This window comes from Vibrio sp. FF266 (assembly GCF_041439695.1).
Taxonomy (GTDB): domain Bacteria; phylum Pseudomonadota; class Gammaproteobacteria; order Enterobacterales; family Vibrionaceae; genus Vibrio; species Vibrio tasmaniensis_A.
The window spans coordinates 189734-247404 of the sequence record NZ_JBGOOO010000002.1 but is presented as its reverse complement, the minus strand read 5'-3'; the positions used below and the strand labels follow the sequence as shown (position 1 = coordinate 247404).

Annotated in this window: 55 protein-coding genes (1 of these 55 cut by a window edge); 22 read left to right on the top strand and 33 right to left on the bottom strand. The window is 43.9% G+C overall.

The features are described 5' to 3' along the window. From lpxA to rpsB, 13 genes are all read right to left on the bottom strand, one after another. Positions 1-643, bottom strand: the 5' portion of a protein-coding gene (lpxA, locus tag ACED59_RS02900; RefSeq protein ID WP_009847407.1) for an acyl-ACP--UDP-N-acetylglucosamine O-acyltransferase. The gene continues 146 nt to the left of window position 1, outside the view; only the first 643 of its 789 coding nucleotides appear in the window; the start codon lies at positions 641-643; the stop codon falls past the left edge of the window. 1 nt (position 644) lies between these two features. Next, the gene (gene fabZ / locus ACED59_RS02895) at positions 645-1097 is read right to left on the bottom strand and encodes a 3-hydroxyacyl-ACP dehydratase FabZ (protein WP_009847408.1); all 453 of its coding nucleotides are present in this window, start codon (positions 1095-1097) and stop codon (positions 645-647) included. 93 nt (positions 1098-1190) lie between these two features. After that, a complete protein-coding gene (lpxD, locus tag ACED59_RS02890; protein ID WP_017096814.1) occupies positions 1191-2222 on the bottom strand; it encodes a UDP-3-O-(3-hydroxymyristoyl)glucosamine N-acyltransferase in 1032 nt (343 codons plus the stop codon). Positions 2223-2227: 5 nt separating this feature from the next. Next, on the bottom strand, positions 2228-2728 hold the full coding sequence (locus tag ACED59_RS02885) for an OmpH family outer membrane protein (protein ID WP_009847410.1): 501 nt from the start codon (positions 2726-2728) through the stop codon (positions 2228-2230). A 27-nt stretch (positions 2729-2755) separates the two neighbouring features. Then, positions 2756-5161: an outer membrane protein assembly factor BamA gene (gene bamA, locus ACED59_RS02880; RefSeq protein WP_017096813.1), complete on the bottom strand. Its 2406-nt coding sequence runs from the start codon at positions 5159-5161 to the stop codon at positions 2756-2758. A gap of 48 nt (positions 5162-5209) precedes the next feature. Next, positions 5210-6568 carry a sigma E protease regulator RseP gene (gene rseP / locus ACED59_RS02875; RefSeq protein ID WP_017096812.1) on the bottom strand — a complete coding sequence of 453 codons (1359 nt, stop codon included), beginning with the start codon at positions 6566-6568 and terminating at the stop codon, positions 5210-5212. Beyond that, a complete protein-coding gene (gene ispC, locus ACED59_RS02870) occupies positions 6565-7773 on the bottom strand; it encodes a 1-deoxy-D-xylulose-5-phosphate reductoisomerase (RefSeq protein WP_017096811.1) in 1209 nt (402 codons plus the stop codon). The genes rseP and ispC overlap by 4 nt, the downstream gene beginning before the upstream one ends. A 51-nt stretch (positions 7774-7824) precedes the next feature. Further along, positions 7825-8667 (bottom strand): phosphatidate cytidylyltransferase, encoded by an 843-nt coding sequence (locus tag ACED59_RS02865; RefSeq protein WP_017096810.1) that lies wholly within the window; start codon positions 8665-8667, stop codon positions 7825-7827. Between the two features lie 16 nt (positions 8668-8683). Then, positions 8684-9436 (bottom strand): isoprenyl transferase, encoded by a 753-nt coding sequence (locus ACED59_RS02860; RefSeq protein WP_009847415.1) that lies wholly within the window; start codon positions 9434-9436, stop codon positions 8684-8686. A 97-nt stretch (positions 9437-9533) separates the two neighbouring features. After that, a complete protein-coding gene (gene frr / locus ACED59_RS02855; protein ID WP_009847417.1) occupies positions 9534-10091 on the bottom strand; it encodes a ribosome recycling factor in 558 nt (185 codons plus the stop codon). 98 nt (positions 10092-10189) lie between these two features. Continuing rightward, positions 10190-10921: a UMP kinase gene (pyrH, locus tag ACED59_RS02850; protein ID WP_371704754.1), complete on the bottom strand. Its 732-nt coding sequence runs from the start codon at positions 10919-10921 to the stop codon at positions 10190-10192. Between the two features lie 156 nt (positions 10922-11077). Continuing rightward, complete coding sequence (tsf, locus tag ACED59_RS02845) at positions 11078-11923, bottom strand: translation elongation factor Ts (protein ID WP_009847419.1); 846 nt, start codon at positions 11921-11923, stop codon at positions 11078-11080. A 137-nt stretch (positions 11924-12060) separates the two neighbouring features. Continuing rightward, a complete protein-coding gene (gene rpsB / locus ACED59_RS02840) occupies positions 12061-12792 on the bottom strand; it encodes a 30S ribosomal protein S2 (RefSeq protein WP_009847420.1) in 732 nt (243 codons plus the stop codon). Positions 12793-13249: 457 nt separating this feature from the next. Here rpsB and map point away from each other — a divergent pair, with 457 nt between their 5' ends. The 3 genes from map (at position 13250) to ACED59_RS02825 (ending at position 17491) form a co-directional block, all read left to right on the top strand. Then, the gene (gene map, locus ACED59_RS02835; RefSeq protein ID WP_012604605.1) at positions 13250-14128 is read left to right on the top strand and encodes a type I methionyl aminopeptidase; all 879 of its coding nucleotides are present in this window, start codon (positions 13250-13252) and stop codon (positions 14126-14128) included. A 139-nt stretch (positions 14129-14267) separates the two neighbouring features. Continuing rightward, positions 14268-16889, top strand: coding sequence for a bifunctional uridylyltransferase/uridylyl-removing protein GlnD (glnD, locus tag ACED59_RS02830; RefSeq protein WP_017096809.1), 2622 nt, complete (start codon positions 14268-14270; stop codon positions 16887-16889). Positions 16890-17107: 218 nt separating this feature from the next. Beyond that, positions 17108-17491, top strand: coding sequence for a DUF3461 family protein (locus ACED59_RS02825; RefSeq protein ID WP_004734354.1), 384 nt, complete (start codon positions 17108-17110; stop codon positions 17489-17491). 161 nt (positions 17492-17652) lie between these two features. Here ACED59_RS02825 and truC read toward each other — a convergent pair whose 3' ends face one another. Both truC and ACED59_RS02815 read right to left on the bottom strand, forming a co-directional pair. Further along, positions 17653-18402, bottom strand: coding sequence for a tRNA pseudouridine(65) synthase TruC (truC, locus tag ACED59_RS02820; protein WP_029223042.1), 750 nt, complete (start codon positions 18400-18402; stop codon positions 17653-17655). Further along, the gene (locus ACED59_RS02815; protein ID WP_012604609.1) at positions 18402-18716 is read right to left on the bottom strand and encodes a YqcC family protein; all 315 of its coding nucleotides are present in this window, start codon (positions 18714-18716) and stop codon (positions 18402-18404) included. The genes truC and ACED59_RS02815 overlap by 1 nt, the downstream gene beginning before the upstream one ends. 87 nt (positions 18717-18803) lie before the next feature. Here ACED59_RS02815 and ACED59_RS02810 point away from each other — a divergent pair, with 87 nt between their 5' ends. Both ACED59_RS02810 and ACED59_RS02805 read left to right on the top strand, forming a co-directional pair. Beyond that, positions 18804-19844 (top strand): DUF3549 family protein, encoded by a 1041-nt coding sequence (locus ACED59_RS02810; RefSeq protein WP_017096807.1) that lies wholly within the window; start codon positions 18804-18806, stop codon positions 19842-19844. Between the two features lie 84 nt (positions 19845-19928). Then, complete coding sequence (locus ACED59_RS02805) at positions 19929-20237, top strand: DUF3301 domain-containing protein (RefSeq protein WP_009847426.1); 309 nt, start codon at positions 19929-19931, stop codon at positions 20235-20237. Here the strand turns inward: ACED59_RS02805 and ACED59_RS02800 are convergent. Beyond that, complete coding sequence (locus ACED59_RS02800) at positions 20203-20721, bottom strand: GNAT family N-acetyltransferase (RefSeq protein WP_017096806.1); 519 nt, start codon at positions 20719-20721, stop codon at positions 20203-20205. The genes ACED59_RS02805 and ACED59_RS02800 overlap by 35 nt on opposite strands. A 768-nt stretch (positions 20722-21489) precedes the next feature. Here ACED59_RS02800 and ACED59_RS02795 point away from each other — a divergent pair. Beyond that, the gene (locus ACED59_RS02795; protein ID WP_009847428.1) at positions 21490-21777 is read left to right on the top strand and encodes a hypothetical protein; all 288 of its coding nucleotides are present in this window, start codon (positions 21490-21492) and stop codon (positions 21775-21777) included. A gap of 38 nt (positions 21778-21815) precedes the next feature. Continuing rightward, positions 21816-22259: a YaiI/YqxD family protein gene (locus ACED59_RS02790; protein WP_009847429.1), complete on the top strand. Its 444-nt coding sequence runs from the start codon at positions 21816-21818 to the stop codon at positions 22257-22259. 277 nt (positions 22260-22536) lie between these two features. On the opposite strand, the gene ACED59_RS02785 is transcribed toward ACED59_RS02790, so the two are convergent. The 3 genes from ACED59_RS02785 to ACED59_RS02775 all read right to left on the bottom strand — a co-directional run bounded on the left by ACED59_RS02785 (position 22537) and on the right by ACED59_RS02775 (position 24898). Continuing rightward, positions 22537-24123: an AbgT family transporter gene (locus ACED59_RS02785; protein ID WP_009847430.1), complete on the bottom strand. Its 1587-nt coding sequence runs from the start codon at positions 24121-24123 to the stop codon at positions 22537-22539. Between the two features lie 387 nt (positions 24124-24510). After that, a complete protein-coding gene (ykgO, locus tag ACED59_RS02780) occupies positions 24511-24636 on the bottom strand; it encodes a type B 50S ribosomal protein L36 (RefSeq protein ID WP_009847431.1) in 126 nt (41 codons plus the stop codon). Position 24637: 1 nt separating this feature from the next. Beyond that, complete coding sequence (locus ACED59_RS02775; protein ID WP_009847432.1) at positions 24638-24898, bottom strand: type B 50S ribosomal protein L31; 261 nt, start codon at positions 24896-24898, stop codon at positions 24638-24640. Positions 24899-25022: 124 nt separating this feature from the next. Here ACED59_RS02775 and tsaA point away from each other — a divergent pair, with 124 nt between their 5' ends. The 6 genes from tsaA to ACED59_RS02745 all read left to right on the top strand — a co-directional run bounded on the left by tsaA (position 25023) and on the right by ACED59_RS02745 (position 29551). Next, positions 25023-25718, top strand: a complete 696-nt coding sequence (tsaA, locus tag ACED59_RS02770; protein ID WP_017096805.1) for a tRNA (N6-threonylcarbamoyladenosine(37)-N6)-methyltransferase TrmO — start codon at positions 25023-25025, stop codon at positions 25716-25718. A gap of 101 nt (positions 25719-25819) precedes the next feature. Continuing rightward, positions 25820-27535 (top strand): proline--tRNA ligase, encoded by a 1716-nt coding sequence (locus ACED59_RS02765; protein WP_017096804.1) that lies wholly within the window; start codon positions 25820-25822, stop codon positions 27533-27535. A gap of 189 nt (positions 27536-27724) precedes the next feature. Further along, a complete protein-coding gene (locus ACED59_RS02760) occupies positions 27725-28414 on the top strand; it encodes a tellurite resistance TerB family protein (RefSeq protein ID WP_017096803.1) in 690 nt (229 codons plus the stop codon). Positions 28415-28601: 187 nt separating this feature from the next. Continuing rightward, the gene (locus ACED59_RS02755; protein WP_009847436.1) at positions 28602-28805 is read left to right on the top strand and encodes a YaeP family protein; all 204 of its coding nucleotides are present in this window, start codon (positions 28602-28604) and stop codon (positions 28803-28805) included. A 1-nt stretch (position 28806) separates the two neighbouring features. Further along, positions 28807-28998, top strand: a complete 192-nt coding sequence (locus ACED59_RS02750; RefSeq protein WP_009847437.1) for a DUF4250 domain-containing protein — start codon at positions 28807-28809, stop codon at positions 28996-28998. A 226-nt stretch (positions 28999-29224) separates the two neighbouring features. Next, positions 29225-29551, top strand: coding sequence for a hypothetical protein (locus ACED59_RS02745; protein ID WP_009847438.1), 327 nt, complete (start codon positions 29225-29227; stop codon positions 29549-29551). Positions 29552-30034: 483 nt separating this feature from the next. Here the strand turns inward: ACED59_RS02745 and glyA are convergent, their stop codons facing one another. Beyond that, a complete protein-coding gene (gene glyA / locus ACED59_RS02740) occupies positions 30035-31285 on the bottom strand; it encodes a serine hydroxymethyltransferase (RefSeq protein ID WP_017084166.1) in 1251 nt (416 codons plus the stop codon). Positions 31286-31631: 346 nt separating this feature from the next. Between glyA and ACED59_RS02735 the strand changes: the two genes are divergently transcribed. Next, positions 31632-32234: a YitT family protein gene (locus ACED59_RS02735; RefSeq protein ID WP_017096802.1), complete on the top strand. Its 603-nt coding sequence runs from the start codon at positions 31632-31634 to the stop codon at positions 32232-32234. Positions 32235-32408: 174 nt separating this feature from the next. Here the strand turns inward: ACED59_RS02735 and treC are convergent, their stop codons facing one another. From treC to gmhB, 5 genes are all read right to left on the bottom strand, one after another. Further along, positions 32409-34094, bottom strand: coding sequence for an alpha,alpha-phosphotrehalase (gene treC, locus ACED59_RS02730; protein WP_032499607.1), 1686 nt, complete (start codon positions 34092-34094; stop codon positions 32409-32411). Between the two features lie 137 nt (positions 34095-34231). After that, the gene (gene treB / locus ACED59_RS02725; protein WP_032499611.1) at positions 34232-35656 is read right to left on the bottom strand and encodes a PTS trehalose transporter subunit IIBC; all 1425 of its coding nucleotides are present in this window, start codon (positions 35654-35656) and stop codon (positions 34232-34234) included. Positions 35657-35860: 204 nt separating this feature from the next. Then, positions 35861-36805 carry a trehalose operon repressor TreR gene (gene treR, locus ACED59_RS02720; RefSeq protein ID WP_012604622.1) on the bottom strand — a complete coding sequence of 315 codons (945 nt, stop codon included), beginning with the start codon at positions 36803-36805 and terminating at the stop codon, positions 35861-35863. Positions 36806-36895: 90 nt separating this feature from the next. Continuing rightward, positions 36896-37237 carry an MliC family protein gene (locus ACED59_RS02715; protein ID WP_017096799.1) on the bottom strand — a complete coding sequence of 114 codons (342 nt, stop codon included), beginning with the start codon at positions 37235-37237 and terminating at the stop codon, positions 36896-36898. A gap of 63 nt (positions 37238-37300) precedes the next feature. Further along, positions 37301-37852 (bottom strand): D-glycero-beta-D-manno-heptose 1,7-bisphosphate 7-phosphatase, encoded by a 552-nt coding sequence (gene gmhB / locus ACED59_RS02710; protein ID WP_012604624.1) that lies wholly within the window; start codon positions 37850-37852, stop codon positions 37301-37303. A 240-nt stretch (positions 37853-38092) separates the two neighbouring features. Here gmhB and metN point away from each other — a divergent pair, with 240 nt between their 5' ends. The 3 genes from metN (at position 38093) to ACED59_RS02695 (ending at position 40676) form a co-directional block, all read left to right on the top strand. Further along, a complete protein-coding gene (gene metN / locus ACED59_RS02705; RefSeq protein ID WP_017096798.1) occupies positions 38093-39127 on the top strand; it encodes a methionine ABC transporter ATP-binding protein MetN in 1035 nt (344 codons plus the stop codon). Then, complete coding sequence (locus tag ACED59_RS02700; protein WP_009847449.1) at positions 39117-39800, top strand: methionine ABC transporter permease; 684 nt, start codon at positions 39117-39119, stop codon at positions 39798-39800. Before metN ends, ACED59_RS02700 begins: the two co-directional genes overlap by 11 nt. A 66-nt stretch (positions 39801-39866) precedes the next feature. Further along, entirely contained in the window at positions 39867-40676 is an 810-nt protein-coding gene (locus ACED59_RS02695; protein ID WP_009847450.1) for a MetQ/NlpA family lipoprotein, read from the top strand. Between the two features lie 117 nt (positions 40677-40793). Here ACED59_RS02695 and ACED59_RS02690 read toward each other — a convergent pair whose 3' ends face one another. Further along, positions 40794-41570, bottom strand: coding sequence for a Zn-ribbon-containing protein (locus tag ACED59_RS02690; protein ID WP_017096797.1), 777 nt, complete (start codon positions 41568-41570; stop codon positions 40794-40796). 4 nt (positions 41571-41574) lie between these two features. Then, positions 41575-42120 carry a SecY-interacting protein gene (gene syd, locus ACED59_RS02685; protein WP_012604631.1) on the bottom strand — a complete coding sequence of 182 codons (546 nt, stop codon included), beginning with the start codon at positions 42118-42120 and terminating at the stop codon, positions 41575-41577. A gap of 131 nt (positions 42121-42251) precedes the next feature. Here syd and queF point away from each other — a divergent pair, with 131 nt between their 5' ends. From queF to xni, 5 genes are all read left to right on the top strand, one after another. Continuing rightward, entirely contained in the window at positions 42252-43097 is an 846-nt protein-coding gene (gene queF, locus ACED59_RS02680; RefSeq protein WP_009847454.1) for an NADPH-dependent 7-cyano-7-deazaguanine reductase QueF, read from the top strand. 57 nt (positions 43098-43154) lie between these two features. Continuing rightward, positions 43155-45413 carry a lipopolysaccharide assembly protein LapB gene (locus tag ACED59_RS02675; protein WP_012604632.1) on the top strand — a complete coding sequence of 753 codons (2259 nt, stop codon included), beginning with the start codon at positions 43155-43157 and terminating at the stop codon, positions 45411-45413. 118 nt (positions 45414-45531) lie between these two features. Beyond that, positions 45532-47097, top strand: coding sequence for a GGDEF domain-containing protein (locus tag ACED59_RS02670; protein ID WP_012604633.1), 1566 nt, complete (start codon positions 45532-45534; stop codon positions 47095-47097). Positions 47098-47358: 261 nt separating this feature from the next. Next, entirely contained in the window at positions 47359-48726 is a 1368-nt protein-coding gene (gene ppnN, locus ACED59_RS02665) for a nucleotide 5'-monophosphate nucleosidase PpnN (RefSeq protein WP_017096796.1), read from the top strand. A gap of 141 nt (positions 48727-48867) precedes the next feature. Then, positions 48868-49641, top strand: coding sequence for a flap endonuclease Xni (xni, locus tag ACED59_RS02660; RefSeq protein ID WP_009847458.1), 774 nt, complete (start codon positions 48868-48870; stop codon positions 49639-49641). A gap of 201 nt (positions 49642-49842) precedes the next feature. Here xni and ACED59_RS02655 read toward each other — a convergent pair whose 3' ends face one another. The 6 genes from ACED59_RS02655 to thiI all read right to left on the bottom strand — a co-directional run bounded on the left by ACED59_RS02655 (position 49843) and on the right by thiI (position 57441). Then, a complete protein-coding gene (locus ACED59_RS02655) occupies positions 49843-51873 on the bottom strand; it encodes a TonB-dependent receptor (RefSeq protein ID WP_017096795.1) in 2031 nt (676 codons plus the stop codon). 450 nt (positions 51874-52323) lie between these two features. Then, the gene (gene rlmM / locus ACED59_RS02650) at positions 52324-53415 is read right to left on the bottom strand and encodes a 23S rRNA (cytidine(2498)-2'-O)-methyltransferase RlmM (protein WP_029223796.1); all 1092 of its coding nucleotides are present in this window, start codon (positions 53413-53415) and stop codon (positions 52324-52326) included. Continuing rightward, positions 53412-53810: a DUF423 domain-containing protein gene (locus ACED59_RS02645; RefSeq protein ID WP_017069500.1), complete on the bottom strand. Its 399-nt coding sequence runs from the start codon at positions 53808-53810 to the stop codon at positions 53412-53414. The genes rlmM and ACED59_RS02645 overlap by 4 nt, the downstream gene beginning before the upstream one ends. Then, positions 53800-54423 carry an alpha/beta fold hydrolase gene (locus ACED59_RS02640; protein ID WP_029223795.1) on the bottom strand — a complete coding sequence of 208 codons (624 nt, stop codon included), beginning with the start codon at positions 54421-54423 and terminating at the stop codon, positions 53800-53802. Before ACED59_RS02640 ends, ACED59_RS02645 begins: the two co-directional genes overlap by 11 nt. Further along, complete coding sequence (locus tag ACED59_RS02635; RefSeq protein ID WP_017063339.1) at positions 54416-55324, bottom strand: transcriptional regulator GcvA; 909 nt, start codon at positions 55322-55324, stop codon at positions 54416-54418. The genes ACED59_RS02640 and ACED59_RS02635 overlap by 8 nt, the downstream gene beginning before the upstream one ends. A gap of 668 nt (positions 55325-55992) precedes the next feature. Continuing rightward, on the bottom strand, positions 55993-57441 hold the full coding sequence (gene thiI, locus ACED59_RS02630) for a tRNA uracil 4-sulfurtransferase ThiI (RefSeq protein WP_009847462.1): 1449 nt from the start codon (positions 57439-57441) through the stop codon (positions 55993-55995). Between the last annotated feature and the right edge of the window lie 230 nt (positions 57442-57671).

Sequence of the window (57671 nt, the reverse complement as noted above, 5' to 3'; positions counted from 1 at the left end):
ATGCTCGAATTTCTGGTTTCTCAAATCCGTTACGCTTCAAGCCCACTAGGTTGAGGCCGAATGGAGCGGCATGATTACCCTGTGCAAGCACGTACGGCAGTACATCTTGAACAACCGCAGAACAGCCACCAATGTAAGCGTAAGCACCAATAGAACAAAATGGGTGAATAGCAGAAAGCGCCATAACACCCGCATAATCGCCAACGGTTACGTGGCCACCAAGAATAGCATTGTTACCAATGTGAGTATGGTTACCAACAATAACATCATGCGCTACGTGAGCATTTACACAAAGTAAGTTGTCATCGCCAATCACAGTGGTAGCTTTGTCTTGAGTTGTACCACGGTGGATCTGAACTGCTTCACGAATCACATTACGGTCACCGATCACAACAGTCGTGTCTTCACCACCGTATTTCTTATCTTGGTTTTCTTCTCCAATCACTGCGTGTGGGAAGATTCGGTTTTGCTTACCAATTGTCGTGTGACCTTTGATCACAACATGCGACATCACTTCAGTGTCATCACCAATTGTCACGTTACCAGCAATGTAAGTGAAAGGACCAACCGTCACGTTAGCACCGATAGTTACATCACCTTCGATTACTGCTGCCGGGTGAATTTTCGCTGTTTCATGAATCATATTAAAACTCTCTACGAGCACATTTAAGTTCAGCTGAACATACAACTACGCCGTCAACTTTCGCTACACCGTTGAACGATGCAATGCCACGACGTTCTTTTAAGAACTCAACTTCGATAACCAATTGGTCACCTGGCACTACTGGCTTGCGGAACTTCGCTTTATCTACGCTAGCAAAGTAGTAAAGCTCATTACCAGAAGGAGCACCAAAAGATTTAAATGCTAGAAGACCTGTTGCTTGCGCCATTGCTTCTAAGATCAACACACCTGGGAATACAGGAAGTTGTGGGAAGTGGCCTGTGAACTGAGGTTCGTTAACAGAAACATTCTTAATCGCAGTCAGTGTCTTTTCTTTTTCAAAGCTAGTCACACGATCAACCATTAAGAATGGGTAGCGATGAGGTAATAGTTCCTGAATTTCAGTAATGTTCATCGTTGTCTGTTCAGTAGTCAAAGTCGTATTCCTATGTATATTCTTTATTTAATGAGAAGGATTATAAACGAAAAAGACTCGCTGTACGCGAGCCTTTTATTAGAAATGCTGGAATTATGATTCCGCGCTGTTCTCGATAAGTTTTTCAACGGTTTTCAAACGCTTGTTCATTTCATCAATACGATGAACTCGCGTTGCTGTTTTACGCCAATCTTTATTTGGCTGCAAAGGAATACCTGAAGAGTACATGCCTTTTTCGGTGATACTGCGCATTACCATCCCCATACCGGTGATTGTAACGCCGTCAACGATTTCTATATGACCATTAATCACACAACCGCCACCAATAATACAGTACTTACCTATCGTTGTGCTGCCGGCGATGATAGTACCACCTGCAATAGCAGAACCATATCCGATGTGAACATTATGAGCTATCTGAAGTTGGTTATCTAAGATAACGTTATCTTCAATAATAGTGTCATCTAATGCGCCACGGTCAACGGTAGTACACGCGCCGATTTCTACGCGGTTACCAACACGAACTGAACCGACTTGCGGGATCTTAACCCACTCGCCTTTCTCATTCGCATAACCAAAACCATCGGATCCAATCACTGTACTAGATTGAATCAAACATGCTTCGCCAATCACCACTTCATGGTAAACACTTACGTTAGCCCAAAGCTTAGTACCTGCGCCAATTTTTGCATTTTGACCAATAAAGCAACCAGCACCGATAACGACGTCATCACCAAGCACTACGCCAGTTTCAATCACAGCATTGGCACCAATAGACACATTTTGTCCAATGGTCGCGTCGCCTGAAATTGAAGCAGAATCAGCAATACCCGTAGCTGGCGCTGGCGTGGAATCAAGCGCTTGAGCAACCTTAGCAAAAGCAACATAAGGGTCGCTGACCACAATAATGTTGGTCTTACACAGTTCACGCTCGCTCTCTTTAACCATAATAGCGGATGCTTTACAGTCACCAAGGTGCTTGCTGTACTTCACGTTCGAAAGGAACGTAATATTTCCTTCTTGCGCTTTATCCATAGGAGCGACTGCTGAAACGGTAACTGTACCGTCTCCGTGTAGCTCTCCACCGGTAATCGTTGCCAATTCGGCTAAGGTCAGATTCTTCATAAAACTTATTTCAGTGATTTAATTACTTTTTCAGAGATGTTGTATTCTGGCTTGCCGTACTGCAGAGCTTGAATATCAACGATCATGTCGTAGCCTTCTTTCTCTGCAACTTTAGTTACAGCATCTTGAATTACTTTGAATAGCTTCTGCTTCTCTTGTGCTTCACGACGTTGGCTTGCTTTTTCTAGTGCTTGAGCTTTGATTTTGTATTTGCTATCTAGTTGGCCGACTTCAATACGAAGTTTCTCTACTTCATCAGGCCCTAATAGCTCACCATCACGCTTAAGCTTTTCAATCTTAGTCTTAGCTTCTGCTTGGATACTTTGAAGCTCAGCAGCTTTATCTTTGAACTCTTCCTGCATTTTTTGAAGAACAACTTCACGCTGAGGTAGAGCCTGGAATACTTGTGCAGTATTTACATAGCCCACTTTTTGCGCAGCTTCAGCCGCTGTTGCAAAGAAAGAAGAGCTAAGAACTACAAGGCCTAAACCTGCTGCTTTAATCATATTTTTCAAAATATTGTCCTTTAAAGATTAGAAAGTTCTACCAATGGTGAATGTGAAGAATTCTTCGTCATCACCTTCGTAGATTTTGATTGGTTTCGCTAGAGAGAAAACCAATGGTCCCATCGGTGACATCCACTGAAGAGCGGCACCATAAGATGAACGGTAATTTGTTGGGTCAGAGTAATCGTAGTAGTACTGTTGACCGCTATTCGGTGCGCCACGGTCTACGAATTCGGTATCCCATACACTTGCCATATCGAAGAACACGCTAGTTCGAATCTGACTGCGCGCTTCATCAGAAGCAAACGGTGTTGGTACGATTAACTCTACGCTAGCCAAAGCAACCGCATTACCACCAACCGAATCATCGGTTGCAGAATTGTACGTCGGGTTGTTGCCCGTGCTATTTCCGTAAACAGCTTTTGGACCAGCTGAGTTAGAACCAAAACCACGTAGTGTTGTAAAACCACCCGCGTAGTAGTTTTCGTAGAATGGGAACAAGTTATCATTACCATCCGTTTGACCATAACCGTTACCATAGCCTAATCGACCACGCATCAATAGTGTGAACTCATGCTTTTTAGTCAACGGAATGTAATGTTTTACATCGTATTGCGCTTTGAAGTATTTCGCATCCGAGCCTGGTACGGTTATTTTCGCGAAAGCACGTTGGTGGTTACCTTCAGTAGGGAAGAAGCCACGGTTAAGGTTGTTGCGCGTCCAAGAGATATTGATATCGAAGTCATCGGTTAAGATATGCTCATCACCGTATTGGTCAATACTTCTCGCAAACTGTTCAACTTGAATATAGGTAGGAACGTTACCGATTTTGTTGTGCGTATAACCAAAACCAAACTCGAGACGGTTCAGCTCATCCATAGGGAAACCCCATGTTAAGCTCGTACCATAACTTTGGTTGGTATAATCGACAATACCCGCTTCAGAGGCTTCAAATTCGTTGTAGAAGATTTTCCCTCCCATACTCACACCATCAAGGTTCCAGTATGGGTCGCGGTAGTCTAAGCTCACATTCTTTTGGTAATCGTTCATCATGGCGCTTACGCCAACACGGTTACCAGAACCTGCAAAGTTATCTTGCTGTAAACCAACCTGGAAGCTGACACCCGATTCAGTACCGTAGCCAACACCGAAGTTGACGCTACCCGAGTTCGCTTCCTTAACGTTGTAAACCAGATCCACTTGGTCTTCACTGCCAGGAACACGTACCGTTTGCACATCGACCGTTTCAAAAAAGCCTAAACGGTTAAGACGGTTCTTACCTGTATCAATCGACTTGGAGTTCAGCCAGCTGCCTTCCATTTGACGCATTTCACGACGCAGTACTTCATCTTTCGTTGAGTTGTTACCCGTGAATCGAATATCACGAACGTAGATACGGCTGCCCGCTTCTACATTGATAACCAACGACACTTCTTTGGTCTCATCGTCAAATTCAGGAATCGTACGAACTTGTGGGTACGCATAGCCAGCTTCGCCTAGAATTCGTTTCACGCCCTCTTCTAAAGACGTTACAGAAGAACCGTTATATGTATCGCCATCTTCGAATGGCACTAACGCTTCGAAGTCAGCCTCGCGGCCGATAAGCTCACCACGGAAAGAGACATCTTTAACGGTATAAGCTTCGCCTTCATCTAGGCCTAGCGTGATGTAAACACCTTTCTTATCAGGAGAGATCGCAACCTGAGTCGAATCCACCTTAAATTTAAGGTAACCACGGTCAAGGTAGTAAGATTTCAACGCTTCGATATCACCAGCCAGTACTTGCTTCTGGTATTTTTCATCCGCAAGGAAATTCCACCATGCAACATCAACGTTCAAGTTGAAACGACTAAGTAGATCAGCGTCAGAGAAAACTTCGTTACCGATAAAGTTAATTTGCTGAATCTTAGCGGACACGCCCTCAGTAAACACAAACTTAAGGTCAGAACGGTTACGAGGCAGAGGCGTCACTACGGCTTTTACTGTCGCGTTGTATTTACCAACACTGTAGTAGAAATCTTCAAGGCCCTTCTCAATGTTACTCAGTGTAGTACGGTCAAGGGCTTCACCTTCACGAACACCAGATGCATCTAGGTTCTGCTGAAGTTGTTCTTCTTTGATCGCCTTGTTACCTGAGAATGAGATACTTGCGATGGTCGGTCGTTCTTTGACTTGAACAACTAAAACATCATCATCGCGAAGAACTTTAACGTCCTCAAAGTTGCCTGAAGCATACAGTGCACGAATGATCTCAGACACATCGCCGTCATCCACTTCATCGCCAATACGTACTGGCATTTTCAGTAGAGCTGCACCAAGTGCAACACGCTGTAAACCTTCGATCTTGATATCTTGAACTACAAAGTTTTGTGCTCCGTTCGCAGCCACACTAGTGGCCAATAGACTTGCGAACAGAATTTGCTTAATCGCCATACTTATTCTAATTATTCCTTGCTACTACCAATGCCTGTGAGAAACCATTCACAGACGAGTAAAATCATTAAATATTGCCAGAGCCATCAAAGAGAAGAGGATTGCGCCTCCCACTCTATATCCCATTTCTTGAACTTTTTCAGGTACAGGTTTACGAGTAACGGCCTCAATAGCGAAAAAGAGCAAATGTCCGCCATCAAGCATAGGCAGCGGAACTAAATTAATAATACCCAAGTTAACACTAATCAGAGCTAAAAAACCTAAGAAGTAAACTAAACCGTAATCGGCGGTTGCCCCTGCGCCTTTAGCAATTGAAATTGGGCCACTCAAGTTATTTAAGCCAACATCACCAACGATAAGCTTCTTAAGCATTGTCAGTGTCAAACCTATGATTTGACCTGTTTTATCAAATGCTTTTCCTACAGACTCAATTACACCAAATTGTAACTCAAAGCGATAATCTTCTGGCCATTCTGCGACTTCGGGAGCAATACCCGCATAGCCGATTGTAGAACCATCAGAAAATTCGCGACTATTGGGCGTCATAACCAATGACCGCTCAACACCATTTCGTAATACGACAAGGTCCAAGGGCATCATTGGGTGTGAACGGATTAATTCAACAACCGACTTCCACTGTTCAATAGGCTGACCATTAATTTCGACAATTTTATCGCCAGATTCTAGCCCTGCAGAATAGGCAGCACCGTCATCAATAACTTGAGCGAGCACTGTCGATATCTCTGGAGAATAGGGTCTAAAACCAAGCGTTGTCATTGCTGACTCAGTTTCTGGGTTGAACGACCAGTCAGAAATATCCAATGTTATCTGTTGTTCAAAGCCGATGTCGTCTTGAGAAGAAACCGTTACAGTCATGGACTCATCACCAATATGTGATATCAAACCCAAGTTTACTGATTCCCAATCTGCGGTTTTGATTCCTGAAATAGATTTAAGTTCCATTCCAGTTTCAATTCCGGCTCGTGCAACAATAGATTGCGGGGTGACCTCACCGATCACCGGTTTAACCGCAGGCACGCCAATCAAAAATACCAGCCAATATGCGAACACGGCAAAGATAAAGTTGAATGCTGGACCTGCACCCACAATCGCTGTTCGTTTCCACAACGGTTTCTTATCAAAAGCGTATTGCTGTTCGTCTTCAGAAAGGTCATCAACACGACCATCAAGCATCTTAACGTAGCCACCCAATGGAATGACTGACAAGCTATATTCCGTTCCATCGCGGCCAACTTTACTCCAGATCGATTTACCAAAACCAATCGAGAATTTTTCTACTTTCACACCGCAGCGACGAGCAACCCAGAAGTGTCCAAATTCATGAACAGCGACCAGAATACCAAGCGCTACAATAAAGGATGCGAAGTTCCACAGAATTCCACTCATGTTAGCTGCTCTTTTATAAATTGAATGGCTATTTGACGAGACATATTATCGAGCTCAAGAAGGCTTTCCAAGCTATCTAAGCCCTCAGAGTTATGTTGTTCACATACTTTGTTCATAACATACTCGTTAATGATAGCAATATCGGTAAACTTTACTTGATTGTTCAAGAAAGCATCGACTGCAATTTCGTTTGCCGCATTAATCGCTGTTGTTGCATGCTGACCCAAATAGCACGCCTCAATGGCTAATCTCAAACATGGGTAACGAGTTAAATCGGGCTCTAAGAAGGTAAGCTCGCCCACTTTGGTGAAATCCAGAGGCTTAACACCCGCTTCTGTGCGTTCAGGATAAGACATCGTCAAAGCGATTGGCGTTGCCATATCGGGTTCGCCCATTTGAGCGAGCACCGAGCCATCCTTGTACTGAACCATAGAATGAATCACAGACTGAGGGTGGATAATAACTTTGAGTTGCTCTTGAGAGGCATTAAATAGCCATTTCGCCTCAATGTACTCTAAGCCTTTATTCATCATAGTTGCTGAATCGACAGAGATTTTAGGGCCCATTGACCAGTTAGGGTGTGCAATAGCACGCTCAGGAGTAACGGATTCAAGCTCTGCGACATCGGTATAGCGGAAAGGGCCGCCAGAACCCGTCAAGAGAATATGGTTGATACCGTTCTCTTCCAGATTACAACGACCTAGATTGGTTTGTACATTTTGCGGTAAGCATTGAAAGATAGCATTGTGTTCACTATCGACAGGAAGTAGCTCAGCGCCATATTTTTCGACTGCGTCGATGAACAACTGCCCTGACATCACTAAGGCTTCTTTATTAGCAAGTAAGATACGCTTGCCCGCTTTAACTGCTGACATCGTAGGAAGCAAACCTGCCGCACCCACAATAGCAGCCATTACCGTGTCCACTTCATCTAGAGAAGCGACCTGACACATGCCTTCAGAACCAGAAAGAACTTTGATGTTTGGGTAATTTGTAGACAACACTTCAGTCAACTTAGATGCTGCATCAGGGCAAGCCATAGCAACATAGCTTGGTTGCCACTTTTCAACTAACGCCAGCATCTTTTCAACATTCGAGCCTGCAGCCATTGCTACAACCGAATAGAGTTCTGGGTTTTGTTCAACGACTTTTAGTGTACTTGCACCAATTGAGCCGGTAGCGCCAAGGATAGTTAGATTTCGCATCACATATGACCGTAGAAATGTAATAAAGGGCAGAATCACTGCCCTTTTTTATTAGAATGCTAAATAAAGCAGAGCAAAGACAGGGAACGCAGCCGTTAAGCTATCTATTCTATCAAGTATACCACCATGACCAGGAATCAGATTACTGCTGTCTTTCACCCCAGAAACACGTTTAAACATGCTTTCAACAAGATCACCAAGAACAGAAATAACGACGGTCACAAGAGTAATAACAATCATGTGGAGAGGGCTTGTGAATTGGATATCAAACAAGTCAGCAAAGATCCAGGCCACGATCACTGCTGTAATGATGCCACCAATAAGACCTTCAATCGTTTTATTAGGACTCACCGCAGGGGCCATTTTGCGCTTGCCAAAGCTCTTTCCTGAAAAGTAAGCACCACTGTCCGCAGCCCAAACAAGCAAGCAAACGAACATCACCAATTTTGCGCCGTGGTAAGGATCAACATCGATACCGTTAGCACGCAGGATAACCACACTCCAGAAGAATGGTAGCAAAGTCAGCACGCCAAATGCGTGACGAAGAATGGATGAGTCTTTCCATGCTGGCATAGACTTAGGATAAGTCACTGCCATACCACTCGCGATTACCCACCAAATTGAACCAATCGTTAGAATGGCGTAGTGAGCACCCGATAAGTTATTAAGGCTAAATGCATCAAAAGGTATAAAAGCAAAACTTGCAGCACTTACCACAACTGTTGGAATCAACGCTAAATAACGTGATTTGCTTTCAACAAACTGAGTCCACTCCCAAAAACCCAATAGCGAGATTACTGCTAGTGAAAGAATAAACGTGGGAAGTGATAACTCGAAAATACCTAGAATAACTAGGGGAGCTAAAATCAACGCCGTAATAATTCGTTGTTTCAAACCAAAAAAATCCTTATTAACTGTCCATCAGAGCTTTAATTTGCTCACCGGTGCATCCAAAACGACGCTCGCGGTTTACAAACCAAGTCACAGCTTCTACTAAGCTGTCTTCATTAAAGTCTGGCCAGAATTGTTCAGTGAAATACATTTCGGCGTAAGCTAATTGCCAAAGCATAAAGTTACTAATGCGGCACTCGCCACTGGTGCGGATAAGTAGATCGACTTCTGGAATATCTGCCATCGTCAGGTGTTGTGTAATCATAGCTTCATCAATGTCTTCTACATTAATATCGCCAGACTTAACCTGTTGAGCAATCGAAGTCATCGCTTGCTGGATATCCCACTTACCGCCGTAGTTAGCCGCAATATTAATAACCATACCCGTATTGGTGCTAGTCAAAGCTTCCGCTTCTTCTATTTTCTTTTGTAGTCGCTCATTAAAACGACTTTTATCACCAATAACACGAAGTTGTAGATTATTTTTATGAAGCTTTTTTACTTCACTCGATAGCACTGAAATAAACAGTTCCATCAAGAGACCCACTTCTTCTTCAGGACGACGCCAATTTTCACTACTAAAAGCAAAAAGAGTTACGGCTTTGATGCCAAGTCTGGCTGCTGAAGATATGGTTTTTCGAACAGCTTGAACGCCATTTTTATGACCAAAGACACGAGGCTTACCCTGAGCTTTCGCCCAGCGACCATTACCATCCATAATGATAGCAATGTGTTTAGGAAGAGAGTCTGTGAACGCTTGAGAATTATGCATAAAAGAGTGAATCAAATTCTAATAGTCGAACAGAATAGCATAAAAAAACGCTGCACCGTGAGTACAGCGTTTTTCCTGAAAGAAAGAATATGGAAAATTAAACTTCCATCAACTCTTTTTCTTTAACTGCTAGAACTTCGTCTACGTTCTTAACCGCAGCGTCAGTTAGCTTTTGAATTTCGTCTTGTGCTTTACGATCTTCATCTTCTGAAATTTCTTTGTCTTTAAGAAGCGCTTTTAGATCGCCATTCGCGTCACGACGGATGTTACGAATAGCAACACGGCCACCTTCAGCTTCGCCACGAACGATTTTAACTAGGTCTTTACGACGCTCTTCCGTAAGCGGTGGAAGTGGAACGCGAATAACCGTACCTGCAGACATAGGGTTTAAGCCTAGGTCAGAAGTCATGATTGCTTTTTCAACAAGAGGAGTCAGTGTTTTATCAAACACTGTAATTGCTAGTGTACGTGCGTCTTCAGCAATAACGTTAGCTACTTGAGTCAAAGGCGTTGGTGCACCGTAGTACTCAACAGTAAGACCAGAAAGTAGGCTCGGGTGAGCACGGCCTGTACGGATTTTTTGTAGGCTGTTTTTTAGTGCATCAACACTTTTTACCATGCGCTCTTGAGCGTCTTTTTTGATTTCGTTAATCACAATTTCACCTTGATTATGTTCTTTCTTCAAGAAAGCTTTTTATTTGGAGTGATAAGGATAAGCTTACCGAAGCATTATACTTCAGTAAGCCCGAAAAATTAGTCAGCGTCGCTGATTAATGTACCTTCAGTTTCACCCATAACCACGCGACGTAGTGCGCCTGGCTTATTCATGTTAAATACACGGATTGGCATTTTGTGGTCACGTGCTAGCGTAAATGCGGCCAAGTCCATTACTTTCAATTCTTTCTCAAGAATTGTGTTGTAAGACAACGTATCATACAACTCTGCGTCTGGGTTTGCTACTGGGTCAGCAGTAAATACACCATCTACTTTTGTTGCTTTTAGAACTACGTCAGCTTCGATTTCGATACCGCGTAAACATGCAGCAGAGTCTGTAGTAAAGAATGGGTTACCAGTACCTGCAGAGAAGAGCACAACACGACCTTGACGTAGTTGGCTGATTGCATCTGCCCAGTTGTAGTCGTCACATACACCTTTAAGAGGAATTGCTGACATTACACGTGCGTTTACGTAAGCACGGTGTAGTGCGTCACGCATAGCAAGGCCGTTCATTACCGTTGCAAGCATCCCCATATGGTCACCAACAACACGGTTCATACCCGCTTCTGCTAGGCCTGCGCCACGGAAAAGGTTACCACCACCGATAACAACACCAACTTGAACGCCTAGTTCAACTAATTCTTTTACTTCTTGAGCCATACGATCAAGGATCGTTGGGTCAATACCAAAACCTTCTTCGCCTTGTAGCGCTTCACCGCTAAGTTTTAACAGAATACGTTGATACGCTGGTTTAGGGTTCGTAGTCATGGAGCTTACCTTCCAAAGAGTTGATGATTAACAGTCATGGATAAAAACTGAAGAGCTCAGTTTGCATTCATAACAGCTAAAAGCCGGAAATAATTCATTATTCATAAAAAGACCGCAGCATTTGCCACGGTCTCTTTTCAAACAATACGCTAAGGATTAACCTTTTTGTACCGCTGCAACTTCGTCTGCGAAGCTCATTTCAGCTGCTTTCTCGATACCTTCACCAACTTCTAAACGAACGAAGGTAGTAACTGATGCGCCTTTCTCTTTAAGAATGTCAGCAACAGTTTTCTTAGGTTCCATGATGAAAGCTTGACCAGTAAGAGATACTTCGCCCGTGAATTTCTTCATACGGCCGATAACCATTTTCTCAGCGATCTCTTGTGGTTTGCCTTCGTTCATAGCGATTTCAACTTGAACAGCTTTTTCTTTTTCTACTACGTCAGCAGGTACGTCAGATGGGTTAACGTACTCAGGCTTAGAAGCAGCAACGTGCATAGCGATGTGCTTAAGCGTTTCAGCTTCGCCTTCACCAGCAACAACAACACCGATTTTCTCGCCGTGACGGTAAGAAGCTAGTGCAACACCTTCAACAAGCTCAACACGACGGATGCTGATGTTCTCACCGATCTTAGTTACTAGAGCGATACGTGCGTCTTCAAACTTAGCTTGAAGTGCAACGATGTCTAGACGTTCAGCTAGAGCAACTTCAGCAACTTCGTTAGCGAATGCAAGGAAACCTGCATCTTTAGCTACGAAATCAGTTTGGCAGTTCACTTCAAGAAGAGCAGCAACGCCAGCTTCTTCTTTAATGATGATTGCGCCTTCAGCAGCAACGTTACCAGCTTTTTTAGCTGCTTTCGCTGCGCCAGATTTACGCATGTTTTCAATTGCTAGCTCGATGTCGCCTTCAGCAGCAACAAGCGCTTTTTTACATTCCATCATGCCCGCAGCTGTGCGTTCACGAAGTTCTTTAACTAGAGCTGCAGTTACAGTTGCCATTCTCTATTCCTCAGTAAATTCTAAAAAAGATAAAAAACAGGGGCCTAATTAATTGGCCCCTGATATTGACTGTATTCAGTTCTTAAGCCATCGATTATGACCGCTTAATATGAACTAAATATGGCTCAGAGCCGCTATTATTCAGCTTCTACAAAACCGTCTTTTTCAGCAGCTACAGCAGCAACATCTTTGTTACGACCTTCTTTAACCGCGTCTGCAGCAGCGTTTAGGTAAAGCTGTACTGCACGGATTGCATCATCGTTACCAGGGATAACGAAGTCAACACCGTCTGGGTTAGAGTTAGTATCAACTACAGCGTAAACTGGGATACCTAGGTTGTTTGCTTCTTTAACTGCGATGTGTTCGTGATCAGCATCGATAACGAATAGAGCGTCTGGAAGGCCGCCCATGTTCTTGATACCACCAAGAGACTTCTCTAGCTTCTCCATTTCACGAGTGCGCATTAGAGCTTCTTTCTTAGTAAGCTTGTCGAAAGTACCGTCTTGAGCTTGCGCTTCAAGTTCTTTCAGACGCTTGATAGACTGACGAACAGTTTTGTAGTTCGTTAGCATACCGCCTAACCAGCGGTTGTTAACGTAAAACTGGTTGCTGTTGATAGCAGCTTCTTTAACAGCTTCAGATGCAGCGCGCTTAGTACCAACAAAAAGAACTTTACCTTTCTTCTCGCCAACTTTAGCGATTTCAGCTAGAGCGTCGTTGAACATTGGTACAGTTTTTTCTAGGTTGATGATATGTACTTTGTTACGAGCACCAAAGATGAATGGCTTCATTTTTGGGTTCCAGTAACGAGTTTGGTGACCGAAGTGAACACCAGCTTTAAGCATATCGCGCATTGATACAGTTGCCATTTTAAAATCCTCTATGGGGTTAGGCCTCCACATCCCCCATGAATCCGACCCCTAACAACTAACCACTTTTCAGCCGTTATCTGTGTTGTTGAGGCACCCCGGAACATGTGTCGGAATGTGTGTGATTTAAAGAAATAAGTTAGTGGACACAAAGCTTGTTTCGCCAATTGGAGAAAACAGTCCTGATGTCCGGCGCGCTTTATACCATATTTTGTCTATCTATGGCTAGAAAAAAATCCAAAAATGGCGACTGCTATACTCTAGCCTATTAGCGGATTTCACCGATAAATCGCGGCCTAATCAAATCGATTCAGCATCGTCTTACAGAGCAATATCGGCTTAAGTTAAGTAGTATCCACCAGCATTGTATGGATATGGGAATGTTGCGCTAAAATGCTGCACTGATAGAATAGCCCCAATATGCACACTTAGGTGCTACCAAATTAAGAGATATGCAATGGCTGTAAAAATTAAAACTGCTGAAGAAATTGAAAAAATGCGCGTCGCCGGCAAGCTGGCTTCTGAAATTTTAGAGATGATTGAACCTCACATCCAAGTGGGTACAACGACAGAAGAGCTTAACCAAATCTGTCACGAGTACGCTCTAGAGAGAGGCGCATACTCAGCACCACTTGATTACCACGGTTTCCCTAAGTCTATCTGTACGTCTATCAACCACATTGTATGCCACGGTATTCCAGCATCACAAGATGAGACGGGTAGCACAGGTCAATTCAAACCTGCAGTATTGAAAGATGGCGATATTCTAAACGTTGATATCACTGTGATTGTTCCTGATGACGAAAATGCAGACCTAAGCACTCGTCCGCAGGGTTACCATGGTGACACATCTAAAATGTTCCTTGTGGGTGAAGTTTCACCAGCAAACAAACGTCTATGCATGGTTGCTCAAGAAGCACTTTATGAAGGCATGCGTCAGGTTAAACCAGGCGTTCAACTTGGCCAAGTTGGTACTGCTATCGAGAAGTACATCAAGACAAACAACAAGAATAACCCACGCGCTAAGTTCTCTATTGTAAAAGATTACTGTGGCCACGGCATTGGTTCTGAATTCCACGAAGATCCACAAGTCGTTCACTATAAAAACAGCGATCGCACAGTGCTAAAAGCAGGCATGTGTTTCACAATCGAGCCAATGATCAATGCTGGTAAATTTGGTTGCCGTCTAGATGACGAAGATAGCTGGACAGTGTACACAGCTGACAGCAAGAACTCGGCTCAGTGGGAACACACATTAGTTGTGACTGATACAGGTTGTGAAGTACTAACACTACGCAGTGATGATACGATTCCACGTATCATGAAGAACGCTTAGTTCAACAAACTGAACACCTCAGACTTTTGAAAATATCCTCGCATTGCCGAGGATATTTTTTTATCCGCTCAATTTCGATTTTGGAGCAGCTTCTGTTAAATTGTTTACTATTCTCATTTGCTTGCACGGATAGCAGACTATGCCTTATCAATGCCCTATTACGTTCAATGACGAACAACTTGAAATCTGCGAATTAAAAAATCAGCTCGAAATCTTCACGCAGTACCAAAAGAGTGAATTTCTAAATCATCATCCAGTTACCGATTTGGTTCTGCTGCGCTCCGAATACATGGACTTGCTTCTCAATCGTTTATGGGAGCATTTCGGATTTAGCAAACTGCCTCATATTGCGTTGGTCGCAGTAGGCGGCTATGGCCGTGGTGAACTACACCCTTTATCCGATATTGATATTCTCATCGTCTCGCAAAAAACTCTGCCACCAGCACTAGGTGAGAAAGTCAGTCAATTCATCACCCTATTGTGGGATTTGAAGCTAGAAGTCGGCCACGCAGTGCGTACCATTGCTGAATGTATTGAGATTGGTAGTGACGATTTAACGGTTGCGACTAACCTGCAAGAATCGCGCTTACTGTGTGGCAGTGAAGACACCTTCCAAGAGCTGAAACTAAAGATTCATTCCGATTCATTTTGGCCAAGTGAGACCTTTTACAAAGCCAAAATTCAAGAACAAAGAGAGCGTCATGCTCGGTACCACGACACCACCTACAATCTAGAACCGGATATCAAATCAACTCCGGGCGGACTCAGAGACATCCACACTCTGAGTTGGGTAGCACGTCGCCACTTCGGTGCGACTTCTTTGTTGGAAATGAGCAAGTATGGCTTTCTTACCGATGCTGAATATCGTGAACTCGTGGAGTGCCAAGACTTCTTATGGCGCGTTCGCTTTGCACTGCACATAGAGCTGCGCCGCTACGACAATCGTCTTACCTTCGCGCATCAGGCTCAAGTAGCCGAACACCTTGGTTACACCGGTGAAGGCAATCGTGGTGTCGAGATGATGATGAAAGAGTTCTACCGAACACTTCGTCGTGTAGCAGAGCTCAACAAAATGCTGCTTAAGCTGTTTGACCAAGCAATAATTAACGGTGGTCAAACACAAGAAGCCGAAATTCTCGACAATGACTTCCAACGTCGAGGTTCATTAATCGAAGCGCGTAAGCCAGCCCTATTCCAAGCACGGCCAGAAACGATTCTCGATATGTTTATCCATATCGCGAATGACTCGACGATCGAAGGGGTAAGCCCACCAACATTACGACAACTGCGAACGGCGCGTCGCCGATTGAACCGCTTCCTGCATACCATTCCTGAAGCTCGTGACAAGTTCATGGATTTAGTTCGCCACCCCAACGCACTGCACAAAGCTTTTAGCTTGATGCATAAACTGGGCGTGCTATCGGCGTACTTACCGCAATGGAGCCAAATTGTCGGCCAAATGCAGTTTGATCTGTTCCACGTTTACACCGTGGATGAACACAGTATTCGCCTGCTCAAGCACATCAACCGCTTTAGCCAAGTAGAGAACCACGACAAACACCCAATTTGTTGTGAAGTGTACCCTCGAGTTCAGAAAAAAGAACTCCTGATCCTAGCCGCTATCTTCCACGACATCGGAAAAGGCCGTGGTGGAGACCATTCGGAAATTGGCGCAGTTGAAGCTTACTCCTTCTGTATCGAACACGGATTGTCAAAACCAGAAGCAAAACAAGTCGCTTGGCTCGTTCAGAACCACCTATTGATGTCTGTCACCGCCCAACGCCGTGATATCTACGACCCTGATGTCATCACTGAGTTTGCTAAAAAAGTCCGCGATGAAGAATCTTTAGAGCTACTGGTGTGCTTAACCGTCGCCGATATCTGTGCGACTAACCCTGAATTATGGAACAGCTGGAAACGCACCCTGTTAGCGGAGCTATTTCACTCAACACAGCGAGCACTGCGTCGCGGCTTGGAAAACCCAGTCGATGTCAGAGACCGTATTCGTCACAATCAACAAATGGCATCTGCACTGCTGCGTAAAGAAGGTTTCTCCGCTCGTGAAATTGAAGTGTTGTGGCAGCGTTTTAAAGCTGACTATTTTTTGCGTCATACACACACTCAAATTGCTTGGCACTGTGAGCACCTACTTCGCTTAGAAGATCCGAGCCAACCGTTAGTTTTGATCAGCAAGAAAGCGACGCGTGGCGGTACTGAGGTGTTTGTTTACTGTAAAGACCAAGCCGCACTTTTTGCGACCGTTGTAGCTGAGCTTGATAGACGTAACTTCAACGTTCATGACGCGCAGGTCATGGTCAGTAAAGATGGTCACGTTTTGGATACCTTTATCGTACTTGATCAGCATGGTGAAGCGATTGATGAAGCAAGACACAAAGCCGTTGCGAAACATCTAACTCATGTTCTGGCTGATGGCCGTCCAACTAAGATTAAGACACGTCGCACGCCTCGAAACTTGCAGCATTTCAAGGTAAAAACTCGGGTTGAGTTCCTACCAACCAAGAGCAAGAAGCGCACCTTGATGGAGTTGAGAGCTCTTGATACACCGGGGTTGTTGGCTCAAGTCGGCGCAACCTTTGCTGAGTTAGACATCAATTTGCACGGCGCTAAAATTACCACCATCGGCGAACGTGCAGAAGATTTGTTTATTCTGACCAGTGACGCGGGAGGAAGGTTGTCTGAAGAACAAGAACAAGCCTTAAGAGAAAGATTAACCGAACACGTTTCAGAACTCGCACCTTAGAAAGCTAATTTAGAGCTAGAAGTAAGTTGTGACTAGGAAACAAGTTTAGCTCTTGGAGCTGCTTTAATAGCCAAATAAGTGTGGGCAAAGATAGAGAGCGATCTTGCCCACAACTTACAATCAATTCACAGATATCAACTATCTAGCTCGTCGTTAGGCTGCTACATTGATCAAGTCAATTACATAAAAGTATTACATTCATAACCTAGAGGTCGCTTATGTATCCAAACCTCACTGGCTTAGGTATCCACGAACCTAAACAGATTGAACGTTACTCCCTTCGCCAAGAAGCGCACAAAGATATCCTGAAGATTTACTTTCGCAAGCAGAAAGGTGAACTGTTCGCGAAAAGCGTTAAGTTTAAGTACCCGCGACAAGTAAAAAGTGTGCTTGTTAGCGGCGGCAATAATCAATACAAAGAAGTGACCGAGATTAACCGCAACCTCACTCTTGTGATTGATGAACTCAACAAGATCACCAAACCGACGCCAACGGCTGAGGTGGATGTGAAGCAGAAGATCCTTACTGACTTACGCCATCTAGAAAAAGTGGTATCAAGCAAGATCGCAGAGATCGAAGCCGATCTAGAAAAACTTAAATGATCCCGCGATTCACGGTTAGCGATTAACGATTAACTAACCAACATTAGTTATGCTGTTAAGGTCGCACAGACATCAAAAAGGGCTGATATCACTATCAGCCCTTTGTTTTTATTCTATTTTCTCTATTCACTTAGACTCGCGATTGCTTAAACACGCGTGACTTACTTCGACAAGCAAGTTTGAGCATCGATTAAGTGGGCATCCCACTCAAAAGTTTCAAACAACCTTAACCACGTTTCATCTAAGTTCGCCTTCATCACCAATTCTTCTTTAGTGAAAGGATGAATGAAGCGCAATTCAGAAGCATGCAGCAACAGACGGTGTGAGTCTAAATCATCACGGAACAGTCGGTTATGCTTACCATCACCATGTGAAGTATCGCCCACGATTGGGTGTCTTAGATGAGCCATGTGACGACGCAGCTGATGTTTACGTCCTGTCTTTGGCATCATCTCAACTAAGCAATAACGACTGGTAGGAAAACGGCCTGTTGAATACGGCACTTCAACTTTAGCTAACGGCTCGTAAACAGTGACGGCTTCTTGTGGTTCTTTATCTTCTTTCGCGAACTTATCGGCGATCTTATCCAGCTCAACCTTAAGCGCATAATCGAGCGTATCGCCCTCTTCTATCCAACCACGCACAATCGCATGATAGGTTTTTTGCATCTCGTGGTTGGCGAACATCGGCATCACCTCAGAGGCAACTTCACTCGACAGAGCAAACACCAATACGCCAGACGTTGGACGGTCTAAGCGATGCAGAGGAAATACGTGCTGACCAATTTGGTCGCGCAGAGTCTGCATCACAAACTGAGTCTCGTGTTTATCCAACCATGAGCGATGCACTAGCATACCCGCAGGCTTATTCACCGCGACAAAATACTCATCTTGATAAATGATCTCTAACATTACGCGCATACCTCATCAATGCTCTGAATCGTCACTAGCAGCTCAGCTTTGTCTGCCTCATTTTTCCACACTTCACCAAAATAAGGATGAATCGCAAAGCCCTTAGGTAGGCTCATTTGGGCATCCATCATTGCGTTGATCTTTACGATAAAGATCCACTGCAACCACTCTTCTGGCTGTAGCGAGTCAATCGCAAAAGGCTCAACGCTCGCCAAAGCTTCATCCGAAGGCGAAACATCACTCCATAGCGAACATTGGCGCATTTGTTGTTCTAATTGTTGAAGTAAAAGAGGTAACTTTGTGGCAGCTGTCATTTTTCACCAAGTTATTTATCTAGTGACCTTGAAATTGGGGCATAGAGTACCATCTATTTAGGAAAGAAAGTTAGGAGCTTTATTACTATGGAAACCATTCACACGCTCACTCAGTTACTAAAGAATAGCGGTTGCCAATACGACATCTACGACCTAGGTCGTCGTATCCAGAAAATCGACAACACCCTATTCTCTGATGTTGAGCAGGGGAAACAGCCATACCCGTTTCCACTTCAGAAACAAGCTCACTTAGCGATTAGCTACTGGAACGAACACAAGCAACCTTGGATCTGGTTCCTAAAATTCAAACTCGATGAAAGAGGCTTACTGCATCAAGGGGATGTGGGTAATTTTCTTAAGTTTGTTATCGAAGCGATGGGCACTCGTTTGAACGGTGATATCAGCGAAGAGCAACAACAAAAGCTGTCAAACAACCCTTATACCTTCAAGCCTTCTGAAGACAAAATGGCCGTATTCCATAGCCAAGTAAGAGCAGGGTTAGACCTCGCGACGAGCCAATATTACGAGCACGCTCAGCATTACTTCACAGGTGAGCTTGGTTGGGATAACTGGAAAACCGTTGGTCTTCAAGGCATCACCGATATGTGTGCTCGCTTAGGCAGTCAGCAAAACGGTGTCGCTATTCGCAAAGCATTGAATAAACTGCCATCAGAGCCGCTATACGCAACACTAGGGACGCTTGAGCACACGCAAATCAATGATAAGCTCGCTCAACGCTTACAAGAAATGGCAGACAATGAGATTAACAGTCAAGAGCCGGATCTGTTCTTACTGTCAGCTTTGGTTCGTGCCCTTTCCGGTGCAGAACAAAGGATCGCGAATAACATCATTAACCAAGTTCTCGCGAGTCCACGCTTTAGCCACCAAGAGGTGTTAATTGGTTTAGCGGGTCGCAGCTGGCACGCACTACAAGATCCAGCGATTGCCGAGCAATTCTTGTTGCGCCTCGCACAAACAGGCAACCAAAACCTGTTCAATCAGTTATTTGCAGATTTAGTGATGATTCCGACACTAAGAATGGTATTTTTGCCGTTGTTGAATTCGAACCCATCACCAGAACTCGCAAACGCATTGATTGAGTTACAACAAGCGGCTAAGTCGCAATAAAAACTAGACAGAACAGCTCAGTAGCTCGTAACAACGAGCTCAAAACACAATTGGAATAGAAAGATAAAAGGAAGTATGGACTAAATGATAGATAACTTAGTGGCTATTTTGATGCTGTGCTTCTTTTGCTTTCTGTTTTGGCAGCAGCGCAGGCAATCCGAGCTTGCGAAAGCTGCCATTGCGAGAAAGTGTAAAGAGCTCGACTTGCAGCTATTAAGCGTTGCCTTCAACGGTCATAAACTTAAGATGCGCCATGAGCTCACGACCATTTGGCGCTGGCATACTGTGTACCATTTTGAATTTTCGGCATTAGGTGATGACCTATACCAAGGAAAACTGACCATGGTCGGCTTCCGCTCTATGCGGTTTGAGCTACAGCCTCATAGAATGTAACGTCGCAGTGCGCGTTATAGCTATATTCATGATAAGGGCCAAACGAATCTTGTTTGGTTTCCTTAAATTCAAACCCTAGTTTTTCTAATAACTTAATCGATGGGTTGTGGCCGACATTCACAGTCGCAACAACATTCGTTAGGCGCTCTTCAAAACACACCAAACTTAAAAATGGTTTTAGCACCTCACTAGCAAAGCCGCGATTCCAATGCTCTTTATCCAAAATAAAGCCAAGCTCATGCCTACCCTCTTCTGATGAAATAAAGACATGTCCAAGATATTCACGGGTTTGGTTGTGGATGATAGCGCGGCAGAAGCCGACGTTGTCTTGCAGTATCTCTTGAAATAAGAACTTCGCAGAGGCAATAGAGTGCGGCCCATTCATTTCAGAACGATTAACGGGGCAGCAATTCAACTTGATAAAGTCGTGTTGTAGCTGTTCGGTATAAGGTACCAACAGCGTTCTTGAGGTTGCTATCGTCATAAAACACTCCTTGTGTTGACCATTAGCAGAAAAGCAGATGTCGCGATCTTAGATAAAAGCTCCTGAATTAAAGAGCCCCCTAGATAGAAGAAAAGCCTCAGATAAAGAAAAGCCCCGACACCGAAGTGTCAGGGCTAGGGTCTTACTCGCAGCAGTCCGGCTACTAATAAATGCTCCATGCATCATCCATAATAGTGGCTGTAATCCTTCAGCTCTTTCCTTTACTTCGCCGTCCTAGCGGTGTCCAATCATCCTGAAAGCTAACAATCCTAGTTAGCGCACATCACTTGTTCCGTGAGCGGTGTCCTTTACATCGTCCTGATGCTAATCCAACCCTTTAAATCCTAAAGGTGTCCATTGTCATTCCGTTGCAGCTAACTTCCTGTTAACTGACTGTATCCCTACAATGTCCTTACGCTCCATGCTTGACTACTCAATCCTAAGTAACCAAATCTTCATCCTGAAGATAACCAAATCCTTGGTGCTTTCCTGTTCCGTGTCAGAATCCTTCCGACAAGGTTTAATTTACGCGATTTACGATTTGGGACAATAGATTTGCATCACACTTTGAATTCATAAAAGTTGTTACTTATATAAAACAACAAAAAATCAACCACTTAATCATATGCACCTCAATCTCTCTAGCGATATATTCGTGTTATCTCACAACCTTTGTAAGAGATCTCTCACAAGCTATGGGCGGTTTTATGATTCGCTATCACTCACCAGAGCGAGTAAAATGGCTGAAGACTAAAAATGGAGGTCAACATGCTGACAAAAGATGTGTCTGAAGAGTTGAAATCAGTGCTTGAAGGACTGCAAGCACAAGGGAAAGAGCCTACAGTTGCTTTAGTTAAAGCTCGTATGAGTACATCGGTTCCGATGCCCGCTTTAATCACAACCATCAAGAGCTGGAAAAGCGCGAATCGCGTTCCTAAAGTTGAAGTCGCGACACAAGAAGAGCCAGCACTCGATCGTGTTAGCCAACTGGAAAAGCAAATCCTTGAACTTACCACCCGCGTTGCCACGCTAGAAGCCAAGTTAACGGAACAATAAGTTAACTAAGCAATAAGCTAACAGAGAAATAGAACACTATGAAAATATGGGTTGATGCGGACGCTTGTCCTAAGGTTATCCGAGAAACAATCGTACGCGCAGCTGAGCGCACTGGGGTTGAATGTACCTTCGTGGCAAACCATCTGGTTCCTGTCCCTAAACGCAATAACATCCACTCAATTCAAGTCCCAAGCGGATTTGATATTGCAGATGATGAAATCGTAAAACGCACTGAACCCGGTGATCTCGTGATTACATCCGATATCCCTCTCGCCGATGAAGTGATCACCAAAGGTGGTCAAGCACTTAGCTCTCGTGGCGAGCTCTACACCAAAGAAACCATCAAAGCGCGCCTGAACATTCGTGACTTTATGGATACCATGCGTTCAAGCGGCATCCAAACGGGTGGACCAAGCGCCCTCTCACAGACCGATCGTCGTGAGTTCGCGAATCACCTTGATCGCCTGCTAGCAAAGCGCTAATCATTAAGAAACATTGATATTCGTTCATAGCCATAACCGTGAACCTGTAGATATGTTTGTCGACATACTCCGTTCTTGTTACTTAACACTTGATACTAAGTGCTACTTTAACGGAGTATTGATGATCCATCTTGTCACCATCTCTTCTTTTTAAATCATCCCAATTTTCTACACTCTTTCAGATCACTTTCCGTGATTGGTACACCATACTTTCGATCAAAAAAAACCTGCACGAGGCAGGCTTTAAAATCTAACAATATGACTTGTACTAACGTTACTACGGCGTGTAGAACGTTGCTGCACCTGGGCCTACTGGAAGACCAAATACGAACACCCATAGGTAGAACAAGATGCTCCAACCGAACATAAAGCAGATTGAGTATGGAAGCATTGTAGCAATCAGAGTACCGATACCAAGGTTCTTCATGTAACGCGTCGCTACAGCAAGAATAAGACCGAAGTAGCTCATCATTGGTGTAATGATGTTCGTCGTTGAATCACCGATACGGTAAGCTGCTTGAATCGTTTCTGGTGCGTAACCAACAAGCATTAGCATAGGTACAAAGATAGGTGCTGTTACTGCCCACTGAGCAGAAGCCGAACCGATCATTAGGTTAATGAAGCCACACATTAGGATAAATGCAAAGAACAACATTGGGCCAGTAAGACCGATATCTTGTAAGAAGCTAGCGCCACCAACAGCGATTACTTGACCAAAGTTAGTCCACTTAAAGAAAGCAACAAACTGTGCAGCAAAGAATACAAGAACAATGTACATGCCCATTGAAGACATAGACGTTGCCATCGCATTGATCACGTCACGATCGTTCTTCATTGAACCGGTAACTTTACCGTAAACAAAACCAGGAATAGCGAAGAATACAAAGATAAACGCAACAATACTCTTCAGGAATGGAGAACCCGAAACCGTACCAGACGCTGAACGTAGAACACCGTCAGCTGGAACGATAGTCCACGCTAGAAGTGCAGAAACAGCCAATACAGCAATACCTGCTAGTTTTAGACCTTTCTTCTCAACATCCGTCAGTCTGCCCATCGAATCATTTGATAAATCTTCAGAAGCTTCTTCGTCGTTGTATTTACCCAACTTAGGTTCAACAATCTTCTCAGTTACAAATGCACCTGTAATCGCGATGAAGAAAGTAGAAACAAACATGAAGTACCAGTTTGACTCAGGACCAACCGTGTAAGACGGGTCAATCATCTGTGCCGCTGTTTCTGTAATACCAGAAAGCAGTGGGTCAACCGTACCGATAAGTAGGTTTGCAGAGTAACCACCTGACACACCAGCGAATGCCGCAGCAAGACCAGCAAGAGGGTGACGACCTAAAGAATGGAAAAGCATTGCTGCTAGTGGAATAAGTACCACATAGCCAAGCTCTGATGCTGTGTTAGAGATAATACCTGCAAACACAACCGTTACTGTAACCATGCGCTTAGAAGCACCCATTACCATGCCACGCATTGCAGCAGATAGTAGACCTGAGTGTTCAGCAATCGCTACACCAAGCATAGCAACAAGTACAGTACCTAGTGGAGCAAAACCAACAAAGTTCTTAACTAAGTTAGTCACAATAAGTTGTAGACCTTCTGCGTTAAGCAGACTTACAACGTGGATCATGCCGTCAGCAGCACGACCTTTAGCACCTTCTGGTCGAGGGTCCATAACAGACACTTCGAAGTAACCAGCAATACCTGAAGTAACGAGGATTGCTAAGCAGAAGATTGCGAAAAGAGTGATTGGGTGGGGTAATAGGTTCCCCAAATATTCAACGCCATCTAAAAAGCGAGTAAAAATAGGTTTTTTAGGCGAATTGTTTTTTATTGAAGCTGATGAACTCATCAGTTCCCTCCTTGTAGTGATTCCTGTGCAATTGTGACAAAGATGTTTAAATTGCCCGCGCAGATTACTCGACAAAAGGGTCAATTAGAAATCGTAAATGTTACAAAGTGTGTAACAAGCCATTCTTTTTAACTTAATAAAAACAAAAAATTAGCAAATAACTCCAATTAAAGTATAAAAGTTAGGTTTATAATTGGTATGGATGCATTCATTCGGTTTATGCTTGCGCTTGTAAGCTATTGATAAAGTGACAAATAAAAAACGACGTACGCTAAGTGAGCACATACTCTCCTGCAAAGTTCCTCTCGAAGGAAAAGAAAAACAGACAAATGAATGAAGTTTGACTTTCCCCTCGTTTTTACACTCATGTCACATCAAATTGACTGACTATTTTTGAACCGCTTTGAATCTCGGGTTGGATTTACAGATGACATAGAGACGGCCTCTACGCTTTACTATTTGGCAATCTGGGTGACGGCTTTTCGCACTTTTCAGTGATTTCACAACTTTCATTCTATTTCGCTCCCTTACCTAATTGACCAAAACGACGAGTGAAGTTCGCAACGCGTCCCTCTTTATGTAGCACTCGCTGTTTACCCGTATAGAAAGGATGCGACTTTGACGACACCTCAATCGTGAAGTAAGGATAAGTATTTCCGTCTTCCCATTCGATAGTGCGATCTGTTTTCAATGTTGATCCGATTAAGAAGTACTCATCGACACTGGTGTCATGAAAAACCACGGGGCGGTAATCAGGGTGGATATTCGGTTTCATTGTATTTCCCTTAAATAACTAATTTGATATATTATAACATATCAAATGATAATTATTATCAAAAGAAAAACAAGTGATTTTATGATATTTTTCCGTCTTAACTGAAACCAGAGAACACCTTGCTATGTACACCATTGAACCTGTTGGCTTTATTGAGTCTCCTTATAAAGAGAAGTTCGCTGTGCCAAGACAGCCTAGGTTAGTACCCACTTCTACCTCAAGAGTCAGGCTAGTTGAAGCAGCGAACTGCCTTGAGTCTGTTCGTGATATTGAACAATTTAGTCATGTGTGGTTGTTGTTTTTGTTCGATAAGAACCTTGAAGCAGGATGGAAACCAACCGTGAGGCCACCTCGCCTTGGCGGGAACGAACGTATTGGTGTATTCGCGTCTCGTGCCACATTCAGACCGAATGGAGTGGGTATGTCCGCGGTTGAGCTCAAAGGTGTATCTCAAGAAAAGGGACAAACTTGGTTGGACTTGGGCAGTGTTGATCTCGTTGACGGCACACCGATCATCGACATCAAACCTTATATCCCCTACTCGGATTCAATTCCCGATGCACTAGGAGGGTTTGCCGCCGATGAACCAGCAGTGCTCGACGTTAACTTCTCACAACAAGCGCAAAGTAAGCTCGAAAACCACCCACAAGCACGCCATATCATTCAGGTGATCAAAGAAGTATTAGGCCAAGATCCTCGCCCTGCCTATAAGAAAGGTAAGCCTGACAACAAGGAATATGCGGTAAATTTGTTCGATCTTAACGTGAAATTCGTGGTTGAAACGCTTTTCATCAATGTAACTGACATTGAACGCTTTTGAGATCCCAAATAGGCTGATATTATATGCGGCTATATCAGATTTGCTGTTGTCATTAACCACAGCAAGTTTTCTTTTATCAATGATGAAACGGATACCATAGAATGCGTACCAGTAACTACCTTCTTTCTACTCTGAAAGAGACTCCAAACGACGCAGAAGTTATCAGCCACCAGCTGATGCTACGTGCAGGTATGATCCGTAAGCTAGCTTCAGGTTTATATACTTGGCTACCTACTGGTCTACGTGTACTGCGTAAAGTCGAAAATATCGTTCGCCAAGAGATCGATAATGCAGGTGCCGTTGAAATCTTGATGCCCGTAGTTCAACCGTTTGAGCTTTGGGAAGAGACTGGCCGTTCTGAAAAGATGGGTCCTGAGCTACTTCGTTTCACAGACCGTCATTCTCGTCCATTTGTTCTTAGCCCAACAGCAGAAGAAGTGGTAACGAGCCTAGTACGTAACGAGATCAGCTCTTACAAACAGCTACCTCTAAACCTGTACCAAATCCAGACTAAATTCCGTGATGAACGCCGCCCTCGTTTTGGCGTAATGCGTGCTCGTGAATTCTCTATGATGGATGCGTACAGCTTTGATATCGATAAAGAAGGCTTAGAAAAGTCTTACCAAGCGATGCACGATGCTTACTGTAAAGCATTTGACCGCATGGGCCTTGAGTACCGTCCAGTATTAGCAGACTCTGGCGCAATCGGTGGCAGCGGCTCTCAAGAGTTCCACGTTCTTGCTGAAAGCGGCGAAGACCTAATCGCATTCTCTTCAGAATCTGATTACGCAGCGAACATCGAGAAAGCAGAAGCACTAGCTCCAACGACTGAAGCGGCAGCGCCAACTCAAGAGATGGAACTGGTTGATACGCCAAACGCAAAAACAATCGCAGAACTTGTAGAGCAACACGGTCTAGCAATCGAGAAGACCGTTAAGACTCTATTCGTTAAAGCTTCTGATGAAGTAAATGCAGACATCATCGCGCTAATCATCCGTGGCGACCACGAGCTTAACGAAGTGAAAGCAGAGAACCTTCCACAGGTTGCTGCTCCACTAGAGATGGCTTCTGAAGAAGAAATCCGTGCACTTGTTGGTGCAGGTCCTGGTTCACTTGGCCCTGTTGGTCTAGAGCTACCATTCATCGTTGACCGCTCTGTTGCTGTAATGAGCGACTTCGGTGCTGGTGCAAACGTAGACGGTAAGCACTACTTCGGTATTAACTGGGGTCGTGACGTTGAGCTTGCTCAAGTTGAAGACCTACGTAACGTAGTTGAAGGCGACCTAAGCCCATGTGGTCAAGGTACCATCCAACTTAAGCGCGGTATCGAAGTTGGTCACATCTTCCAACTAGGTAATACTTACTCTAAAGCAATGAACTGTAACGTGCTTGGTCCTGATGGTAAGAGCGTAATCCTAGAAATGGGTTGTTACGGTATCGGTGTTTCACGTGTTGTTGCATCTGCTATCGAGCAAAACCACGATAAATTCGGTATCACTTGGCCAGACGCACTAGCACCATTCCAAGTTGCTATCGTACCAATGAACATGCACAAATCTGAGCGCGTTAAAGAAGCCGCTGAGAAGCTATACGCTGAATTAACGGCTATGGGAATCGAAGTACTATTTGATGACCGTAAAGAGCGCCCAGGTGTTATGTTTAAAGATATCGAGCTAGTGGGTATCCCTCACACTATCGTTATCGGTGATCGCAGCATGGACGAAGGTAACTTCGAATACAAAAACCGTCGTACTGGTGATAAAGAAGCAATCGCTATGGACACGGTTATCGAGCACCTTACAGCTCAACTAGCTTAGTAATCCGATTACTCGCTAGATAAACATTGAAAGGCTACCATTAGGTGGCCTTTTTTGTGCCTGTCGTTTCTCTTCAAACTCCCTTCTATTTATCACCAGAGTAAATAACGTAAGTTAATCCCCTGTTCATCTTTAAATCCGTATATTGGGTTCATCAACTCTTTAGACACGATTACATTGGAGGTATCGATGGATATCAAAAGCTTACTTAACCAAGCACTTAAGTCAGATCTAGTTAAACAAGGTACTCAGAAGCTTTCCCAAGGCTCTTCAAGTTTAAGTGGCCTAACTCAAGGCGGCAGTGGTAAGAATATCAACAAAAGCACGCTCGGAGCCTTCGGCGCAGGCGCAGTTGGCGGCGGACTCTTAGGTGCGTTAATGGGCTCTAAGAAAACCAAGAAAATGGGTAAGAAAGCCGCTGGTATTGGTGGCGCAGCGGCACTTGGCGCACTCGCTTACAAGGTCTATAACGACTATCAGTCGAAACAAGGCCAAGCACCGAATTCCGAACAAGCTCAATTTGATGAGAACGACTCAAACCATAGTGTGCTGATTCTAAGATCGATGATTGCTGCGTCCAAAGCCGATGGTCATGTCGATGAAGAGGAGATGGCAAAGATCGAGCAAGCGGTCGAAAATATGGGCGCCGATTATCAACTGACTAAATTGGTCTCTGAAGAGCTGCACAAACCACTCGATCCAAGTGAAATTGCTCAATTAGCAACGTCACCTCAACAAGCGAGTGAGATCTACTTAGCCTCTTTGATTGTAGCGGATGAGCAGAACTTTATGGAGAAGGCTTACCTCAAAGAGTTAGCAAAGCAGCTCAACTTAGCTGATGAGGTCACTTATCAGCTTGAACAGCAGATCTCTAGTTAAGCGGTAATTATCAGGCGAATCAGTAAATATCACGCTAAGTAACAAGTTAGCAAAGTGATACATTGAGCATCAACAGAATGAGATATTGAGCAAGAACAAACTAACTCTGAACTTAGTCAGATCCACTTTGTTTTTGCTTATCTCTATGTGTATATTGAGATCAGTTATCATTTGGTTAGGTATAAAAATGAAAGTATACGATTGTTGTGATTTGGTGCGTGAACTGTATTCTCAAATTGGCAGTGGCGACCAAGGCTATATCCCTAAAGCGATCACCTGCGCGGTAAAAACATTGAACGACCTTGCTGCAGATGAATCTCTTCCTAAAGAAGCAAGAGATCGTGCTGCATTTGCCGCAGCGAATCTACTGATCTCAGATTTCGAGGACTAACATGAACCTCGCTAACTTTGAAAAGATGGATCCTGTGATGTTGATGAGCATCGTCAACATGAAGCTGCGTGACGACTTCGGTGGTGATTTAGATCGAGTAGTCAACTTCTATGAAATCGACAAAGCTGCATTGACTGCAAAACTTGCGTCTGCCGGTTTTGAGTTTCTTCCTGAAGCAAAACAGTTTCGATAGTCATTTAGAACAAACTTAAATTTTAAAGGCCAACCTCTGTGTTGGTCTTTTTGTTTCTAGGGCAGGCTAAACACGAATAAACTTATTAGAAATTATCTGGTTGCGCCTATACTTTTATATTCTAGAGTCAGCCAACACTCCTTGAATCAAAGCGTGTTGTTGTATAGGCTACTCCAAACAGCATATAAAACTCATCACCAAATTCGATGATATCGAAGGACTAACAATGAAAAGACTCGGACTTTTAGCCGTTATCGCAGCCGTATTTACCGCAGGTTGTGCTTCAAATACTCAACAAGACAACTTCCGTGAAGCCTCTTTTGAGCTGTGTAATACTGAAGTCGATATCTACTCTGTAAGCCATGATGAAAGAGTACGTATCGTCTGCTCTGACGGCTCTAAATTTGCCTTAAACAGTGAAGATACGCTAGAAATTATGCGCGATATCAACATCGACTATTGTGATGGCGAAGGCTTAGGTAAATTCAACGAAAGCCGTCACTACTACTCTTTCAAGTGTAAGTCAGGCACCCTACTTAGCATTAAAAAGTAGAAGCGACACAACAAGAAAGCGATAAAACAAGAAAGCAATAAAGGGTTGATGTGAAAGCATTAACCCTTTTTAGTACCTGCCTTTCTGTATTCTCAGATAACCTAAATCTCATACCTACAGATACAAAAAAGGCCCCAAAAGGGACCTCTTAAATCAATTTTCAAAGTAGTCGTTTGAAATTCTAGGAGAGCACGCGGATCTTACGGATGTAAGTGAGCATGCTCGACAACGACTTTATTACTTACAAATACAAAAAAGGCTCCCAACAGGAGCCTTTCAAATCGTATTTTTCAATCAAATAGCTTTAGTTCAAGGAAAAGGCGCGGAGTTTTCAGCACCTTCCCCTAAAACAAAAAGGGACTCAATGAGCCCCTTTAAAAGTACTTTTCAAAGTAGTCGTTTGAAATTCAAGGAGAGCACGCGGAGCTTACGGATGTAAGTGAGCATGCTCGACAACGAAGTTCAAATTACTACGCAGAAAAATTAAGCGTAAACCGGTAGACGCTTACAGATTTCTAGTACTTTTGCTTTAGTTGCTTCGATAACAGACTCATCACCCATGTTATCTAGGATGTCACACATCCAACCTGCTAGCTCTTTCGCGTCTGCTTCTGAGAAACCACGACGAGTGATAGAAGGAGAACCGATACGGATACCAGACGTAACGAACGGGCTACGTGGATCGTTTGGTACTGAGTTCTTGTTCACTGTGATGTTAGCTGAACCTAGTGCTGCATCTGCTTCTTTACCTGTGATGTCTTTGTCGATTAGGTCAACTAGGAACAAGTGGTTCTCTGTCGAACCTGAAACGATGTTGTAACCGCGTGCTAGGAATTCAGCAACCATTGCTTTTGCGTTAGCAACAACGCGAGCTTGGTATTCTTTGAACTCTGGCTCTAGAGCTTCTTTGAACGCTACTGCTTTACCAGCGATAACGTGCATTAGAGGACCACCTTGGCCACCTGGGAATACTGCTGAGTTTAGCTTCTTGTAAAGATCTTCACCTTCGTTAGAAAGGATAAGACCACCACGAGGACCAGCAAGCGTTTTGTGCGTTGTTGTTGTAACAACATGAGCGTGTGGAACTGGGTTCGGGTAAACGCCTGCAGCGATTAGACCAGCAACGTGAGCCATATCTACGAAGAAGTAAGCGCCTACTTTGTCAGCGATTTCGCGCATGCGCGCCCAATCACAAACTTGAGAGTAAGCTGAGAAACCACCGATGATCATCTTAGGTTTGTGCTCGATAGCTAGCGCTTCCATCTCTTCGTAATCGATTTGGCCTGCTTCATCGATACCGTAAGGAATGATGTTGTAAAGCTTACCAGAGAAGTTTACTGGAGAACCGTGAGTTAGGTGACCACCGTGTGCTAGGCTCATGCCTAGAACAGTATCGCCAGCATTCAGTAGTGCCATGTATACAGCGTTGTTTGCTTGAGAACCTGAGTGAGGTTGTACGTTCGCGTATTGAGCGCCAAACAGTTCACATGCACGTTCGATTGCTAGAGTTTCAACTTTATCTACGAACTCACAACCACCGTAGTAACGCTTACCAGGGTAGCCTTCAGCGTATTTGTTTGTAAGTTGAGAACCTTGAGCTTCCATTACACGTGGGCTTGTGTAGTTTTCTGAAGCGATAAGTTCGATGTGCTCTTCCTGACGAAGAGTTTCTTCTTGGATAGCTGCGAATAGGTCCGCATCGTAATCAGCAATGTTCATGTCACGCTTAAGCATCTGTATCTCCTGACTCAGATTGTACTGAAAGTTTCAAAAAAACCACACAACGACCGAAAGCAAACGTTTCCGTCACCGTTTTGATGTGACGCATTCTACATAATTTGATCTAGGTCATAAAGAGCTAATTGCAATTTTATCATGCAGTTTTTTCATAATCACAATAAGATTCATCATGGTTATTGAGCCTATCCAACCAAAGATGACGCTTACTGTCAATTTTACGCTTTACACCCTGTAAAACGCAGATTACATAGGTTTACCTTAATTTTGCACCTCAAGCTACCGAAAGCTAAGGTTTTTCTCTACTATGCACGCCTTTATTGGTTAGGTAATTATAAAAACGATGGAAAAACACTCACGTAAAGAAGATTGGGTAGCCATTCTTACTGGCACGTTTTTAGTGGCGTTAGGCGTCTTCTTTTTACAGTCAGCAAATCTGCTTACCGGTGGTACTACTGGCTTGGCTCTGCTTTTGAGTCAATTCTTACCTGTAACCTTTGGTATTTTGTACTTTGTTGCCAACTGTCCATTCTATTTATTAGCTTGGAAACGATTTGGTCGTAGCTTTGCCATTAGCAGTGCAATTGCTGGCGCTTTAGTGTCGGTGTTTGCTGATCATTTATACTTAGTGATCTCGCTAGAAGTTCATAACGAGATCTACTGTGCTGTTGCCGGTGGCCTGTTAATGGGCTTAGGTATGCTTATCCTATTCCGTCATCGCTCGAGCTTGGGTGGCTTCAACGTATTGTGTTTGTTTATCCAAGACCGCTACGGCATATCAGTAGGAAAAACTCAGATGTGCATTGATGCTTGTATTCTGTTTGCATCCTTCTTCTTTGTATCACCTTGGGTGATTGCCGTATCTGTATTAGGCACCGCAGTATTGAACATCGTATTGGCAATGAACCACAAACCAACTCGCTACTCGGTGAATTACGCGTCTTAGCGTTCATTACCTGCTCTGTCGTTACTGGTACTCGATACGCAAGCTTTTCGCAAGCAAACTCGAGGCACGATAAATCCATACATCAGTAAAACAAAAAGGCTTTGGGAAGCACTCCAAAGCCTTTGTAGAGGCCTAATTCTTAAGGGGAATAGAATTAGGCTTATAGAAACAAGGCTAATCTTCAATCAAGAGAATACGAGTCTCGTAAGGTCGTAGCACTTGATGATGAGACGTAACTAAACTCTCGTTCACCTGATAATTGGATAACAGGCTCTTAGCCTTCATCATCTCAAAACGCTCAGGTAAAACGCACTCTGTTTCTTCGCCATAATAGTTGTTAATACACAGCAAAGTTTGACCTTCGTTCTCACGTGCATACGCAAAAATGGATGAGTGTTCAGGCAATAGATCTTGATAACTGCCATCCGTAATCACTGGCACTTGTTTACGTAACTCAATCAAACTCTTATAGAAATAGAAAACAGAGTCTTTGTCTTCAAGTGCTTGCTCAGTGTTAATCTCAGAGTAATTATTCGCTACATCAAGCCATGGCTGAGCTTGTGAGAATCCTGCGTAAGGCTCACTGTTCCATTGCATTGGTGTACGAGAGTTATCACGAGACTTCTGCGCTAAAATCGCCATCATATCTTGATGAGCTACACCATCACGGTTCACCATGATGTCGTACATATTGGTACTCTCAACATCACGATACTGGCTAATTTCAGTATAGCCAGGGTTGGTCATGCCAATCTCTTCACCTTGATAGATGTAAGGTGTGCCTTGCATCATATGCACAGACGCGGCAAGCATCTTGGCTGATTCAACGCGATATTGCTGATCGTTACCTAAGCGGCTCACCACTCTTGGTTGGTCGTGGTTACACCAGAATAGTGCGCCCCACCCTTTGCCGTTCAATCCCGTTTGCCAGTGATTGAAGATCGATTTGAGCTGTAAGAAGTCAAACGGAGCATTAGTCCACTTCTCACCATTGGTGTAGTCGACCTTAAGGTGGTGGAAGTTAAACACCATCGATAGCTCGCTGTTATCAACGTTTGAGTATTGCTGACAATGCTCCAACGTGGTTGAAGACATCTCGCCTACGGTCACGCTACCGTATTTTTGGAATACTGCTTTGCTGATCTCTTTCAGATATTCGTGCACTCGTGGGCCATCAGTGTAAAAACGACGGCCATCACCGATATCATCATTAGGAAAGTCTTGCTGCTTCGAAATCAGGTTGATCACATCCAAGCGGAAGCCATCAACGCCCTTCTCTGCCCAAAAGCTGATAACGTCTTTCACTTCTTCGCGTACAACTGGGTTCTCCCAATTGAGGTCAGCTTGTTCTTTGGCAAATAAGTGCAGGAAATATTGCTCAGTGGCTTCATCCATTTCCCATGCATTACCACCAAACTTCGACTGCCAGTTGGTTGGTGCTTGGCCTTTCACAGGGTCTTTCCAGATGTAGTAATCGCGGTATGGGCTGTTTTTGTCACCCAAAGCAGACTGAAACCATTCATGCTCTGTTGAAGTATGGTTGACCACAATATCCATCACGATGCGAATGCCACGTTGGTGCGCTTCAGACAGCAATAAGTCGAAGTCTTCCATGGTGCCGAATTGAGGATTAATCGCGTAGTAGTCTGAAATATCGTAGCCATTATCGATCATAGGAGATGCGTAAACAGGGGTTAGCCAAATCGCATCCACGCTCAAGTTTTTGAGGTAATCCAGTTTCGAAATGATCCCTTTGATATCGCCAGTACCTTTACTGCCACTGTCACAAAAGCTCTTTGGGTAGATTTGATAGATGGTTGCGGTTTTCCACCAGCTTTCATCATGTTCAGTCATCGCCATCTCTAACACTCACTTACCAGAAAATATAAATAAAAAATCACCATGCTCACATGGTCGAATAGCCGTTATAACTAAGAGAAAAAGCTATAACTAAGAGAAAAGCGATGACTCAATTGAATCATCGCTTATTAAATGCATTACGCGTTGGCGGTTTCTAGCTCGCCTTTCATCTGTGCTCGTTTATAGAAGAACAATGTCAGCGTTATCGGCAGTACAACCGCCACCAGCATCGCGACTAAGTAAATCGACCAATATTGAGGTTGAATCGATAAGATACCCGGTAAGCCACCAACACCGATACCATTCGCCATCACACCCGCGCTACCACAGATTGCAGCCGCTGCGGCACTGCCGATCATTGCGCTCAGCATTGGGAATTTGTATTTAAGGTTGATGCCGTACATCGCTGGTTCCGTCACACCTAAGTACGCAGAGATTGCCGCAGGTACCGAGATGTCTCGTTCGCCTTCGCGCTTACTCAAAATGATGATGCCGACAACCGCTGAAGCTTGTGCAATGTTTGATAGCGCAATCAAAGGCCAGATTGGTGTGCCACCTAAGTCTTGCATCAGTTGTAGATCCACAGCGTTGGTTGTGTGGTGAATACCTGTAATAACCAAAGGTGCATATAGGAAGCCAAAGACCACTGAACCAAGAATCGCGAAGTCACCTGTCATTGCCACTTTGGCAGCGAATGCCACACCATCACCCAACATACGACCGAATGGACCAATAAAGGCGTGAGCCAAAATCACAGACAAGATGATCGAGACAAATGGCACGACAACAAGATACAGATAAGAAGGAACAATGCGCTTAAGGTTGGTCTCAATGAAGGCCAGAGCCACACCTGCTAACATCGCAGGGATCACCTGAGCTTGATAACCGACTTTCTCAATCACGAACAAACCAAAGTCCCACACCTCAGGTACCGATTTACCTATCATGTAAGCGTTCATCAATTGTGGGGAAACCAAGGTCACACCGAGCGTGATGCCCAAAATAGGGGTTCCACCAAGCTTCTTAACCGTTGCCCAACACACACCAACTGGTAGGAAGAAGAAAATCGCTTCGCCAATCAACCATAAGAAAGAATGAACGGTTGCCCAGAACTGGCTGATCTCAACCAAGGTTTTGCCGTCGAACATGCGAATGTCGCCAATCACATTACGGAAACCAAGAATCAAACCACCCGTAATAATGGCAGGTAGCAGTGGTACGAAAATTTCGGCTAAATGGGAGATACCACGCTCAAGGAAATTCATGTTTTGACGAGCAGCCAACTTCGCCTCATCTTTTGATGATGCATCTTTACCCGTTTGCTCAATCAGAAGTGCGTACACCTCATCAACCTCGGTGCCAATAACCACTTGGAATTGACCTGCGTTAGTAAAGCAGCCTTTTACCAGCTTAAGTTTCTCTAATTCTGCTTTGTTCGCTTTTTCTGTATCATTCAATACAAAACGCAGTCGAGTCAGACAATGGCTGACACTCGCAATATTCTCTTTGCCACCGACTAACTCGATAAGACGCGCAACGTCTTGCTTCGCTATCTTACTCATACTACCCCACCCTGGTTTCATTCAATTACTCACCTAAACCATGCAGCGATAACCACTCGGATTTAGATTGATGGGAACATTCCCATTTACCGTTATTATAATGCCCACATGAATGATAAATTAAAATGGGAACAGTCCCATTAATTGAAAGAGATCACACTCTAATTTTAATCTAAGCGGTTCAATTTCGCTTGATTGAGTGGATTATAGAATAGGTGATTGAGTGTGATGAGAGATCTCTGCATTGCCTAAAAGCTGAGAGATCAATAGATTAGCGGCCAATTTACCCGCAGATTGATACCCAGGGTCAATACTAAATACTCGCGGAAACAAGAAAGAGAGAAGATCATTGCCACCAACACCGGTCACCACCACATCTTCACGTTGTAGTTCTTGCAGACGTTTGATTACACCAAGAGCCAATGTGTCGCTAGCACAAACAAGTGCTTGAGTGGTAGGAGTCAGTACCTCATCCACCAGCTGATACGCACTTTCATGATGAAGTTGGCCAGTACGATAATTGGCAATCACTCCAGCGCTTTCACACCACTCGAGATAGGCCTTAAGACGCAGTTCACCTGTTGATTTATCGCTAGGATCGACGCCAATGAAACCAACCTCAGAGATTCCCTGCTCTGCTAGATGCGTTAACGCACTATTGATCACCTGTTGGTTATCATAGTTAATCGACGTCACGTTCTCGGTATCCAGAGCAATCACCACCGCTTTGTGTTCCCAAGCTTCAATGGCAGGAATATCACAGTCAGTAAAGCCAAACACAATGATGCCATCTACATTGCGACGCTTGAGAACCTGCAGATGCTCATTGGCTTTTTCTCTATCAAGCTGACTTTCCATGATCACGACATCGTAATCCGCTCGATACAATTCGGCCAGCATCGTACTTACCGCTTTGTTTTCAGAGGGGGAATCCAGACGAGAGATGATGACACCGATGACTTTTTGACTGCCACCACGCATCGACTGCGCAGACTTCGAAGGCGTGTACCCAGATTCTTGAATGACTCTTTCCACCCTTTCACGGGTTTCAGGTTTTACTTTGGGATCATTGGTCAGAACACGAGATACGGTAGACTTACCAACACCGGACAGCTTAGCAATATCGAGAATAGTGAGTTTTTTGCTCATAAAAAGTCTGACGTTAAAGGGAAGAGAAAGAAAAAGTGAGGGCGAACTCCCTCACTTAACTGTTTGTAAATCCTAGTAGATAACTATGACCTACTTTCGGCAGTTTTTATAGATAACACGACCAAGTTCTAGACGTGCATTGTCACCTTTAGTTCGTAAAGTTACGCTATTGATCAGTTCAGAGGTTCCATCATCTAAGATGTACTTCGTTCCTGAGCCTGCCGCTATTTGAGTGAGGCGATATTCATTCTCGGGTAAACGTAATACCGCTTTTTCATCACCAAGGTAAGCGACCTTAAATGAAGCGTCAGACTCACATTGATAAGTCACGAATTGATCGTCCGATACTGCGCTCTCAGTCTCAGGAGCTGCTGATTTAGAGCATCCGAATAACGCTACCGTACATAGAGATGCTATCAACAATGCTTTCATACTGCGTTCCTCATCTTTATATAGTGAATAACACTTATATCTAAGTGAAAGAGACTTAGTCTCTTAGCCTTTTAAGAATGCTGGTACATCTTTAATACTGTCAAGCACGACACTTGCAAGCGCTTCACCTTTTTCAGTGATTGGCTTACCGGTTCTTACCAGTACTTTAGTGCCAACACCCGCCGCTTCTGCAGCCATCATGTCTTCAGCTTTATCGCCGATCATGACCGAGTTAGCCATATCAATCTTCAGAAAGTCACGCGCAGAAATGAACATGCCTGGCTTTGGCTTACGACATTCACAATCTTGTTTGTAGTCACCAACACCGTGCTCAGCGTGGTGCGGGCAGTAATAAATACCATCTAGCTCAACGCCGTTATCAACAAAGTTCCAATCCATCCACTGCGTTAGAGAAAGAAAACGGTCTTCACTAAACATGCCGCGAGCAATACCAGATTGGTTGGTCACTAACACCAATAAATAACCCATATCTTTAAACGCTTTCGCCGCTTCAAACACACCATCGATGTATTCAAAGTCATGTTCATCATGTACGTAGCCGTGATCAACGTTAATCACACCATCACGATCTAAAAAAACAGCAGGTTTAGACAAAATTCAGTTCTCTATCAACTCTCTATTAATCATTAATTATTACACGCTTTATTTGCTTCATCACTATCTATTTAGTTTTGCGTTCGTTAACGATTTGTTTCTAGTTTAACTTCGCAACTCGCGTTTAGCCGTCTAGACGTAAAAATATCTATTGACTTAGATCATAGAACACCATAGCATCATCTGTAAATCGAGTGAGTCATCAATATATTATTCTGTTCTACCTGCACGGGTTTCTCTATGATTAAAGTGAATCAAGTCAATAAGGTTTTTTATCAAGGCACTAAAGAAATCAATGCCTTAATTGATATCAACCTCCACATTCCTCAAGGTCAAATCTTTGGAGTCATCGGCTCTTCAGGTGCAGGCAAAAGTACCCTTATTCGTTGTGTAAACATGTTGGAAGCTCCAACGTCAGGTGAAGTGATTGTTGACGGTATCGACCTGACAAAACTCAGCAAATCAGAACTTAGCGAAGCACGCCGTAACATCGGCATGATATTCCAACACTTCAATCTGCTGTCTTCTCGTACTGTATTTAACAACGTAGCACTGCCTTTAGAGCTTGCTGGTAGAGATAAAGCTGCGATTGAAGCGAAAGTGAGTGAACTACTTGAGCTTGTCGGCCTATCGGATAAGCGTGATACCTACCCTGCGAACTTAAGTGGTGGTCAAAAGCAGCGTGTCGCGATTGCTCGTGCGCTAGCTTCAGACCCGAAAGTACTACTGTGTGATGAAGCGACCAGTGCTCTGGATCCAGCAACGACTCAATCTATTCTTGAGCTGCTACGTGAAATCAACCGCAAGCTACACATCACGATCCTACTTATTACGCACGAGATGGACGTAGTTAAGAGCATTTGTCACGAAGTCGCGATCATTGGCGGTGGCGAGCTAGTAGAGAAAGGTACAGTTGGCGACATATTCGCACACCCTAAGACAGAGCTAGCACATCAGTTTATTCGCTCAACGCTAGACCTATCTATCCCTGAAGATTATCAAGCGCGTTTGCAAGAAACTCGTGTTAACAGTAGCTACCCATTAGTACGTCTTGAGTTTACTGGTGCAACGGTTGATGCTCCGCTGATGACGCAAATTGCTCGTAAATTCAATATCGATGTCAGCATCTTAAGCTCTGACCTCGATTACGCCGGCGGCGTGAAGTTCGGCATGATGGTCGCTGAGCTGTTCGGTAACGAAGCCGATGATAATGCTGCTATCCAATTCCTACGCGACAACAATGTAAAAGTAGAGGTGCTTGGTTATGTCCTTTAGTTTCAACGAGATTGCTGACTGGATCAGCCTTAACGGCAACCTTCTATTGGAAGCAACAGGCGAGACACTTTACATGGTTGCTGTTGCTGGCATCGTTGGTTTCGCTGTCGGTATTCCATTAGGCGTTATTCTACACACGACTAAAAAAGGTGGCCTGTTAGAGAACACCAAGCTAAACAAAATTCTTGGTGCGGTTGTGAACGTGGGCCGTTCTGTGCCTTTCTTAGTACTGATGGTAGCGATCATCCCTCTCACTAAGATGCTGATTGGTACCTTCATCGGTACAACCGCAGCGATTGTTCCGCTGACGATTGGTGCTATCCCATTCGTAGCTCGACTTATCGAGAGTGCACTACTTGAAGTACCAACAGGTCTAGTGGAAGCAGCTCAGTCAATGGGCGCAACACCAACACAAATCATCAATAAGGTTCTGCTTCCTGAAGCACTGCCTACTATCATCAACTCAGTGACGATTACGCTAGTGACTCTTGTGAGTTACTCGGCAATGGCCGGAACTGTGGGTGGTGGTGGCCTAGGTGATGTCGCGATTCGTTACGGATTTCACCGCTACGATGTGACCATTATGGCAGTGACAGTCGTCATGTTGATTGTGCTAGTACAAATTATTCAATCAATCGGTGATTCATTAGTTCGCCGCGTTGACCACAGATAACGACTTACAGACCAAAATCAAAGTCGTATGAACCAAATTAAATAGATTTATTAAAAGGAGATTATTATGAAATTTAACCTTAAAGGTTTACTTACTATTGCAGCAGCAGCTTCAGCGCTAGTACTAGCAGGTTGTGGTGATAAAGAAGTCGATACTTCTAAGATCAAAGTTGGCGTAATGGCAGGTGCAGAAGCACAAGTTGCTGAAGTAGCAGCTAAAGTCGCGAAAGAGCAATACGGCCTGGATGTTGAACTGGTCACTTTTACGGATTATGTAACACCTAACGCAGCGCTAGATGATGGTTCTATCGACATCAATGCATTCCAACACACGCCGTACCTAGATCAGCAAGTTGCTGACCGTGGTTACAAGCTAACGGTTGCAGGTAACACTTTTGTTTACCCTATTGCAGGTTACTCTAAAGAAGTTAAATCGGTAGACGAAATCCAAGATGGTGCTCGTATCGCTGTACCAAACGATCCAACAAACCTAGGTCGTTCTCTACTGCTTCTTGAGCAGCAAGGTTTACTTGAACTTCGTGAAGGTGCAGGTCTTCTAGCTACCGTTCGTGACATCGTTGGTAACCCTAAGAACCTAACGATTGTTGAACTAGACGCAGCTCAACTGCCACGTTCTCTTGATGATGTAACTTTATCTATCATCAACACTACTTACGCGAGCTCTATCAACCTGACTCCACAAAAAGACGGCGTATTCGTTGAAGACAAAGATTCTCCATACGTGAACCTAATCGTTTCTCGTGAAGACAACCTAAATGCAGAAAACGTACAAAACTTCGTTAAAGCATATCAAACTGAAGAAGTGTACAACGCAGCTTCTGACATCTTCCAAGGTGGCGTAGTTAAAGGTTGGTAATCAGCTTAAATAGACACTTATAGATACCGAAAGGGGCTGACTCAATGTCAGCCCCTTTTTTAATGATGAAAGTTTGCTAGAAAGTAAAGCTTCTCAGGGTGAATCAAACGAAGTCGATTACTTGAGGTGATCCCAAGAAATGTTGGATACCAGACGGCAATCATCACACTTGAAATAGAAAATATCGTGGATTGGTGCATCAAGCAGCCATTCACCACCACATTGTGGGCATTTTCGCTCTTTTTCATCTTTCAGGCTGATCCCACCGACACGATATAAGTAGTAGTAAGTTGGAATCTTAGTCAGAAATTCAATGCGCCCTCTTAGACCCCAACCGCGTTTAAACAGCACACTCTTAGTATCACTGATCTCGGTTAGCGTTGCATGTTCAGCACGGCAACCACCACCCATTTGCACTTCATCACAGGCTTGCCATTCGGTCTGCCATTTCAGTACGGCTTTATGATCGCCATTAAATGTCGGCGGGTTACGATATAGTGGAATAGGCAACAAGCTGTCGCCACTGCGCAGCGGTGAACAGGTATGCACGAACGTCGTGTACAACACTTGCCAGCTCGGCGCTTCATCTTCGGCTACTTCTTCGGAGTTAAGATCTCGGCCAAGCAGACGCATCTTAGGCGCTAATAAACTCGCCGCAGATAAGCGCTCGAAACAGACTTTGACGAAGTCTGAATGATTACGTGGGTGTAAGCTATCTTGCTCCGGACACACAACGCGAACATAGAATTCACCGTCACCCATCACGATTGGAAACTCACGACCTAACACTTGTCCGTTATAACGAAGAGCATCCATTAAGCCATTAACCGCCTTATCGACAGCGCTTACCGTTGTGTTATCAAAACACTCAAATTGAAGTTCTAGTACGTACATCTATTTATACCGCTGGTTGTAGCTTTTCTAAAAATTCTGCCAATGTCTCGGCTAGTACATCACGATTTTTGGTGCCTAAGCGCTCTAGGATTACGTTACCCGTTAGGTTACAGATAGAGATAACATCCAGTTCAGCATCAGTCGCGGCAATGAAAACCGTTGGTTTTAGCTTCAAACGACGCTGAGTCACTAGGTGACCTAAGATGTTTTCTTGTAGGCATTCGAAATCGTCATCACTCCAAATCTGTAACAAAGTCAGTTCGTTACCATCAAAAGTCGCGTTCATATCCGCACTAAATTGTGCGCCGTAGAAAGTCTTAACGTCTTCATGCAGAGTCAGTTCAATACCCGTTTCAACATTGGTGAAATCTGCGAATTGCTCACGTGGATAGTGTTTCCACAACACGGCATCACCACTCTTTTCTTCTACGCATGGCGATACAATGTCCACCAACTCCTCATTACGAGGTAAGCTTTGGTGTTGCTGCTGCCACGCGTCAACGTATCGCTGACTGAAAGAAAGTAGTGCGTCTTGAGCGCGTTGAGTCATGAAAATCTCCTAAACACAAAATAATAAATAGAATCCGAGCCCTTTCCGTGCCGATTAAGCGATGACTTAATGACAGGGTAATGGGGATTCAGTAAAATCGACCCCATTCTAATCGAATTTGAAACGAAAGTATGAGCAAATATTCTGACGCAAAAGAGCTAGCGGGTTTAACCCTAGGCCAAAAAACTGAGTACTCTAACCAATACGATGCAAGTTTATTGCAACCAGTACCTCGTAGCCTTAATCGTAATGATCTTGCGCTAAACGGAGAGTTACCTTTTGTTGGTCATGATATTTGGACGATGTACGAGCTTTCGTGGCTAAACACCAATGGCTTACCACAAGTGGCTGTTGGTGAAGTGTTCATTCCGGCAACTAGCCAAAATTTGATTGAGTCAAAATCTTTCAAGCTGTACCTAAACAGCTACAACCAAACTCAGTTTGAAAACTGGGATCAAGTCACTGAGCGTCTAACTCAAGATTTGTCAGCATGTGCAGGCGAATCTGTGATTGTGAATGTAAATTCAGTAACCGATTACACCAACCAACCTATCGTGACGATGGAAGGTGACTGTATCGACAATCAAGACATCCAAATCACGAGCTATGATTTTGAAGCGTCACTGCTTGAAGGGGCTGCTGGCGAGCAAGAAGTAGAAGAAACTCTACATAGTCACTTATTGAAGTCAAACTGCTTAATTACCAATCAACCGGATTGGGGCAGCGTAGAGATCGCATATTCCGGAAAGCAAATTGACCGTGAAGCTCTGCTACGCTATTTAGTTTCTTTCCGCGAGCATAACGAATTCCACGAACAATGTGTTGAGCGTATCTTCACTGACATCATGAAATACTGTGCACCATCGAAGCTAACCGTATTTGCACGTTACACGCGTCGTGGCGGTCTGGATATCAATCCATACCGTTCAACTGAGCAAGATAGACCAAGCCACAATAAGCGTATGGCTCGCCAATAATCGGCGTGAACCGCCCAAACTTATTTGAACCTACAAAATCTTTAAAGGGACATTGAAATGCGTTGGTTATACGTTGTTAGTCTATTCATTTTAAGCTTAAGCACATCGGTTAATGCGTCGGTCTATTCGTCGGCGCTCCTCAATGAAGCCAATAACTTGGTTGAGATAGAACCGAGTCAAGCAAAACGAATAGCCAACAGCTACCTAACGCTACGTATCCTTTCAGATCAACGCGAAAAGAGCCCGTCAGCTATTTCTCGTGAAGAGGCCGACTCTTCGATTAGAACCCCGAACAGCAGTATCGATGCGTATAAGATCTTAGCGAAAGCAGAGTTTAATCTAGGCAACATTCGTATTGCGATTCAGCACATCGACAAAGCCTCTGAGCTAGCAAAAACCTATAAGCTTGAGTATCTAAAGTTGGATCTGGAAATACTCAAAGTTAGGTTACTTTGGCTTACGGACAGAAAATCTGCCCAAGCAGAATCAGAGCTAAAAAAAATAGAAACAAGCTTAGAGTCGGTTAATAAGACCTTACGCCTGACGGAAGGAATTACCTATCGCTTAATCATGTTGAAAGCCGACATTTCCTCTTATAACAACAACGTAGGGGAAGCCGAAAAACTCTATCAAGAAGCAAAAACTTACCTAGAACAGCGTCACTCGGAAAAAGTCGTCATTGATTATCACATCACCGTCGGCGAGTTTTATCTTACCCATAAAGAGTACAACCATGCACTATCTGAGTTATTGTACGGCTACTGGAAATCAGTAGAAGGTAACCTGAGTTCGCGCTTGGCCAAAGTAAACCGCCTACTTGCACAGCTTTTCTTTGAACGCCAAGTATTAGATAAAGCTCTAGAGCACCTGTCTCAAGCTGCTGACTTTTACGATAATTTTGAAAGCTCCCCCATATTAGCGCAAGTACTAAAAAAGATGGGGGATGTGTACTTCAATCAAGGCAAATATAACCTTGCCCTCGTGCACTTTTTCAATGTCCTTGATCATGAGAGTACCGACCGAGACATCCACCAAGTCATTGACATTCGTCTAAGTTTATCTGCGACTTACTTACGACTTTATAACTACCCTCTAGCTGAGCAATACCTAGCACGGGCCCTTGAACTGCTGGAGTATTCCGACATTCCTAAATTGGAAGGCCGCGCAGCACTCTTATCCGCAGGTTTGGCATACCACCTGCAAGAGAGCGAAGATGTAATTAAGCATGCGACACGTGCGCTCGAGATTTCGCGTCAGGTAGAAAATACGCGCCTGTCTCAACACTCCTACCACTTGCTCTCTTTAGGTTATGAGCAAGCAGGGCGTCCACAACAAGCGCTAGCAAATCTCAAGCAATACAATATCCTTGTCTCTTTGGAACAACAAAAACTCAACCGTGTTGGTGAAGACGCATTCCGCCAACAAAAAGAGTTTGCCGAGCAAACGCTCCACTATGCAGGTCAAGAACAAGAATTAGAGAAATACAAACTTGAGCACCATAAGTTCCAGAAAATATCGTTCGCCTTATTTTTGTTCAGCATTGTCTTGTTCTTCTTTGTGCTACGCCGAGGCTACATCATTCAAACCTTAGTCACGGAAATGGATTCACTGCGTACCGACCTCTTCACACACTCACGCTCAAAGCTTCCAAATCTAAGAATGCTGAACGCAAAGCTATCAAATTCACTAGAACAAACCAGCCAAAACTTCGAACAATGGCAACTTGGTGAGCTGATTCATGAACCACTCAACGACCGTTTACGCTTTGTGATGATTGATTTGCCGTTCCTACGCAATATGTACACTCAGAACGGTTATAAAGCAGGTTTAGAACTCGAAGATGCTTTCGGCGAGTTCCTTAAATCTAAGCTCGAAGGTCCTGCGCGCGTCTACCACTTCTCGGATGCGAACTTGCTTTACATCGAACCAAATGCTGACCGTGATACATCGCCTGAGGCTATGTTCAGAAAGATTCAATCTTGGATTAATCACTTCGAACCAGAGCGAAACATTAATCGAACCGTCCGCATGGGCATCGCTGACTACCCGTTCTTGCCACGCGCTTATACCGCGATTAACGACCAAGAGCTGCTCGATGTACTATTAATGTCGACCAACCTGGCACGTGAAATAAGCCTCAAAGAACGCAGTAGCCAATGGGTTTACCTTAAAGCCATCGACAATGCCCCCGCAGCGAGCCTTGCAACGGGTAACATAAGAGAGGCTTGTAAACATGCGATTAATCAAGGGTTAATAAAGATACAATCCTCACACCAGAATGAGGACAATATCAAAAAAATGCTAAAAGATGACTGATTTGCGAGCGGTTAAACGTCGTAGGTCGTGACCTTATTTTTAGTTTTGTTATTATCAAGGTCACGGAATTTCATCTATACGATCGAGTACGATCTACGCGGCGCTAATTAATACATCTATGGGCATTCTTGAAAAAGACATTCAGGCGCAACTCCACCAGCTGAAATATCAGTTGGATCAAGTCCGCTTGACGCAAAGAGATACCTCGTTCAAATTTATTCGAGAACAAAAAGTTCTCAAGCGTATCGTTACGTCTTTAAGTGATGCATGTGTTGGCAGCAACACTCATTTAGATGAAAATCTCATTGCCCTTAGGGAAGAGCTCGAAAAGCAAAAAGACATTAGCTCAATGATCCCCAAGTTGGCAGTATTAGAAAGGATGCTCAAGCAAAAAACGTTGGCTATGGATAAACAGAACGGATATCTGGATGATAGTATTAAGCACAGTGGGGAAACGCTGCAGCGTATAACTGGCCTTCCGGCACAGCTAAAGCGCGATCTAAGAAACTTACTTAGCTTCTCCGAGTGTCATGGCAGTCAAAAAGTCGACCATGCCATGAAGCTTCTCAGCATTTATGAGCGTGCCATTAAGATTATGGCAAACAACTCACGCACTCATTTTGCCGACGTAGATCAATCAACTGAACAAGAACTCCTTTCCGAACTATCAAACGAATTACAACACCTGATCACTGAACTCGACTTCGAGGGTGAATCGGGGGATCTACTGACCGATATTCGAGCGAAGCTACTACTTGGTGTTTCAACACAAAACCTACTTGAGCTAGCACTTCAGATCCTCAAGCTGGTGATTGATGGCACGAGCCTAGAGCGTAAGCAGTCTGAACAATTTATCGAACAACTCAATTCCTCGCTCGCTTCTAGTATCAAAACAGCAGATCAAAACTCCGACCAGAGCCAAAGCTATTTTGAACATCGCCAAGGTCTTAATTCTGAGTTGAATGAACTTGTTACTAAGAGCCAAAGCTCTGTTGATAAAGCAACGGATATTGATAACTTAAAACTTTCGATAAACCCGCTGCTCAGTGAAATTGCCTCTCTTTCAGAAAGACTGAATCACGCAGAACAGAAAGAACAAGCTCTAATAGAAAGAATGAGCTACGGAAAAAACCAATTAGATTCGCTCTATGAAGTCACCCAAGATTACCGCAAGCGTCTAGAAGATCAGGCTCAGCGTATGCTGCTTGACCCTCTGACTAAGATCTACAACCGTACCGCCTTCACCGATCGTTTAGAGTTAGAATATCGTCGCTGGATTCGCGCACAACACTCACTAAGAGTCGTGCTGCTAGATATCGATAACTTCAAAGCAATTAACGATAGCTTTGGCTATACCGCTGGTGACAAAGCACTCAAGATCATCGCAAGAGCGATCACCAAAGAAATTGGTACTACCGATACTGTCGCTCGCTTTTCTGGTGAAGAGTTCATCTTGCTACTTCCCGAGCAAAGCGATGAATATTGCCATCAAGTGACTCAAAGCATCCAGAATCAAGTCAGCCGCTTACCTTTCAAATTCCGTGACCAACAAATCACAATTACCTTGTGCGCGGCAAGTACTCCGTTTAAAGAGTCAGACACACCTGAAGAAGTATTAGAACGACTCAATAAAACACTAAACAAAGCCAAACAGCGCGGTAACAACCAACTTGTTTGGGACTAAGACAGCCCTAGATTTAATTTATTTCATTTTTTCAAATACTTATCACATACCATATCCCTCAATGTTTGCTAAGCTAATGATTAACATTCGCTTAACAAGCATTCTTGGCAAGCATGCTGTATTTAAAAGAGCAACGCTGTCGTAATCGTTTCGTCTGGTTAATTCTCTCGCCTTTAACCAAACACTTTCAACGTTAGCTTCTCATCTCGAACTAAAGGGCTACTTCCAACGTCCCCTAGTTCCTTTCAACAAGGAGGCACTATGATCACTCATATCAGCCCTGCCGGTAGCATGGATTTACTCTCTCAACTTGAAGTTGAGCGTCTTAAAAAAACCGCATCTAGTGATCTGTATCAGCTTTATCGTAACTGTACGTTAGCGGTACTCAACTCGGGTAGCCACACCGACAACTCCAAAGAATTACTCGACAAGTACCTGTCATTCGATGTTGAGGTGGTGCGTCGTGAGCGCGGGATCAAGCTTGAACTGAGCAACCCACCAGAGCATGCCTTTGTCGATGGTGAAATCATCAAGGGTATCCAAGAACACTTATTCTCAGTGTTGCGCGACATTGTCTACGTCAACATGCACCTTGCAGATAACCAAAGACTCAACCTGACCAATGCCACTCATATTACCAACCTTGTGTTTGGTATCTTGAGAAATGCAGGCGCACTTACGCCAGGTATCGAACCTAACCTGATCGTGTGCTGGGGTGGTCATTCAATTAATGCAACTGAATACCAATACACTCGCGAAGTGGGGAATGAACTTGGCCTGCGTGAGCTGAATATCTGTACCGGTTGTGGACCGGGGGCAATGGAAGGGCCAATGAAAGGGGCTGCCATTGGTCACGCTAAACAGCGCTATACAGACCACCGTTACTTAGGGCTAACTGAACCATCAATCATTGCGGCTGAGCCACCAAACCCAATCGTGAATGAACTGGTGATCATGCCAGATATCGAAAAGCGTCTTGAAGCCTTCGTGCGTATGGCCCATGGCATCATTATTTTCCCTGGAGGCCCCGGCACTGCCGAAGAGCTGCTGTATATATTAGGGATCATGATGCACCCTAATAACGTCGACCAACCCATGCCGATTGTTTTAACAGGCTCAAAAGAGAGTGAAGCTTACTTCCGTTCGATTGATAAGTTCATCGGCGAAACCTTAGGGCCTGATGCGCAGAAACACTATGAGATCGTGATTGATGACCCAGCACGCGCTGCGAAAATCATGAAGCAGGCAATGCCAGATGTACGCTCTCACCGTAAAGAGACTGGCGATGCCTACAGCTACAACTGGTCACTGCATATTGAACCTGAGTTCCAACTGCCATTCGACCCTACACATGAATCTATGGCGGCGCTTGATCTGCATATGGATCAGAAAACAGAAAGCCTTGCGGCGAATCTACGTAAAGCCTTCTCTGGAATTGTGGCAGGTAACGTCAAAGCTGAAGGTATTTTGGAGATAGAGAAACATGGCCCCTTCCTGATTGATGGCGACAAAGAGCTGATGACAAAAATGGACCAGCTGCTGAATGACTTTGTTGAACAGCATCGAATGAAACTGCCGGGCGGCACTGACTATGTTCCTTGCTATAAAATTATGCCTAGCAGCGAATAACGGCAAGTAACTGATAACAAGCCACAAGTATAAAGTTAAACAAGTCATGACGTTTACGTCACCAAAGTTTCAACTCACCAAGTGATACGTTACTATAAGGGGCTAGCAGCCCCTTATTTATTGCCTATTTAGTGGAAACTTATGTCTATCCATCTTGTTATTATCGATGCCTTGAACCTCATCCGACGCGTGCACTCTGTTCAGCCGGACCCAACCGATATTGCAAGAACCATCACCACGACTGCTCGTACTCTTAATCGCATCCTAAACGAATCAAAGCCCACTCATATCATTGCAGTATTTGATCATCATTTACAAGATCGAGGTTGGCGCGCGGAAGTCCTTCCCGCTTATAAGCAAAACCGTAAGCCGATGCCAGAACCATTAATGAAAGGTCTCGATGCGATTCAACAAGCTTGGTGGGAATTAGGGATTGATTCACTGCTGTCTGATGGCGATGAAGCGGATGATCTCGTCGCAACATTGGCAAAGAAAGTCGCTGACCACGGAGAAACCGTCACTATCATTTCCACGGATAAGGGCTACTGCCAACTGTTGTCACCAACGCTTCAGATCCGTGATTATTTCCAGCACCGTTGGTTAGATAAGCCCTTTATCGAAGCGGAATTTGGTGTAAAGCCAGAGCAACTGGCAGATTACTGGGGATTAACGGGCGTCAGCTCAAGCCAAGTCCCCGGAATTCCTGGTATAGGGCCAAAAGCAGCCAAAGAGATATTAACGACATACCCTGATATCGAAACAGCATTCCTAGCTGAAGACTTACCGAAAAAGTATCGTAAGAAATTCGATGAGCATATCGAGTCGGCTCGCGTATGTAAGCTCGTTTCTGCACTCAAAACAGACATCGATTTAGGTTTTAATCTGCAAGATATTCGCTACGAAGCTGTGTCTTAATCTGACGTCACAAATTCAGTCATTAAAGCTAACCGTTAGAAATAAATCCGCTTATAAATCAACAAATTAGAAACTCAATCATTAGAAAGCAGAAAAGCCTTAGTCTGAACTAAGGCTTTTTTGTTGTTTCATTTTAAGACGAAACATTGCACTTATACTGATAAGTCTCTATTTCTAGAGTAACTTTCAGCTAAGAGCAGATTAGAAGCTATAAGCGATAGAAGCTTTAAAGTTACGACCCGCTTCATAGCTGGTGTACTTTTCTGAACCCCAAGAGATACCAAAACCAGTATGCTCAGCGTACTTCTTATCAAGCAGGTTATCGATACCAAGGTTCATCTCTAGGTCTTTAGCAAACGTCGGTGTGTAAGCCGCCCAAATGTTGTGCGTTGCGAAGCCTGAGCGTTTGATCTCTTTGCCTTTTTCGTTCTCGTAATCGTTTCCCGGAACAAAGCGTGAATCCCAACCAAACACAAATTCATTGTTTAGGCTGTAGTTAAAACCGGCCTTAAAGTTATGAATACCGGTTTTATTCATGTGGCTTGTCTTGCCATTTTTCAGGCTCTTTTGCTCGCCATCAGAGTAAGAGTGGTTAGCGTAAACACTTAACGCGTCTAACTGATAGCTCAATACAGTCTCTACACCCCAAACTTCAACATCATACTTATTCGATAATGTTGCGTTGTTCTTAGTTGGGTGCATTTGGTTATCAAGGTCATAAGTATAAGCCGTGAAACCTAGAATCGCGTAATCAGCCGCAAGCAAACGTGTTAGCTCGTAATCAAAACCAGCTTCGTAGTTATTACCCGTCATCGCCTTAGTATCAGACTGCTTAACTTTGCTTGGTGCTTTCATCGTCAGCGTTTCTGGTAGTGACGCACCTTTAAACAGACGACCGTAACCCACACGAAGTTTTAGGTTTTCCGTTGTTTGGTATTCACCTTTGAACTTTGGAGATAGCTGATCAAACTCGCCCTTATACACGCCACCCAGTTTATGAACGTCGTAACGAAGACCTGTTGTCAGACGGAAATCGCTGAATTCGTACATATCTTGTAGATACAGACCGTAAGCCGTCACCGTACCACCATCCATGCTGTAGTTCTCGGTTTGACCTTGCTTAGTACCGCTTAGATATACGCCTTGACCGGCATCAATCCATTGCTTGGCTTTGTAGCCCTCAAGACCATAAGTAAGCTCATGCTCACCAACCCAAGAAACGTTACGAATGTCACCACCAATGGTTGTTACATTGTATTCACGCTTAGGGTAAGACATTTTGCCATCTTTGAACCATTTACCTGCCGGTGTTTTGCCCCAAGCGGTACCTTCAAGAGCATCACGATCCATGTATTGACGGTTGTAGTAAACATTACTTTTCAGATGAACTAGATCACTACCTGCATCGTATTCGTGCTGTAGCGTCACTGTATCGCGATTAAGCGAATGATAGTCATGTTTATCGTCAGCATACAGAGCACCCGCCTTTTCGCCAGAAAGCTGACGCGTACCACCATCACTGTATCGGTTGAAAGTCAGTTTAAATTCATTGGCATCATTAGGAATGAAAACAACTTTAGCCAAACCCGACTTAAGCTCACCCTGCTTAGAGGTTACCGCTTCTTGATCAGGAATGTGCAGATCGCCATCTTCTGAATAGTTCGCAATACCCATGAACTCCAGCTTGTCGTTCACTTTTGCATACACAGCAACGTTGGTTGCAAAACGCTCATAAGCTGTTTGATAGCTTGTTTTTACTCGAGCACCAACGCTTTCACCCGGCTTAAGAAGATCGCTTGGGTCTTTCGTTTCGTAGCTAAATGAACCATTGATAGCACCAGAACCTGACAGTGCAGAGTTACCACCTAATTCAATTTCAGCTCTTTTTAGCATTGCAGGATCAATCGCTTGGTCACCAGAGTGGTGGAAAAGCTGACCTTCTTGTCGCGCACCATCAATAGTCACTACGGCAAATTTGTCTTCCATACCACGTACAAATACTTTGCGAGAGTAACGTGCGTTCCCGTCAACCGTAACGCTAGGCATAGTATTCAAAACATCTTTGATGTCTGATGCTTGCTTCTTTTCCAGTGTGTCAGAGTTGATTTCAGTCTGAATCAATTGGTCAAGGGCAGAACCGATAACGACTACGGTTTCTGGTTCGTCGGCAGCAAATGCTGTAAATGAGGTTAAGGCAACCGTAACGGCTACTGATAGTGCTTTAAGTTTCATAATGCGACTTATATTTTATAGATTTAAGTGAAAGTGCACGAATGGTACACGACACTAATTACAATGTTAATAGTAATAGTTATCATTTACATTCTTTACTTACATTTACTTACTTATAATAAAATACAATTTGATTAGGATGTTCTTGCTGTAATTTACTGCTGAATTTTAAATAAACCCTTCTTCGTTTCATCGCTGAACTAGGTAGCCGTAAGTATCGATAGCTTACGGCTTTTTTGTCTCATATCGACACTAATAGTCGACAATTCGACGACTATCAACCAAGTTGAATTAGTCATATTTACACTTAAATATGACTAAAAAACGCACATAGACCAACCTTTCTAAACTATCAGTACGAAGCGATAATCAAGCTCATAAACAAACTTAAGATATAAAAAATGCCCCTAAAGGAGCATTTTATTTATCACTGACACACTAACGTAAATATTAGTACGGTGAGATATTCGAAAGCGACTGAATATGAACCGTGATCTCTTCGCGATCGTGGTAAAGGTGCTTCGCCTGCATCTTGAACTTCACTTTGTTATCAATCAGGAACTGTTTTAGGTTTTCGATATCCTGCAGAACTTCATCGTAACGGCCTTTCATTGGCAGTTTAAGGTTGAACAGTGCTTCTTTCGCCCAGCCTTTGATGATCCACTCCCCCATTAAATGAGCAACACGAGCCGGCTTCTCAACCATGTCACAGATAATCCAAGTGACGTTCTTACGGTCAGGTTCGAATTTAAAACCATCCACCATGTGGTGCTTAATTTGACCCGTTTCCATTAGGCTGTCTGCCATCATGCCGTTATCAACACAGTGAACAAACATAGAGCGCTTAACCAATTGGTAAGTCCAACCACCTGGACACGCGCCTAAATCTACGCCCCACATACCCGGAGCCAGACGTTCGTCCCACTCATCACGAGGGATGAATACGTGGAATGCTTCTTCTAGCTTCAATGTAGAACGGCTTGGCGCATCTGATGGGAATTTCAAACGAGGAATACCCATGAAGAACTGTGAGTTGTTAGTTGGGTAAGAGTAACCAACAAAACAGTGACCCGGCGCGATAAAGCATAAATGAAGCACTGGCTTCTTAGCGTTGTCTTTCGCTGTCATCAGCCCTTTACCGCGCATTGCCTGACGCATTGGCACAGTAAACTTACGGCAGAACTTCAAAAGCTCTTTCGCTTCATTAGTGTCTGGTGTTTCAATACGGATATCGCCACAACGTGGGAAACCTTCTTTCTCAGAAAGCGCCTCAAGAATTGGAGAAATACGATCATCAGTCGGCAGATCTTTGATTTCAACCGCTACCGCGATCATTTGACGAGCAAAGATCAACGATTGGAAGTCGATCTCTTTTACCAGTTTATCGGCTTCGCCTGCTTGATAACATTCAAACAATACAAAGCCTGTATTGTTCTTTAAGCGAGGAAAACCAAACACTTCCAGTTGTGTTGCCTTGTCTTGAATTTCGCCAGCACATTCTTTTTCAAAACCAGAGCGACAATAAAGTAGTACGTGTTTCACTGAGTTACCTCTTTTATATTCAAAGCAGCGAAGGAGAAGACTCCCCAACCAATGATAAATAGTAGACCACCAAACGGTGTTATAGGGCCAAACCATTTTATTCCTGTCAGTGCTAAGCCATAAAGGCTGCCACTAAAACAAAGGATGCCGATGATAAAGCAAATTGCCGCAATGAAAAAATATTTTTGTGATTTAGCACCAAGTTTCATCTGTAGCAGAGCACCACACGCCAATATTGCTAGTGTATGGATAAACTGGTACTGAACACCTGTCTCAAACACGCCTAGCAGATACTCTGGCAAGACAGCTTTTAACCCGTGAGCGGCGAAGGCACCTAGCATTACGGCTATTGCGCCAGAGATACCTGCAAAAGTGAGTAAATACTTACTTCTCATTAAGCACCTCTTTGATAAACGCCGATAGTTTCTCAACGGTTAACGCTATGTTCTGCTGTTCGGTGTAGCCAGAGCTCTTACGAGGCTTAAAGCTGTGATCGCCATCAGGAATAAACTCAACACGAATCGAATCCGACAGGTCGAAATCAGCAAACTCTTCTCGCTTACCAAAGGTATCACGTTCACCTTGTAGAATAAGACACGGCTTTGCTAACTCAGCCAAGTGCTCACCTTTGTATTTCTCTGGTTTGCCTGGTGGATGGAAAGGAAAGCCTAAACAGGCCATTGCAGCCACCTTATCCACTTCAGACAAATGACTCGCCATACGTCCTCCCATCGACTTACCGCCAATAACAAGCTTATCGGCATCTACCTGTCCGATAATCTCTTGGTAAGCTTCGAGCAGTTTAGGGGCTCGATCAGGTGGACGACGCTTACCATCTTCAGCACGCTTGATCATGTAAGGGAAATTAAAACGAATCACTCGTATCCCTTTAAACGCCAGCCCTTTTGCTACCGACTGCATGAATTCATGATCCATGCCTGCGCCAGCACCATGTGCAAAGATAAAAGTTATTGGGTTGTCTTCACCATCAATGATGAGGTTATTCATCAAGTAAGTCCTCTTGTTCACTTTGCGCTTTCGCCAACATCCAATCACGGAAAGTCGCAATACGCCCCATGTCAGCTTGTTTCTCATGACACACCACATAGAAGGCGTTCTTACTTACCAACACTTCATCAAAAGGTGCAATCAAACGACCTGCTTCGATTTCAGGTTGCGCCAACACATTATTACCCAAAGCAATACCTTGCCCGTGAGCGGCCGCCTGCAACACCATGGTTGAGTGACTGAAGATAGGACCATGGTTAACGTTAACCCCATCGATGCCATTTTGCTTGGCAAACTGTTTCCAATCCTTTCGAGATGTATCATGTAATAGCGTATGACATGCCAAATCACTGAGAGATTCTAAAGGTTTAGCTCCTAGCAGCACGGAAGGTGAGCAAAGAGGGATCAAATATTCTTGGTAAAGCTTATCGGCTCTGAGCCCCGACCAGTTCCCTCGGCCATAGTAAATAGCCACGTCTACATCATCGGTCAGCGAGCCTTCATCCATATCAACGGCTTTGATTCTTACATCAATATCAGGTTCTTGCTGATTAAAGTCAGCGAGTCTTGGTACCAACCATTGAATAGCAAAACTCGGCGGCAAACTGATGGTCAATGCGCCCTTCTCACTTCGCTCAAGAACTTTGTCTGTCGCTTCTGCCAGTGATGTAAAAATATCTTTGATATCCAAGAAGTAGCTTTGGCCTTCTTCCGTCAGCAACAAAGAGCGGTTTCTTCGACGAAACAGCTTCAAAGATAAGAATTCTTCAAGCGCTTTAATCTGATGACTGACCGCGGCTTGAGTAACAAACAACTCTTCTGCGGCACGCGTAAAACTCAAGTGTCGAGCAGCAGCTTCAAACACTCTTAGCGAGTTTAATGGGGGTAATCGACGAGACATAGTTACTCTCTAAATAAGCATTAGTTTTTTTTATCTGAAACATTATAATTTGTCCATTGCCTAGCGGCCAGAGAAATTCTATATTTCATCCCGCAGCAGCTAGCCTGAACGGCTTGATTCTCTCTAGAATCAATTGGTTTAGCTCCTGCGATGTTGTGTTTGCAAACTCGTTCTTTTCGAGTTGGGTAGAGTTCTACCAAATGTTTTGTTGCAGTTCTATACTGAAACGAGGCATGTACTTCCTGTATTTATTTTGACCTGTCTGTCAAATTTGTTTACACCGCCTTATGGGCGGTGTTTTTTTATGTCCAAAGAAAAGTAACAATAAGTTTATCAATAGCTGTGCTAATTAATCTTTATTATTTTTCATCGCTAATCACAGAATCAGACACCCACTCAAATAAACAACTGAACACATACAAATAGCACCATTGAGTTGCACTAAAAAGTAACAGAATACTTCAAGATACTCACACTTCTTCAGTACTTATAGACCCGTTTAGATCTCACCAGTTCTATCAATCCAAAATTTCAAAGCTGAGCATGACGATAGCACGTCCAAACGCATGCCTCTGTCTACTGTCAATCCTTCATCATAGACAATAAAAAAGCCGCTTACTTTTCAGTATGCGGCTTTGCAAAATTATTAACGGTTGGTCAACACACCACTATGGGCGGTAAACCTTAACGTTGTGGAAGCCTTGTTCTTGCAAGTAAAGCGCTTGCAGACGGCTCATGACACCACGGTCACAGTACAACAAGTACTCTTTCGATTGGTCTAGGTCACCAAACTGAGTTGAAAGCTTGAAGAACGGGATGTGTTTGATTTCAACACCATCGATCTCTAGCGGGCTTTCATCTTCTTCGTCTGGGCTACGGATATCAAGAACGACAGCGTGCTCAGCAACGGCTTGAACTTGCTCCACTTCTGGTGCCTGTTCTTGGCTCTCTTTCTCGATATCACGGATATCCATAATACGAGCGTTCTCGATCACTTGCTCCAGCACTTCGAAGTTAAACTTAGCTTCTTCCGCTTCTAGTTTGCCTTTCTTCGCTTTCACGGTCGGCTTCTTAGAGATAACACCACAATACTCAGGCATTACTTTAGCGAAGTCTTCAGTACCAATCTTGCGAGACAGGTCGATGATATCTTCTTTGTCCCAGTTGATCAGTGGACGAAGGATCAAAGTGTCCGTCACGTTGTCGATATGACGCAGGTTAGTTAGCGTTTGGCTAGAAACCTGACCAAGAGCTTCACCCGTTACTAGTGCTTCGATACCGAAACGCTCTGCAACCATACCACCAGCACGCATGAACATACGCTTAAGAACAACGCCCATTTGGCCGTCTTCAACGTTCTCAAGGATCTCTGCAACTACAGGTTCAAAATCAATAGAGATGAACTTCACCTTTGCAGATGAACCGTATTTATCCCATAGATAGTGAGAAACTTGCTTAACACCAATCTCGTGAGCAGGGCCACCAAGATTGAAGAAGCAGTAATGCACTTTAGAACCACGTTTGATGTGTAAGTAGCTTGAAACACCAGAATCAAAGCCACCAGAAATCAAGCTAAGCAGATCTTCTTGAGTACCAAGAGGGAAACCACCTAGGCCTTTATGACGTTCAATAACTTGGTTTAGCTTATCGTTCTCGACTTCAACTTTAACGGTAATATCTGGATTTTTCAGTTTTACTTTTGCTGATTCAACCGCTTGGTTTAGACCGCCGCCTACGTAGCGTTCTAGCTCGATAGAAGTAAAATCATGCTTACCACGACGCTTAGCACGTACAGAGAAAGTCTTACCTTCAATAAGAGCACCGCTACGCTCGAGAACTTGCTCGTAAATATTGTGCAGGTCTTTAAATTCTGATTGCTGAACTTCAAGGGAGTGATGAATACCCGGAGTTTGCGTCAATACTTCAAGTGTTTCTTTAAAGTATTTGTCGCTCTCAGACGTCACTTCGATATGGTCACGGCGGTTGAAGACAGCCACAGACTCAGTACGACGCTGAAGAATAGTACGAATATTACGTTCTAGAATCTTTGTGAAGCGCTTACGCACCGATTCACTTTTTACAAAAATTTCCGGGTGGGGCTTAACAATAAATTTCATAGTACTTTCACGCCAATAAGGTTCACAATTTTAATAGGTTCATCACCACGTAAAAGGTCATTTCACATAGTTATTGAAGCAATAATAGATCAATATTAAATCTAAGGGCGCGAATTATACATGAGAAAATCAAACAAGGAAAAGAGTGCGTGCTTTGGTGCCATTAATAAACTCACCTTAGTGACAAACTATCGTCTCGATTTCATCCAAGCTCATTTATCCATATCCTC

Coding starts and splice junctions, on each gene's coding strand:
- glnD (WP_017096809.1), top strand. CDS start 14,268: ATGCCTTATCAATGCCCTATTACGTTCAATGACGAACAACTTGAAATC.
- ACED59_RS02645 (WP_017069500.1), bottom strand. CDS start 53,810: ATGAGAAGTAAGTATTTACTCACTTTTGCAGGTATCTCTGGCGCAATA.
- ACED59_RS02815 (WP_012604609.1), bottom strand. CDS start 18,716: ATGACAGCTGCCACAAAGTTACCTCTTTTACTTCAACAATTAGAACAA.
- ACED59_RS02670 (WP_012604633.1), top strand. CDS start 45,532: ATGGGCATTCTTGAAAAAGACATTCAGGCGCAACTCCACCAGCTGAAA.
- ACED59_RS02745 (WP_009847438.1), top strand. CDS start 29,225: ATGAAAAGACTCGGACTTTTAGCCGTTATCGCAGCCGTATTTACCGCA.
- ACED59_RS02750 (WP_009847437.1), top strand. CDS start 28,807: ATGAACCTCGCTAACTTTGAAAAGATGGATCCTGTGATGTTGATGAGC.
- ACED59_RS02715 (WP_017096799.1), bottom strand. CDS start 37,237: ATGAAAGCATTGTTGATAGCATCTCTATGTACGGTAGCGTTATTCGGA.
- xni (WP_009847458.1), top strand. CDS start 48,868: ATGTCTATCCATCTTGTTATTATCGATGCCTTGAACCTCATCCGACGC.
- ACED59_RS02655 (WP_017096795.1), bottom strand. CDS start 51,873: ATGAAACTTAAAGCACTATCAGTAGCCGTTACGGTTGCCTTAACCTCA.
- treB (WP_032499611.1), bottom strand. CDS start 35,656: ATGAGTAAGATAGCGAAGCAAGACGTTGCGCGTCTTATCGAGTTAGTC.
- ykgO (WP_009847431.1), bottom strand. CDS start 24,636: ATGAAAGTTGTGAAATCACTGAAAAGTGCGAAAAGCCGTCACCCAGAT.
- ACED59_RS02695 (WP_009847450.1), top strand. CDS start 39,867: ATGAAATTTAACCTTAAAGGTTTACTTACTATTGCAGCAGCAGCTTCA.
- rseP (WP_017096812.1), bottom strand. CDS start 6,568: ATGAGTGGAATTCTGTGGAACTTCGCATCCTTTATTGTAGCGCTTGGT.
- thiI (WP_009847462.1), bottom strand. CDS start 57,441: ATGAAATTTATTGTTAAGCCCCACCCGGAAATTTTTGTAAAAAGTGAA.
- ACED59_RS02765 (WP_017096804.1), top strand. CDS start 25,820: ATGCGTACCAGTAACTACCTTCTTTCTACTCTGAAAGAGACTCCAAAC.
- ppnN (WP_017096796.1), top strand. CDS start 47,359: ATGATCACTCATATCAGCCCTGCCGGTAGCATGGATTTACTCTCTCAA.
- lpxD (WP_017096814.1), bottom strand. CDS start 2,222: ATGAAGAATCTGACCTTAGCCGAATTGGCAACGATTACCGGTGGAGAG.
- ACED59_RS02675 (WP_012604632.1), top strand. CDS start 43,155: ATGCGTTGGTTATACGTTGTTAGTCTATTCATTTTAAGCTTAAGCACA.
- ACED59_RS02785 (WP_009847430.1), bottom strand. CDS start 24,123: ATGAGTTCATCAGCTTCAATAAAAAACAATTCGCCTAAAAAACCTATT.
- ACED59_RS02790 (WP_009847429.1), top strand. CDS start 21,816: ATGAAAATATGGGTTGATGCGGACGCTTGTCCTAAGGTTATCCGAGAA.
- ACED59_RS02755 (WP_009847436.1), top strand. CDS start 28,602: ATGAAAGTATACGATTGTTGTGATTTGGTGCGTGAACTGTATTCTCAA.
- ACED59_RS02885 (WP_009847410.1), bottom strand. CDS start 2,728: ATGATTAAAGCAGCAGGTTTAGGCCTTGTAGTTCTTAGCTCTTCTTTC.
- ACED59_RS02775 (WP_009847432.1), bottom strand. CDS start 24,898: ATGAAACCGAATATCCACCCTGATTACCGCCCCGTGGTTTTTCATGAC.
- queF (WP_009847454.1), top strand. CDS start 42,252: ATGAGCAAATATTCTGACGCAAAAGAGCTAGCGGGTTTAACCCTAGGC.
- ACED59_RS02690 (WP_017096797.1), bottom strand. CDS start 41,570: ATGTACGTACTAGAACTTCAATTTGAGTGTTTTGATAACACAACGGTA.
- truC (WP_029223042.1), bottom strand. CDS start 18,402: ATGTTAGAGATCATTTATCAAGATGAGTATTTTGTCGCGGTGAATAAG.
- ACED59_RS02700 (WP_009847449.1), top strand. CDS start 39,117: ATGTCCTTTAGTTTCAACGAGATTGCTGACTGGATCAGCCTTAACGGC.
- tsf (WP_009847419.1), bottom strand. CDS start 11,923: ATGGCAACTGTAACTGCAGCTCTAGTTAAAGAACTTCGTGAACGCACA.
- glyA (WP_017084166.1), bottom strand. CDS start 31,285: ATGCTTAAGCGTGACATGAACATTGCTGATTACGATGCGGACCTATTC.
- treR (WP_012604622.1), bottom strand. CDS start 36,805: ATGAGCAAAAAACTCACTATTCTCGATATTGCTAAGCTGTCCGGTGTT.
- ACED59_RS02800 (WP_017096806.1), bottom strand. CDS start 20,721: ATGACGATAGCAACCTCAAGAACGCTGTTGGTACCTTATACCGAACAG.
- ACED59_RS02860 (WP_009847415.1), bottom strand. CDS start 9,436: ATGCATAATTCTCAAGCGTTCACAGACTCTCTTCCTAAACACATTGCT.
- ACED59_RS02805 (WP_009847426.1), top strand. CDS start 19,929: ATGATAGATAACTTAGTGGCTATTTTGATGCTGTGCTTCTTTTGCTTT.
- ACED59_RS02795 (WP_009847428.1), top strand. CDS start 21,490: ATGCTGACAAAAGATGTGTCTGAAGAGTTGAAATCAGTGCTTGAAGGA.
- ACED59_RS02635 (WP_017063339.1), bottom strand. CDS start 55,324: ATGTCTCGTCGATTACCCCCATTAAACTCGCTAAGAGTGTTTGAAGCT.
- metN (WP_017096798.1), top strand. CDS start 38,093: ATGATTAAAGTGAATCAAGTCAATAAGGTTTTTTATCAAGGCACTAAA.
- ispC (WP_017096811.1), bottom strand. CDS start 7,773: ATGCGAAATCTAACTATCCTTGGCGCTACCGGCTCAATTGGTGCAAGT.
- ACED59_RS02825 (WP_004734354.1), top strand. CDS start 17,108: ATGTATCCAAACCTCACTGGCTTAGGTATCCACGAACCTAAACAGATT.
- map (WP_012604605.1), top strand. CDS start 13,250: ATGGCTGTAAAAATTAAAACTGCTGAAGAAATTGAAAAAATGCGCGTC.
- syd (WP_012604631.1), bottom strand. CDS start 42,120: ATGACTCAACGCGCTCAAGACGCACTACTTTCTTTCAGTCAGCGATAC.
- ACED59_RS02640 (WP_029223795.1), bottom strand. CDS start 54,423: ATGAATAACCTCATCATTGATGGTGAAGACAACCCAATAACTTTTATC.
- bamA (WP_017096813.1), bottom strand. CDS start 5,161: ATGGCGATTAAGCAAATTCTGTTCGCAAGTCTATTGGCCACTAGTGTG.
- ACED59_RS02760 (WP_017096803.1), top strand. CDS start 27,725: ATGGATATCAAAAGCTTACTTAACCAAGCACTTAAGTCAGATCTAGTT.
- ACED59_RS02810 (WP_017096807.1), top strand. CDS start 18,804: ATGGAAACCATTCACACGCTCACTCAGTTACTAAAGAATAGCGGTTGC.
- pyrH (WP_371704754.1), bottom strand. CDS start 10,921: ATGACTACGAACCCTAAACCAGCGTATCAACGTATTCTGTTAAAACTT.
- rpsB (WP_009847420.1), bottom strand. CDS start 12,792: ATGGCAACTGTATCAATGCGCGATATGCTTAAAGCTGGTGTTCACTTC.
- treC (WP_032499607.1), bottom strand. CDS start 34,094: ATGGCGATGACTGAACATGATGAAAGCTGGTGGAAAACCGCAACCATC.
- tsaA (WP_017096805.1), top strand. CDS start 25,023: ATGTACACCATTGAACCTGTTGGCTTTATTGAGTCTCCTTATAAAGAG.
- ACED59_RS02735 (WP_017096802.1), top strand. CDS start 31,632: ATGGAAAAACACTCACGTAAAGAAGATTGGGTAGCCATTCTTACTGGC.